The 57,671-nt window shown below is 37.2% G+C and carries 51 protein-coding genes, 1 pseudogene and 3 riboswitches; of the genes and pseudogenes, 45 read left to right on the forward strand and 7 right to left on the reverse strand.

The annotated features are described in order from the left end of the window. Positions 1 to 37: 37 nt before the first annotated feature. Positions 38 to 1,030 carry a helix-turn-helix domain-containing protein gene (locus K5Q14_RS03705; RefSeq protein ID WP_220734495.1) on the reverse strand — a complete coding sequence of 331 codons (993 nt, stop codon included), beginning with the start codon at positions 1,028 to 1,030 and terminating at the stop codon, positions 38 to 40. A 252-nt stretch (positions 1,031 to 1,282) separates the two neighbouring features. Here K5Q14_RS03705 and K5Q14_RS03710 point away from each other — a divergent pair, with 252 nt between their 5' ends. Next, positions 1,283 to 3,238, forward strand: coding sequence for a Cna B-type domain-containing protein (locus tag K5Q14_RS03710; RefSeq protein WP_220734496.1), 1,956 nt, complete (start codon positions 1,283 to 1,285; stop codon positions 3,236 to 3,238). A gap of 247 nt (positions 3,239 to 3,485) precedes the next feature. Further along, the gene (locus K5Q14_RS03715) at positions 3,486 to 4,286 is read left to right on the forward strand and encodes a C40 family peptidase (RefSeq protein ID WP_220734497.1); all 801 of its coding nucleotides are present in this window, start codon (positions 3,486 to 3,488) and stop codon (positions 4,284 to 4,286) included. Positions 4,287 to 4,609: 323 nt separating this feature from the next. Here the strand turns inward: K5Q14_RS03715 and K5Q14_RS03720 are convergent, their stop codons facing one another. Together K5Q14_RS03720 and K5Q14_RS03725 are read right to left on the reverse strand one after the other, a co-directional pair. After that, positions 4,610 to 5,245: a plasmid pRiA4b ORF-3 family protein gene (locus K5Q14_RS03720; protein ID WP_220734498.1), complete on the reverse strand. Its 636-nt coding sequence runs from the start codon at positions 5,243 to 5,245 to the stop codon at positions 4,610 to 4,612. A 618-nt stretch (positions 5,246 to 5,863) separates the two neighbouring features. Further along, positions 5,864 to 6,694: a VOC family protein gene (locus K5Q14_RS03725; protein WP_220734499.1), complete on the reverse strand. Its 831-nt coding sequence runs from the start codon at positions 6,692 to 6,694 to the stop codon at positions 5,864 to 5,866. A 122-nt stretch (positions 6,695 to 6,816) separates the two neighbouring features. Continuing rightward, positions 6,817 to 6,913: riboswitch (TPP riboswitch) on the forward strand. Positions 6,914 to 7,003: 90 nt separating this feature from the next. Between K5Q14_RS03725 and thiE the strand changes: the two genes are divergently transcribed. The 8 genes and pseudogenes from thiE to fabI all read left to right on the forward strand — a co-directional run bounded on the left by thiE (position 7,004) and on the right by fabI (position 14,574). After that, the gene (gene thiE, locus K5Q14_RS03730) at positions 7,004 to 7,639 is read left to right on the forward strand and encodes a thiamine phosphate synthase (protein ID WP_220734500.1); all 636 of its coding nucleotides are present in this window, start codon (positions 7,004 to 7,006) and stop codon (positions 7,637 to 7,639) included. Positions 7,640 to 7,678: 39 nt separating this feature from the next. After that, complete coding sequence (gene thiS, locus K5Q14_RS03735; protein WP_220734501.1) at positions 7,679 to 7,879, forward strand: sulfur carrier protein ThiS; 201 nt, start codon at positions 7,679 to 7,681, stop codon at positions 7,877 to 7,879. A gap of 23 nt (positions 7,880 to 7,902) precedes the next feature. Beyond that, positions 7,903 to 8,550 (forward strand): sulfur carrier protein ThiS adenylyltransferase ThiF, encoded by a 648-nt coding sequence (gene thiF, locus K5Q14_RS03740; RefSeq protein ID WP_220734502.1) that lies wholly within the window; start codon positions 7,903 to 7,905, stop codon positions 8,548 to 8,550. A 19-nt stretch (positions 8,551 to 8,569) separates the two neighbouring features. Continuing rightward, positions 8,570 to 9,351: pseudogene (locus K5Q14_RS03745) on the forward strand (thiazole synthase). Then, positions 9,348 to 10,577, forward strand: a complete 1,230-nt coding sequence (locus K5Q14_RS03750; RefSeq protein ID WP_220734503.1) for an MFS transporter — start codon at positions 9,348 to 9,350, stop codon at positions 10,575 to 10,577. Before K5Q14_RS03745 ends, K5Q14_RS03750 begins: the two are co-directional and overlap by 4 nt. A gap of 3 nt (positions 10,578 to 10,580) precedes the next feature. Continuing rightward, positions 10,581 to 11,792, forward strand: a complete 1,212-nt coding sequence (locus K5Q14_RS03755; RefSeq protein WP_220734504.1) for a Zn-dependent hydrolase — start codon at positions 10,581 to 10,583, stop codon at positions 11,790 to 11,792. 214 nt (positions 11,793 to 12,006) lie between these two features. Continuing rightward, positions 12,007 to 13,632: a leucine-rich repeat protein gene (locus tag K5Q14_RS03760; protein ID WP_220734505.1), complete on the forward strand. Its 1,626-nt coding sequence runs from the start codon at positions 12,007 to 12,009 to the stop codon at positions 13,630 to 13,632. Positions 13,633 to 13,818: 186 nt separating this feature from the next. Next, the gene (gene fabI, locus K5Q14_RS03765; RefSeq protein ID WP_220734506.1) at positions 13,819 to 14,574 is read left to right on the forward strand and encodes an enoyl-ACP reductase FabI; all 756 of its coding nucleotides are present in this window, start codon (positions 13,819 to 13,821) and stop codon (positions 14,572 to 14,574) included. 147 nt (positions 14,575 to 14,721) lie between these two features. Here the strand turns inward: fabI and K5Q14_RS03770 are convergent, their stop codons facing one another. Next, a complete protein-coding gene (locus K5Q14_RS03770; protein WP_220734507.1) occupies positions 14,722 to 15,720 on the reverse strand; it encodes a YeiH family protein in 999 nt (332 codons plus the stop codon). Between the two features lie 118 nt (positions 15,721 to 15,838). Here K5Q14_RS03770 and K5Q14_RS03775 point away from each other — a divergent pair, with 118 nt between their 5' ends. The 3 genes from K5Q14_RS03775 (at position 15,839) to K5Q14_RS03785 (ending at position 18,113) form a co-directional block, all read left to right on the forward strand. Then, positions 15,839 to 16,666: a LysR family transcriptional regulator gene (locus tag K5Q14_RS03775; RefSeq protein WP_220734508.1), complete on the forward strand. Its 828-nt coding sequence runs from the start codon at positions 15,839 to 15,841 to the stop codon at positions 16,664 to 16,666. 137 nt (positions 16,667 to 16,803) lie between these two features. Next, positions 16,804 to 16,930: riboswitch (THF riboswitch) on the forward strand. A gap of 41 nt (positions 16,931 to 16,971) precedes the next feature. Next, positions 16,972 to 17,550, forward strand: a complete 579-nt coding sequence (locus K5Q14_RS03780) for a folate family ECF transporter S component (RefSeq protein WP_220734509.1) — start codon at positions 16,972 to 16,974, stop codon at positions 17,548 to 17,550. 83 nt (positions 17,551 to 17,633) lie between these two features. Beyond that, positions 17,634 to 18,113 (forward strand): DUF805 domain-containing protein, encoded by a 480-nt coding sequence (locus tag K5Q14_RS03785; RefSeq protein ID WP_220734510.1) that lies wholly within the window; start codon positions 17,634 to 17,636, stop codon positions 18,111 to 18,113. Between the two features lie 40 nt (positions 18,114 to 18,153). On the opposite strand, the gene K5Q14_RS03790 is transcribed toward K5Q14_RS03785, so the two are convergent. Next, the gene (locus tag K5Q14_RS03790) at positions 18,154 to 18,834 is read right to left on the reverse strand and encodes a DUF6198 family protein (protein ID WP_220734511.1); all 681 of its coding nucleotides are present in this window, start codon (positions 18,832 to 18,834) and stop codon (positions 18,154 to 18,156) included. A 157-nt stretch (positions 18,835 to 18,991) separates the two neighbouring features. On the opposite strand from K5Q14_RS03790, the gene K5Q14_RS03795 reads away from it, so the two are divergent. After that, entirely contained in the window at positions 18,992 to 19,762 is a 771-nt protein-coding gene (locus K5Q14_RS03795) for a (S)-acetoin forming diacetyl reductase (RefSeq protein WP_220734512.1), read from the forward strand. 78 nt (positions 19,763 to 19,840) lie between these two features. Further along, the gene (locus K5Q14_RS03800) at positions 19,841 to 20,377 is read left to right on the forward strand and encodes a GtrA family protein (protein ID WP_246587547.1); all 537 of its coding nucleotides are present in this window, start codon (positions 19,841 to 19,843) and stop codon (positions 20,375 to 20,377) included. A gap of 116 nt (positions 20,378 to 20,493) precedes the next feature. Here the strand turns inward: K5Q14_RS03800 and K5Q14_RS03805 are convergent, their stop codons facing one another. Beyond that, positions 20,494 to 21,438: a sugar-binding transcriptional regulator gene (locus K5Q14_RS03805; RefSeq protein ID WP_220734513.1), complete on the reverse strand. Its 945-nt coding sequence runs from the start codon at positions 21,436 to 21,438 to the stop codon at positions 20,494 to 20,496. 260 nt (positions 21,439 to 21,698) lie between these two features. Here K5Q14_RS03805 and K5Q14_RS03810 point away from each other — a divergent pair, with 260 nt between their 5' ends. The 15 genes from K5Q14_RS03810 (at position 21,699) to K5Q14_RS03880 (ending at position 40,643) form a co-directional block, all read left to right on the forward strand. After that, positions 21,699 to 22,844, forward strand: coding sequence for an NAD(P)-dependent malic enzyme (locus tag K5Q14_RS03810; RefSeq protein WP_220734514.1), 1,146 nt, complete (start codon positions 21,699 to 21,701; stop codon positions 22,842 to 22,844). A gap of 15 nt (positions 22,845 to 22,859) precedes the next feature. Further along, positions 22,860 to 23,921 (forward strand): [citrate (pro-3S)-lyase] ligase, encoded by a 1,062-nt coding sequence (citC, locus tag K5Q14_RS03815; protein WP_220734515.1) that lies wholly within the window; start codon positions 22,860 to 22,862, stop codon positions 23,919 to 23,921. Beyond that, positions 23,911 to 24,204 (forward strand): citrate lyase acyl carrier protein, encoded by a 294-nt coding sequence (gene citD / locus K5Q14_RS03820; RefSeq protein ID WP_220734516.1) that lies wholly within the window; start codon positions 23,911 to 23,913, stop codon positions 24,202 to 24,204. The genes citC and citD overlap by 11 nt, the downstream gene beginning before the upstream one ends. Beyond that, positions 24,204 to 25,115: a citrate (pro-3S)-lyase subunit beta gene (gene citE, locus K5Q14_RS03825; RefSeq protein WP_220734517.1), complete on the forward strand. Its 912-nt coding sequence runs from the start codon at positions 24,204 to 24,206 to the stop codon at positions 25,113 to 25,115. Before citD ends, citE begins: the two co-directional genes overlap by 1 nt. After that, positions 25,105 to 26,643: a citrate lyase subunit alpha gene (gene citF, locus K5Q14_RS03830; RefSeq protein ID WP_220734518.1), complete on the forward strand. Its 1,539-nt coding sequence runs from the start codon at positions 25,105 to 25,107 to the stop codon at positions 26,641 to 26,643. The genes citE and citF overlap by 11 nt, the downstream gene beginning before the upstream one ends. Before the next feature lie 61 nt (positions 26,644 to 26,704). Further along, on the forward strand, positions 26,705 to 28,102 hold the full coding sequence (gene citG, locus K5Q14_RS03835) for a triphosphoribosyl-dephospho-CoA synthase CitG (RefSeq protein WP_220734519.1): 1,398 nt from the start codon (positions 26,705 to 26,707) through the stop codon (positions 28,100 to 28,102). Further along, the gene (locus K5Q14_RS03840) at positions 28,099 to 28,887 is read left to right on the forward strand and encodes an alpha/beta fold hydrolase (protein ID WP_220734520.1); all 789 of its coding nucleotides are present in this window, start codon (positions 28,099 to 28,101) and stop codon (positions 28,885 to 28,887) included. The genes citG and K5Q14_RS03840 overlap by 4 nt, the downstream gene beginning before the upstream one ends. 108 nt (positions 28,888 to 28,995) lie before the next feature. Beyond that, positions 28,996 to 30,321, forward strand: a complete 1,326-nt coding sequence (locus K5Q14_RS03845) for a 2-hydroxycarboxylate transporter family protein (protein WP_220734521.1) — start codon at positions 28,996 to 28,998, stop codon at positions 30,319 to 30,321. Between the two features lie 256 nt (positions 30,322 to 30,577). After that, positions 30,578 to 33,280, forward strand: coding sequence for a bifunctional acetaldehyde-CoA/alcohol dehydrogenase (adhE, locus tag K5Q14_RS03850; RefSeq protein ID WP_220734522.1), 2,703 nt, complete (start codon positions 30,578 to 30,580; stop codon positions 33,278 to 33,280). A 111-nt stretch (positions 33,281 to 33,391) separates the two neighbouring features. Next, positions 33,392 to 35,761 carry a YhgE/Pip domain-containing protein gene (locus tag K5Q14_RS03855; protein ID WP_220734523.1) on the forward strand — a complete coding sequence of 790 codons (2,370 nt, stop codon included), beginning with the start codon at positions 33,392 to 33,394 and terminating at the stop codon, positions 35,759 to 35,761. A gap of 32 nt (positions 35,762 to 35,793) precedes the next feature. After that, positions 35,794 to 36,300: an RrF2 family transcriptional regulator gene (locus tag K5Q14_RS03860; protein WP_220734524.1), complete on the forward strand. Its 507-nt coding sequence runs from the start codon at positions 35,794 to 35,796 to the stop codon at positions 36,298 to 36,300. 171 nt (positions 36,301 to 36,471) lie between these two features. Beyond that, positions 36,472 to 36,831, forward strand: a complete 360-nt coding sequence (locus tag K5Q14_RS03865; protein ID WP_220734525.1) for a DUF1304 domain-containing protein — start codon at positions 36,472 to 36,474, stop codon at positions 36,829 to 36,831. A 404-nt stretch (positions 36,832 to 37,235) separates the two neighbouring features. Beyond that, entirely contained in the window at positions 37,236 to 38,579 is a 1,344-nt protein-coding gene (gene brnQ, locus K5Q14_RS03870; protein WP_220734526.1) for a branched-chain amino acid transport system II carrier protein, read from the forward strand. Positions 38,580 to 38,776: 197 nt separating this feature from the next. After that, positions 38,777 to 40,024, forward strand: a complete 1,248-nt coding sequence (locus tag K5Q14_RS03875) for a chloride channel protein (RefSeq protein WP_220734527.1) — start codon at positions 38,777 to 38,779, stop codon at positions 40,022 to 40,024. A 220-nt stretch (positions 40,025 to 40,244) separates the two neighbouring features. Further along, positions 40,245 to 40,643, forward strand: a complete 399-nt coding sequence (locus tag K5Q14_RS03880; RefSeq protein ID WP_246587549.1) for a helix-turn-helix transcriptional regulator — start codon at positions 40,245 to 40,247, stop codon at positions 40,641 to 40,643. A 49-nt stretch (positions 40,644 to 40,692) separates the two neighbouring features. On the opposite strand, the gene K5Q14_RS03885 is transcribed toward K5Q14_RS03880, so the two are convergent. After that, entirely contained in the window at positions 40,693 to 41,025 is a 333-nt protein-coding gene (locus tag K5Q14_RS03885) for a VOC family protein (protein ID WP_220734529.1), read from the reverse strand. Positions 41,026 to 41,126: 101 nt separating this feature from the next. Here K5Q14_RS03885 and K5Q14_RS03890 point away from each other — a divergent pair, with 101 nt between their 5' ends. The 15 genes from K5Q14_RS03890 (at position 41,127) to K5Q14_RS03960 (ending at position 57,568) form a co-directional block, all read left to right on the forward strand. Continuing rightward, complete coding sequence (locus K5Q14_RS03890) at positions 41,127 to 42,683, forward strand: ABC-F family ATP-binding cassette domain-containing protein (protein ID WP_220734530.1); 1,557 nt, start codon at positions 41,127 to 41,129, stop codon at positions 42,681 to 42,683. Positions 42,684 to 42,802: 119 nt separating this feature from the next. Next, complete coding sequence (locus tag K5Q14_RS03895; RefSeq protein WP_220734531.1) at positions 42,803 to 43,783, forward strand: biotin--[acetyl-CoA-carboxylase] ligase; 981 nt, start codon at positions 42,803 to 42,805, stop codon at positions 43,781 to 43,783. A gap of 32 nt (positions 43,784 to 43,815) precedes the next feature. Then, on the forward strand, positions 43,816 to 44,352 hold the full coding sequence (locus K5Q14_RS03900; protein WP_220734532.1) for a biotin transporter BioY: 537 nt from the start codon (positions 43,816 to 43,818) through the stop codon (positions 44,350 to 44,352). Positions 44,353 to 44,404: 52 nt separating this feature from the next. Then, positions 44,405 to 44,923, forward strand: coding sequence for a 2'-5' RNA ligase family protein (locus K5Q14_RS03905; protein WP_220734533.1), 519 nt, complete (start codon positions 44,405 to 44,407; stop codon positions 44,921 to 44,923). Next, on the forward strand, positions 44,913 to 45,365 hold the full coding sequence (locus K5Q14_RS03910) for a P-loop NTPase family protein (protein WP_220734534.1): 453 nt from the start codon (positions 44,913 to 44,915) through the stop codon (positions 45,363 to 45,365). The genes K5Q14_RS03905 and K5Q14_RS03910 overlap by 11 nt, the downstream gene beginning before the upstream one ends. A gap of 48 nt (positions 45,366 to 45,413) precedes the next feature. Then, positions 45,414 to 45,581: riboswitch (Lysine riboswitch) on the forward strand. A gap of 77 nt (positions 45,582 to 45,658) precedes the next feature. Further along, on the forward strand, positions 45,659 to 46,771 hold the full coding sequence (gene alr, locus K5Q14_RS03915) for an alanine racemase (RefSeq protein ID WP_220734535.1): 1,113 nt from the start codon (positions 45,659 to 45,661) through the stop codon (positions 46,769 to 46,771). A gap of 52 nt (positions 46,772 to 46,823) precedes the next feature. After that, positions 46,824 to 47,918: an aspartate-semialdehyde dehydrogenase gene (locus K5Q14_RS03920; RefSeq protein WP_220734536.1), complete on the forward strand. Its 1,095-nt coding sequence runs from the start codon at positions 46,824 to 46,826 to the stop codon at positions 47,916 to 47,918. Between the two features lie 20 nt (positions 47,919 to 47,938). Further along, positions 47,939 to 48,889 carry a YdcF family protein gene (locus K5Q14_RS03925; RefSeq protein WP_220734537.1) on the forward strand — a complete coding sequence of 317 codons (951 nt, stop codon included), beginning with the start codon at positions 47,939 to 47,941 and terminating at the stop codon, positions 48,887 to 48,889. Positions 48,890 to 48,961: 72 nt separating this feature from the next. Then, the gene (locus tag K5Q14_RS03930) at positions 48,962 to 50,740 is read left to right on the forward strand and encodes an ABC transporter ATP-binding protein (protein ID WP_220734538.1); all 1,779 of its coding nucleotides are present in this window, start codon (positions 48,962 to 48,964) and stop codon (positions 50,738 to 50,740) included. Continuing rightward, a complete protein-coding gene (locus tag K5Q14_RS03935) occupies positions 50,733 to 52,529 on the forward strand; it encodes an ABC transporter ATP-binding protein (protein WP_220734539.1) in 1,797 nt (598 codons plus the stop codon). The genes K5Q14_RS03930 and K5Q14_RS03935 overlap by 8 nt, the downstream gene beginning before the upstream one ends. A 219-nt stretch (positions 52,530 to 52,748) precedes the next feature. Further along, positions 52,749 to 53,486 (forward strand): amino acid ABC transporter ATP-binding protein, encoded by a 738-nt coding sequence (locus K5Q14_RS03940; RefSeq protein ID WP_281419676.1) that lies wholly within the window; start codon positions 52,749 to 52,751, stop codon positions 53,484 to 53,486. 86 nt (positions 53,487 to 53,572) lie between these two features. Continuing rightward, entirely contained in the window at positions 53,573 to 54,439 is an 867-nt protein-coding gene (locus K5Q14_RS03945; RefSeq protein WP_220734540.1) for a transporter substrate-binding domain-containing protein, read from the forward strand. Next, positions 54,439 to 55,080, forward strand: a complete 642-nt coding sequence (locus tag K5Q14_RS03950; RefSeq protein WP_220734541.1) for an amino acid ABC transporter permease — start codon at positions 54,439 to 54,441, stop codon at positions 55,078 to 55,080. The genes K5Q14_RS03945 and K5Q14_RS03950 overlap by 1 nt, the downstream gene beginning before the upstream one ends. A gap of 9 nt (positions 55,081 to 55,089) precedes the next feature. After that, positions 55,090 to 55,749 (forward strand): amino acid ABC transporter permease, encoded by a 660-nt coding sequence (locus tag K5Q14_RS03955; protein ID WP_010390557.1) that lies wholly within the window; start codon positions 55,090 to 55,092, stop codon positions 55,747 to 55,749. Between the two features lie 181 nt (positions 55,750 to 55,930). Then, complete coding sequence (locus tag K5Q14_RS03960; protein WP_220734542.1) at positions 55,931 to 57,568, forward strand: peptide ABC transporter substrate-binding protein; 1,638 nt, start codon at positions 55,931 to 55,933, stop codon at positions 57,566 to 57,568. Positions 57,569 to 57,671: the final 103 nt, after the last annotated feature.

The following is a 57,671-nucleotide window of genomic DNA, read 5'->3' on the forward strand; positions in this document are numbered from 1 at the left end:
TATTTAACCCCAGTGGCCTTTGAACAAAAATAGCAAATCAAAGTAGAATGCGTGTCCGATTTATTGACGTAGATCCAGAGTTGAGTTTTAAATTGAATGATTTTTGCCATTCAGCTGTTAATGTGTTGACAAAAATATCGGCAGTTAAATGTGAATGCGAAATAATTGTGCCTAAAGAAATTGCATGATTCTCTTCAATGAGGTTTGGTAATAGTAAATGAGTAAAAAAATTTAAGTAAAAAAATTCTACTTTGATAATGCTGTTATCTATCACTTTTTTTGAAAAAAACAACTTTTTAAAAATATCATAATCGGATACGACGAATGTTTGTAGCAACGCTTGATCATATTCCGAAATTGGTTTTAAAAAATAACCTTTAGATAGTCGGAGTTTTAGTATAGCAAGTAATAAAGTGATTTCTGTTGTGAGTGGTGCTGCAAGTTTATTATTAGGACTTAACAAGTTGAAATTGGAAATTGTTTCAGCTTGAGAAATTGTTGGGAAGGGCCAGCTTTTACGTGAAAAACAGTACTTAACGAATGAAAACATAAAAACTCTAATGTTGATTTCATTGCCAACAAAAACAGGAATTGTATTTGAATCAATTGTAATATTAATATTGAACTGATCTAAGATGCTATTAAGTTGTTTTAATACACGATAGCAATGAGAGGTACTGATAGTAAATTTATCACATAAGTTGTTAAAGGCTAGATGTCGGTGAGTAATAATTTCAGCACAAATTTGAAAAACTAATGAGTCATTAAGAAAATAAAATTCAAGTTGTTGATATAAATGCATATCATCGATATTAACTGTATAGTTATGCTTATTAGCGGTATTAACTAATTCTTGGTGTGCAATCATCCAAACAGTTTTGTTAATATCTTCAATATCATGTGTAAGTTGAACTTCTGTTATATTAAATTCTTTCACTAAATAAGGCAACCCATTGTTTGTGTTGGTAAAAAGTGACTGTAAAATAGCTAGCTGACGTTGCTTTTTTTTTGATAGAAAGTTAATTAACATGGAACCTCCAAAAATTTTAGAACTGCGAAGACAACGCTAATGATAATCGAGTTCAGTATATAAGTCAACCAAAAAACGCGTATTATTTTTCGACGAGACATCGTCTAATTTGTTGATACTGGACTATAGTCAATTTTTAATGAGTTATAACTTATTCGCATAGAATTGTAAAAAATTAAAAAAAGAGGATAGATACAAGGGTTATGCAAGTGCAATAATATAAAGTATTGTCAACAAAATAAAGGAGAAAACATGCTTAAGAAAATAACAACTTATTTTAGTCTTGTAGTCATAATAAGTACATTTTTAGCTACACCGATAACAGTTATGGCTGAAAGTACAAATTCAGAAACTATGTCAAAGGTCGCACCGACGACTGGAGAAAGTAATTCATCAGTTGAAACATCAAGCACAACAAAAGAAGAACAAATTACACGTGAAAAAAGTACTTCAGAGTCAAAACAAAGGCAATCAACGATTGATAGCCAATCAAATAAAAGTGAGGTTAAGATAAGCGAGGCAAAACCTCGCGCACCGTCTTTTAAATCAAATAAGGACTGGGGGGAACAATTTATAACTAAATCTGAATTAGAAGATAAGGATGGAAATCCTCAAACGCATTTTGGCCTTTATGATGATATGCAAGCACATTGGGAATTCGATATTCCTGCTGGTACAAATGTTGTATCAGGCGATACAATGACTGTAAATGTTCCAGGCGTATTCACATTAGCTAATGATGTACTTTTTGATATTAAAGATGTTAATGGCAATGTGATAGGCCACGCTAAAGCTGATCATAAAACAGGTAAGGTAACAGTTACGCTTACTGATTATGCAGAGACAGCTGCTAAAAATGGCATTGCAGGAAGTATGAATATCTGGGTGCATTGGGATATGACGCAAGTTGATCAAGATACAATAGTTCCTGTTGATTGGGGGACAAATGGGAAAACCGATATTGATATAGATCCTGGGAATGATCCAGTTCCTCCAGATGAGAAACTTTATAAATGGGGTTGGTATGATGAAAATGATCCAACAACCATTCACTGGCGGGTTCGTTTGAACTATGCTAAATCGGATGTTAAGAATACAGTTTATACTGATTTTATAGGTGAAAACCAAACTTTAATTTCTAGTTCAATTCAAGCATACCATGTTGTTTATGATTCCGAAGGAGCTAATTTTACAATAGCAAGCCACGTCCCACAATCTGATGTTTATGAGGATGGATCAACTGAGTTTCATATAAATTTACATGATATAAGTGACACAGTGGTTGTTGATTACGAAACAAAAATTATGGATGAAGGTAATGCTGGCAAGTATGAAAATTCAGGAACATTAACAGGGGACAATATTGAAAAACAAACGGTTGATGTTTATTCACCAAATAATGGTGGCGGTGGTGATGGCAAGACCAAAACATCTGTTGATGGTACCAAGACATGGGACGATCAAAATAATCAAGATGGGATACGCCCAGATTCGATAACGGTTCATTTGTTGGCTAATGGTAAAGAAGTAACGAAGAAGACAGTAACGGCAAAGGATAATTGGAAGTATTCATTCACAGGTTTACCAAAGTTCGATGAGAATGAAAAAGAAATCGTTTATACAATTACTGAGAATGTCGTCCCAAGCTATAATACAGAAACAAACGGGTATAACTTAACAAATCACTACACACCTGGTAAAACAAGTGTGACAGTGACAAAGCGTTGGGATGATAAGAATAACCAAGATGGTGTCCGGCCAGAAGCAATCAAAGTTCAATTGTACGCAGACAGCAAAGCAATTGGTAGTGCAGTGACTTTGAATGATGGCAATAAATGGACAAACATCTGGAACAATTTGCCAAAGAAGGTAGATGGCAAAGCAATTGTTTATACAGTCAAAGAAGTTGGTAAAATAGATGGTTATGAGGCAACGGTGAGTGATGATAACCCAGGAAATATTATCATCACTAATAAGCATGTACCAGAGACACCTGTTAATCCAATCATTCCAGATGATCCATTGAGACCAGAGACACCTGTCAAACCAATAATACCGGTGAAGCCAGTAATACCATTGAACCAAAGTGTATTACCACACACATCGGCTAATTCAGCTGTATGGTGTGGTGTATATGCGATGTTATTTGTAGGATTAGTTGGTGCATTAATTTATCTTAGTAGGAAAAGAAATGAAATGACTAAGTAAGTGAACAAATTATTGGTTAAATGACTTGCTTTAACAAGCAGTGGGTATTTAATCAATCGAATGCATTTTTAAGACTGGCTGGTTAAATTTTATTCACTGTAACTATCCAAATGTTTTGAAACTGTTAAAAAAAAATGCGTCTATATTGAAAATGATTTAAATTTTCAATATAGACGCATTATCGTTGATCTTATTAGAATTTAAACTGCATACGAATTTAACACGTTAACTAAAGGAGTTAATCATCATGAAACCATCTACCATCATTAGGTCTGTCGTTGCGGCTGCCGGTACAGTTGCTATTGCCGGCATTGCTTCTGTATCAGCTGACACAGTGACAGTTAAAGCAGGTGACACACTTAATTCAATTGCTACAGCACATGGCACAAGCGTTGCTGAGTTAGCTAAAACCAATAATATTCAAAATACGAATTTAATTTTTATTGGGCAACAATTAACAACACCTGATTCTTCAAGTAACAATAATACACCAGTGCCAAACCCTGCTGATAATACGGACACATATACAGTTAAAGCAGGGGATAACTTGTATCGTATTGCAGCAGCACATAACATGTCAGTGACTGACTTAGCTAATATTAATAACATACAAAATGTGAATTATATTGCGGTTGGTCAAGTGTTGAAGTTATCAGCATCTGGTAATAACAACAATAACAACAATAACAACACATCTAATTGGCGTGATTTGGCTATGAGTTTGGTTGGCACACCGTATGTTTGGGGTGGCACAACACCTGCTGGATTTGATTGTTCAGGATTTGTTGCCTATGTATTAAACCATTCTGGTCGGACATCAAATTTCCCAAGCTATACGGTTTATCAAGAAGCGTTGGTACAACAAAAATCAGTATCAGCAGCACAAGCTGGTGATTTACTATTTTGGGGTGGTCATGGCGAAACCTACCATGTCGGTATTTATCTAGGAAATAATCAATTTATTGCCGCACCACAACCAGGAGATGTCGTTCGTGTACAAACATTGTATTCTGGATGGATGCCTAGTTTTGCCGGATCAGTCGATTAATTGGCCGATTCGTTAATCTAGCGATATAGTTTTACGTTGTCAGCCATCAGTAGGTTACTGGTGGCTGACTTTTTAGTGCTAACAAAACGTTTAAAGATGTCGTTTGCATCATTTTTTATTTTTACGATAAAATAGGATAATCGAACTAGGACTAGGCTATTCTAGTACATAATAAATGTGTTGCATAAGTTTTCCAGGTTGACCTTGTGTTCTTATGTTATAGACCAAAAAGCACAAACCTCTCCACAAGTTGGTGCTCTCATATTGAACTGCCAAACTATTTTTCTAGGGCTGAATCCGAAATAATAAAGTATAGGCACTTATTATGCCCAATTCGCATTTTCATATTGCTGTTTTAAAAAGCCTACTTCATTTTTTAAGTAAGAATTTAACTCGTCCAAATCAAAGTGATCCATATCAGGCAAGTTATCACCTAGCCAGTTATGGTACATGTCAAATGCTTCACCTTTTCCAGCTTTCATAGCTTGGGCGTAGTCTTCAAGCCCATGAGTACCACCAATATTTTCAATAATACCAAAGCCGTCACCGTTTGAAACGAAGGGGATTTTTTGTAATGAAATGTCTTTCTTTTCGACGTTGACCACGGTGAGTGAAATTTCCCAAGCATCGCCATAATCATATACAAAGTTCAAGGTGTCATCTTTGTCTCGAAGAGATGTCTTTATTTTATTTGTGAATACATTATATATTTCTGACGCAAGTGGACCCGAATCATTAGGTGTGGGTATAGCAAACGTTATTTTTTTTGAATAGTCCTTTAGGATAGTAACTGTATCGTTGAATTCGAATAAATGGCTACCAGACATTTCAAACATGGCCATGAGCGTGTAGCCTAGATAGGCTAAAGAGCGTTCACCATTAATGATAAAGCGCCGTCTTATTGTGGGTTTGAAGTCATTGAGTTGTGCTTCAATTTCGTAGATAGTATGCTCTGCCATAATTTTTCCTTAATATTAAGTAGTAATAATGCTATTATACTATGAATTGGGTGAGTTAATGGGACGTGTGCTCCGATCTATATTATCTCGGATTACGCCCCAGAAAGAAAGTAGTCCGGAATTTCAGTATAGGAGCATGTTAACCTGAATTGGTCCAGACTTTACTTGCTAATTTCAAATTAACTAACAATTGTTCGTTTTTCTTATAATTATGATATAATTGAGACATAAGAAAAAAGCACGTGCTAGATACACGTACCTTTCAAATCACAAACCCGCTTAGGCGTTGGTGGTAATTTACTTAAAATAAAAATATTTAACGCAAACCCCTAGTACCTACCAAAGTTAAGGGGTTTTTGTTTGGCTATTTTTTAGCCTTGTCAATCACGGCTACGACTAGTTCAACTACTTTCGTAGCCAAACCAACCAATGCTGTAACCAAAACAATTACCGTGGTCCAGAAGACCATGTTGGGTGTTATCCTTTCATATAGCTAAAAGTATTGCTCATTAGCACCACCTCCAGCTATCAGACTCACCAACGCCCTAACTTGATTGCCTATATATTATATCATAATCCCATAACAGGCTTAGCTCTATCACCAATGATGGTGGCCGTTTAATTTTTTTCAATCATGATTAATTGGCTACCAAAAGGATCAGTTAACCAGATCTGCCCTGTTATTGTAGATGTGTTTCTGTTGCTTAAGTTTGACTGCAATAACTTAAAGTAGGGACTATCGACCGATACAGTCCAATTTAGTAAGCCATTATCTTGCTCACCACGCTGAGTAATATTGCGTCCTAGCCAGGTGTTATAAGCGTGATGGTGATGATAGCGGTTGTGTGAATAAAAATGGGCGCTATTACCAATCGTTGCTGTTAATGCCATTTTTAGGGTATTAATGAAAAAATCATCACCTTGTGTGAGATCATTGCCAACAAAGTGAATATGGCCAATTGTCATACCCTTAGGAAATCCCGACCAATCACTTTTTTTTGTTTGTAGTAATGTTTGAACATCGACATCTTTCGTGCCCATTTTAATAAAATTATTATCCCATTCCCAAAGTGTTTCAGGGCGGTCATGATACAATTCAATACCATTGCCATTGGGATCGTTTAAGTAAAACGCTTCACTAACATCATGATCTCCGGCCCCTAAAGGGTAGTCAATGAGAATCAGCCGTTCAATAAGACTGGCTAGGGAAGCAGTATCTGGGAAAAGCAATGCAAAATGATAAAGCCCTGCCTGTGGTTTGCCGGTTGTATGCCCATCAAAATTCAGCGTTAAAAATGGTGTATCTGAGCTTGTAAAAGCATACGAATAGCTATGACTGCTGGTTTGTATTTCAATGAGGCCCAAAATATCACGATAAAAACTGCGCATTTTCATGTCATTGTCGGCCATTAGTGTCAGCTGTTCGATGTTATAATTGATATGTAGCATGTTTTTTCCTCTTTACTTACTATTTATAAGTAATGATAATGGTTTTTGACTGGTTTGTCTAGTGATAGTTGTTTAATATTGACACATACAATGACGTGGTGTACTATGAACGTATAATTAAATAAAGATATCTGGGGTGCCAACTGTTTTACTGGCTGAGAAATACCCATATAACCTGATCAGATTAGAATCTGCGTAGGAAGATATGATTGATAATATTATTTGTCGAACTGTTTTTTGCGTGTTTTAACGTGAGGAGCAGTTTTTTTATGTTTGGAAATTGAAATGACGAAAAGAGGATAGATAGATTTGGTTAATAAAAATATTGACTACTCATTGTACTTAGTTACAAATCGATATGATTATTCAGATGAACAATTTTTGAACATTGTCTTTGAAGCTTGTGATAGTGGTGTGACACTTGTTCAACTAAGAGAAAAGGACGTTACGACGAAACGATATTTTGATTTAGCAGTTGCAGTAAAAAAGATCACGGATAAATTCAACATACCGTTAATTATCGACGATCGTGTCGATATTTGTTTGGCTGTCAATGCAGCTGGCGTACATATCGGAGATAATGAATTGCCGATTAAGATCGTACGTCAGCTGATTGGCAAAGATAAAATTTTAGGTGTATCAGTCAAAGATGTTCAACATGCTAAAGAAGCTGAGGCACAGGGTGCCGATTATTTCGGTGTTGGTGCGATTTATCCAACGAAAACAAAGGTCATTACAAAACATACAACGATAGCAACATTAAAAGACATTGTTGATAACGTTGCCATACCAGTCAACGCTATTGGTGGGATTAAAGAAAATAATATTTTCAGTTTTAAAAATACAGGCATTTCAGGAGTTTGCATGGTCAGCGAACTCATGCAGGCAGAAGATGTGCGTACGAAAGTGACCAATTGTTTAAAAAATGTTGAACAACTGAGGTAACAGTAGCTGTTCAATAAATAAAGAAAAGGTAGCGTGATTATGATTACAGTGAACGGCAAGATCGACACGGCAGCACATGCTGGGCAAAGCATATCGGAGTTGTTGAAACGCCTCGAGATGCAAACAGCGCGCGTTGTCGTTGAGCGCAATGGACTGATTATCAAGCGAGAAGTATATGACAGTTTATTACTCGAGGATCAAGATGACATTGAAGTGATTTCTTTTGTCGGTGGTGGTTGAGAAAAATGATGAGGATAAATAACATGGCAGAAATAAGTATAGATGGTGTATCAGTCGATGACATTTACAAACAAATGAAGACGCGGAATGTGGCAGGCACACAGGAAAAACTGGCACAAGCTCATGTTACGATTGCAGGATCAGGCGGTTTGGGTTCTAACATTGCGATTGCATTGGCACGTTCAGGCGTTGGCCATTTAACATTAATTGACTTTGATGTTGTTGATTATAGTAATTTGAACCGACAACAGTTTAAATTGAGTCAAGTTGGTGTGCCTAAAGTGATTGCTTTAAAGCAAAATATTTTAGAATTTAACCCGTTTATAGATATTACGACGGTGCAGACGCGAGTTACTTATGAAAACGTTGAAGAACTATTTGAGACGAGCGATGTTATCTGTGAGGCATTTGATGACCCAACAAGTAAAGCGGTGATTTTGCAATCGGCACGTGAATTCTTTTCAGAAAAGCCGATTGTGATGGGAAATGGCTTGGCAGGTATACACAGTGCTAATAACATTGTTACCCGCAAAATGCGAGAAAATGTCTATATTTGTGGCGATCAAACAACGGCTGGGGTTGAAGGCCTGATGGCGCCACGTGTGATTATTTGTGCGGGACATCAAGCAAATATGATTTTACAGCTACTCGTCAATAAAATCGAAATCTAATTTAAAAGGGAAAATAATAATGGGACAGAATGATGATTTAATCATAGCAGGACACAAGTTTAGTTCTAGATTTATACTAGGATCAGGAAAATATTCGTACGACTTGATTGATTCTGCTATCAAGTATGCTGGTGCTCAGATTATTACGATGGCGTTGCGCCGTTCGAATGCTGCAGCAGAAAATATTTTGGATTATATTCCAGATAATGTGACAATTCTACCAAACACTTCGGGGTGTCGTAATGCTGAAGAAACAATCCGAATGGCACGAATCGCGCGCGAACTTAGTGGTAGTGACTTTATTAAACTCGAAGTCATTCCGGATACAAAGTATTTGCTACCGGATGATTATCAAACTTTAAAAGCGACTGAAGTGTTGGCAAATGAGGGATTTATTGTGATGCCCTACATGTTACCGGATTTGACGATTGCAAAGCAATTAGTGGATGCTGGTGCAGCGACTGTTATGCCACTAGGTGCACCAATTGGGACGAATAAAGGTTTGGCCAATAAAGATTTAATACAAATATTGATTGATGAAATCGATGTACCAGTGATTATTGATGCAGGTATTGGTAAGCCAAGCCAAGCCAAGCAGCCGAAGCAATGGAAATGGGCGCTGATGCGATTATGGCAAATACAGCCATGGCCACAGCGGGTAATATACCGTTAATGTCTGAAGCCTTCAAATTAGCGATCGAAGCAGGACGGAAAGCCTATTTGGCCAAGCCAGGACGTGTGATTAATGGCAAAGCAGAGGCATCTTCTCCAACATCAGGTATTAGTCGTACAAAAGAATGACAACGACTAAAAAAGTAGCTGTTGATACTTATTGGCTCAAAATTGTAGCACTAAATTTTTTTGGATGGGTATTTATTTATGCTGATCGTACAGTATTGAATCCGATTATGCCAGAAATTCAAAAGATCTTTGGCTTGAATAATGTCGCGTTAGGCATGATTTCTTCCGTGTTTTTTTTAACCTATACAGTCTCGCAAATACCTTTTGCTAAATTAGCCGACCGCGGTAATCAAAAGTGGCTTATTGGTCTAGGCTGTGTTTTTTTTGGAGTAATGACGGTTGTTTCAGGATTAGTCACCAGTTTTGGTTTGTTTTTAGTCTTACGTGCGTTAGTTGGCCTTGGTGAAGGGACGTTTTATGGCGCTTCTTTTGGTTTATCGTCACAAAATATACCTAACAAATATTTGACAATGGGTTTGGCAATTATTAATTCAGGTCAAGCAATTGGGCAAATTACTGGGACAATAATATCAAGTTACGTTGTGTTACAGTATCATATGCACTGGTCTTTACCATTTATTATTGTTGGCATACCAACGATAATTGTGGGTATTATGTATTTAACTGTGGTTAAACATACCCATTATTCGTTAAAAAATCGAATAGATAGGTCACAATCAAAGACGATTCATCACAAAATACATACTACTCGTGCCTTATTTACAAAGCAGTTAATAGTCACCTATGTTATGCTATTTGCATCAATTTATGGTCAAATCACAATGCTGACTTGGTTACCTTTATTTTTAACGACTTATCGACATGTTAGTGGATCTAATGTTGGTTGGATTGCTTCAATTGTGCCTTTTATTGCTGTACCAAGTGCGTTAATTTTTGCAAGATTAAACGATAGAATCACTAACGCCAGACATTTACTTTTGATTCTTGTCCCTATTTCGAGTTTGTCACTTGTGATGGGAATGGTAAGTAATAGTCATATTGTGTTAGTTGTATCGCTTATTGTCTATGGTGTAACTGGGAAAATGACAATTGATCCTATTTTATTGTATACAGTGAAAAAAAACGCCCCCGATCATCAATTAGCGACAACATTTGGTGTCTATAATTTTTTTGGTATGATAGCCTCAATTTTAGCACCAACCATCATGGGATTTTTGATGGATTGGACGGGTAGTATGGTGATGGGATTTTATTTATCAGCAATATTACTACTTGTTGGCGTAGTTATGTTTAGTTTAACAATTTCTGAAAAAAGAAGTGTATAGCGTATGGATAATGAAAAATTAATGACACTATTGCATGAATTTAAACAATTGGGGGCTACGCCGATGGGCGGGGTCACCCGATGTGTTTATGATGATAATTGGTCATTAGCGCAAAAAAAATATGTTGCAGTGGCTAACGATTACGGCTTGTATTGTTTTTGTGACAAAATGGGGACTATTTATGCCGCAACAAGTGATCATATTAGTCATAAACCAGTTATTTTGACGGGATCTCACATAGATACGGTGGTAAACGGGGGTTGGTTAGATGGCATTTACGGTGTTGTGTCTAGTGTTTTAGCTGTTGGACAATTGTTTCAGCAATTTGGGACACCGAAAATACCGTTGTGTGCTGTTTCTTTTTCTGAAGAAGAGGGCTCACGGTTTGATGCCACCTTTACAGGCTCACGTTATCTGACACATCAATTGGATGATGCTGTTTTTAACTTAAAAGATCACATGGGTACAACGTTTAACCAAGAGCGGGAAAATCGCGTGACTGAATTAAGACAAGTGGTGCCGGTAGGGAGACCTAATTTTAAAATTAGGTCATATATTGAATTGCATATTGAGCAAGGTAATACATTAGAACAATCGCCGGCTAACATTGCCGTTGTGACAGACATTGTTGGGCAAAAACGACTACTGATAACAACAAAAGGTATCAGCAATCACGCAGGAACAACTCAAATGTTAGGACGCGTTGATGCCATGCAAAAAGCCGTTAAATTGATGACTCAAATCTATTCATCTTTGGGGCTGATGAAAGGGTTACGATTTACAATCGGAAAAATCATTGCTTTCCCAAATGTAGCGAATGTTATACCAGAAAAAGTTGATATAGCATTAGACATCAGGCACATAGATCAGAATTTGTTGGATCACGCTTTTGAGAAGGTGACCCAGATCATTAATGCTGTTGGGGCAACTTATCGTTTAACAACAAATGTTGTAGCAACGCCTATGGATTATCAGTTACAACAACAAGTAATTCGTAGTATGAAACAAGAAAAATTAGTGGGGGAAAGATTGTTTTCAGGCGCAGGTCACGATGCACAAGTCATAGCAAATGGTAAGGTGCCCAGTGTGATGATTTTTGTGCCAAGTCAAGATGGGGTTAGTCATGTGCCACAAGAAAATACGGCTGAGTCAGACCTTTTAGCAGGTCAGCGTGTGTTACAGAGATCGTTATATGATTTAGCCTATTGTAATTGATGTACGGGTTAGAAAGTTCACGTCACAAGTGGACTTTTTTAGTATAGATATAATAGCAATTGGGTGAAATAACAAAAATATGATAAACTAAAAGATATTATTGCTACCTTGTTCACATATGACATCGGATATTAATTATCTAACACTATAAACAAGAGGGCATCATGAGGAGACGTGTTTAAAGCACGTCAGAAATAACTGGGGGAAATTGATTATGACATTTAATAACAGGACGATATCTGTTGGCATTTTTGGGGGTAAAATCCAAACAAACAAGGCTTTTTTAAAGACAATATTAGTCCTATTTGTAGCAATAATTATGATTAATTTTAATCATATGACAGCACATGCTGACACGATATCACAGTCACCTTTAAAAGTTGAAAATGGCGTATTATATGGTTTTTCAGATGGGAAACCGCAACATATTGGGGCGACAGTAGTTATTCCGAGTAATGTGACGAGTATTGCTAATACAGCCTTTTATAATCAAGGTATTGGACGTGTTGATTTTAGCACGGCGACTAAATTAAAATCTATTGGCGATTTCGCCTTTGCTAAAAACCATTTGAGCACTGTTAATTATCCTAATCTTGATGATAATAATTTGGGATGGTATATATTTTATGATAATGCTATTAATTCAGTGACATTTGCCAATGGGGTAACGCACATTAATGATGGGGCATTTGCCAAAAATGTGAACCTTACAGCAATTAGTTTACCTTCAACTATCACAGCGATAGGCGATTGGGCTTTTTCTGGGGATCGTTTAAGTAACATTGATTTAACAACGATTAAAGATACTAATGATTTAAATGTTGGCTCAGGAGCATTCTATGGTAATCAAGCATCACGTGTTGCTGTTCTACCAAACAAGCGCTTAAACAGCAGTGGCAAGCAACCAATTCGTTGGTATGGTTATGAAGCGTTTGGCCAAAATACTGGCCAAGCCAACAAGATAGCCAATCAATATGCGCTAAAACACCAAGCATATGGCACGGGCACACCAGGAAATATCAATGCGGCTAACAGTTTTACCTATGATACTCAGAATCCTTCTGTGATTACAGGCGTCAAGTCCGGGGTGACAACGCTTGGTAAAACGATTGTTATACCAGCTAACGTAACGAAAATAGCTGACAATGCGTTTAAATCATTAGGAATCGTGGCAGTTGATTTTTCTAAAGCAGCAAAGCTGAAACAAATCGGCAATTTTGCGTTCTATGATAATCAAATTTCAAATACGTTAACACTTCCTAATCGTTTGAATCCTGACATATCAGGTATTGGCTGGTATGCTTTTGCCTCGAATAATATTTCAAAAATTAACTTGCCAAATAACAATATGACGGCGTTAAATGATTTCATTTTTGCTAGTAATCAGTTAAGTGGTATTGATTTACCCAATACCTTGCAATCAATGGGGGATGGGACCTTTTTAGACAATCAAATAAAAGATGTGGCGCTACCATCAAGTTTACAACGCGTCGGTTCTGGTAGTTTTGTAGGTAACTTATTTAATCAGCAAAGATCAATCGCATTGACTGATGCTGTTAATCAAATGCCATCGGAAAAAGATTTTTCTGCTGTTTTGTACCCTTTTGGTGCCACAACTAGTCAGGCTAAAAGTCCAATAAAAAAGCGTTTTATGAAGATGCCAAATGGTGAGTGGCAGTACTTAGGCAATAAGGGTCTACCATTAACTGGACAACAGATTATTGACGGTCATACGTATTACTTTAATCCAGATGGGACACAGGTTAAAGGATATTCAGTTACCTTTAAGGATGGTAGTGTACATCAGTTTGACGCTAACAGTGGCGATAAATTAAATTAAAGCAGTAGACGCTGTGCTAGCCTCTAACCAACCAATTCATTAGCGAGTTTATTGGTTAGGGGTTTTACTCTATTGTTTGATGCGTCAGTTTAATGATAAAAGCATGATAGTTTACGCCGTTGACAATTTTATTAAATTAGGTCATACTTTATATAATAAAATTTAAAATTAAGAGGTGTTTTGACCATGGGCTTTTTAGATAATAAAAAAATTATCATTATGGGGGTAGCAAATAAAAGTAGTTTAGCTTTTGGTTGTATGCAAGCAGTTATCAATCAAGGTGGCCAAGTTATTTTAACTTATCAAAATGATCGTATGAAGCGCAGTTTAGACCGATTCGTTGATGATTCAGTTTTAAAAGTTGAATGTGATGTCTCTAAGCCGGAAAATATAGAAGCTGCCTTTACAACTATTGTTCAAAAAGTTGGCAAAGTTGATGGTATTGTCCATGCGATTGCCTATGCTGAAAAGAGTGATTTAGATAATAAAGTTACTGATGGCACACTTGCCAGCTTTTCACTAGCTCAAAATATCAGTGTCTATTCATTAATCGCAGCTGCTAAGTATGGTCGTGAAATTATGAATGACAATAGTTCAATCGTAACCCTCACTTATATGGGATCTGAAAGAGCTATACCTAACTACAATGTTATGGGCATTGCTAAAGCAGGTCTTGAATCAGCAGTTCGCTACTTGGCGCGTGATTTAGCTGACAAAAATATTCGCGTTAACGCTATCTCAGCGGGTGCTGTTAAAACATTAGCCGTTACTGGTGTTAAAAGTCATAATGATTTAATTAGAATCTCAGATGAACGTACTGTTGATGGTGTTGGCGTAACGATTGAAGAAGTTGGCAATACAGCGGCATTCTTGTTAAGCTCGATTGCTAGCGGCATCGTTGGTGATACCATATACGTTGATAAAGGGACTCACCTTATTTAATTTAGTTGCCAGTAGGTCAGTAGTAAAGCAGACTGATTGGTCTCTAATGCTTGCGGTTAGCTTGTCACTTTACAATTTAATTAAAAAAGCATATCATGGGCGAAATTATTTTTGTCCCCATGATATGCTTTTTTGATATCAAAACGATTAATTAGATAAAAGATGAATTAAGATGACTGCTAGGATGACCTGTACAGCACCGGTCACTAGTCCATAGGTTAAGAATTTGCCACCAGATTTTTTAATTGTGGCAACTTTAAGATTTAAACCAATTCCTGCTAAGTTAACGACACCAGTAAAACTAGAAATGGTTTTGGCACCACTATTAACGAGGTTTGGTAATGAAATGAAACTGTTCACACAGAGTAAGATCACAAAGGCAATAATGAACCAAGGAATTTTAATGCCCTTACTAGGCGCCGCAATTTGATTATTAGTATCGTCTTTTTGCGCCATCTTTGCAAATATTAAGACAACGACAGTGAGTAAAATAATGCGTAACATTTTAAATAGGGTAGCATAAGTGACGACGGTTGGGTTAATCAAAGCAGCAGTACCAACAACTTGGCCAACTGACTGTACGACGCCACCAACTAATGCACCAAGCAGTAAATTGTTGTTACCAACTAAGTAAGGGCCAATAACAGGTAGCACAAGAAGTAGTACGACACCAGTTAAGCTAACTGTTGCTACAGTCGTTCGACGTTGATCATCAGTTGCGCCAATTGCAGGTGACACTGATGCAATAGCACTTGACCCACAAACAGCGTTACCAGCACCCATTAACATGGCGGACTGTTTTGATACCTTAAATATACGGCCACCTAACCAAAGGACAATAACAATTGTCAGAGCCATTTGAATTAAGATGAATAATAGACCATTAATACCTAATTTTTCTATTGTACGTAATGTTACTGTTAGACCCATTAAGGCAATACCAATTTCAATTGGGAATTTTTCAGCCCATTTCATACCTGGTGCCCATGTCGCACCTGTTAAAACAGTATTCCCAAGTAATATACCAAGTAACATGGCAATGGCTTCGGCACCTAAAAACGGTAACCATATCGCTAAAATTTTAGCGACGATTGATAAAATAACGGTAGCAATAATACCGTTTAACATGTTAGCTTTTATTCTCACAACTATTCTCCTAAATTACCCAATATTTTTTCGTTAATTCTTATGCTACGCGTTTATTTGCTATTTGTAAAATAAATGTTTATAATATATTCAATTAATAAACATAATGGATAGGTCAATGCTTAAACTAATAAAAACATTTATTGCTGTGTATGAAACAAGATCCTTTTCCAAAGCAGCAGATCAACTTTTTATCTCGCAACCAACAGTTAGCGTTCATATTAAGCAGTTAGAAGAACAATTGCATGTCAAATTATTTGACCGTAACGGGCGTATGTTTTTATCACCGACATTAAATGCGCGTCGGTTTTATCAACATGCGACACAATTACTCGATGATTGGCAAGAAGCCACATCTAGTTTAGATTTAACAACAGGAAATACGCGTACAAGTATTAGTATTGGCGCCTCACAAACGACGGCGACTGTTTTATTGCCCAAAATTATAGCACAATTATCAAAATCAGCGCTTAACAGCATAAATTTAAAAGTTGAAATGCATAATTCGGAAGAAATCTTGGCTGGGGTATTGAATAAGCAATTTGATTTAGGTTTTATTGAAAAGCCTATCACAAATGATTTTATTTTACGCCGTACATTGGCTAAAGATCAACTGGTATTAGCAGGAAATCTTGATTCTGACACGTGGCTCGTGAGAGAAAAAGGATCAGGCGTTTACCATTACATGCAACAATATTTCAAACAACAAAATATTGTACCAGAACACTTTTTAACGATTACGAATAATGATATCATTGTCAAAATGCTGTCAGAAAATATTGGTAAATCTATTGTCAGTAGTCAAACATTACCAAAAAATGTGCCATTTAAAAAGCTACCAGATAGTTTTAATCGTGATTTTTATTTAATTAATCACCAACATAATAATCGCCCTGAGATTCAGGATTTTATTGTGACTTTAGAAAAAATTGCTAAAAAAATTTGAACGATGTCAGTTAGTTGCTAATTCAGTTAACATGACAATATGTGGTATCAATTAAACATATCAGGCGAATAAGTGACATTTTGGTATTGTTCGGATAGAAAGGTGCTACAATGGGGAAGTCAATATGACAAATAAAAAAAGGGGTAGATATCTGCGCGTTAAGTGTGAGGGAGACGGAATGTGATCCTTCAACGAAATAAAAAATGCTATGTGGTAAAACCATGTTGTAATTTTTTGTGCGATGCAGATATCACATTCACCAATATATGTTTTGCGGTGAGCGCTCCACTCGGAGGTTCAGAACTATGGCAGTTCAAAACACAACGCCTGTTAAAGGCACTTGGTCACTACCCAAATTAGACGTGAGTCAATTTGTGGTACTTGCTTTACTTATCGGGCTTCATATAGTCTTAGGTAAATTAACTGTTGGTACAAACGTTCTCAAAATTAGTTTTGTGTTTGTGGCAATGTCGTTAATTGCTAAATGGTATGGTCCAATATGGACCATGATGATTGCAACTATCTTAGATGTAGTTGGTGCAACAATTATTAATCCAAGCGGTGCATTTTTTCCAGGATTTACCTTATCAGCAATTACAGGTGGGCTGATCTACGCTTTGTTTTATTACAATCAGTTACATGTCAGTTGGGTTAGAATTCTGATAGCAGTTGGCTTAGTAACGTTCATTGTTAATGCTGGTATGAATACATTGTGGCTCTTCATTATGTACTCTCAGGTGCATACATGGGATTCATTTGTTACATTCCTTATGCCACGTTTAATTAAATCGATTATGATGTATCCAATACAAGTTATTGTGACGTATGTTTTTTTGAATAATCCTGCAGTTAAACAAGCCACTAAAAAAATTTTTAAACAATAAAAATCAGACAGCTTCGGCTGTTTTTTATTGCCAATAAAAGGAGATAATGGTAAACTTGAAAAAATGGTATAGGGGATATCTTTATGACAGCTTGGGGTGCATTAATAGATTTTTTTAAACAATATAAACGATTTATTGGTACAAGTTCGAGAAGTGCGTTTAATTGGATGACTTGGTTCTGGGGTATTATTTATTGGATCATCGCTATATTAATCGTATGTGTCGCTGGTTTGGGTGCTTTTTTTGGTAAGCGTGGTGATACGATGACTGATACGACACCGCTGTTAGGCACAATTATTTTAGTGGTTGCGATTTCTGTGGTGTTATCAATAATAATTATTATTCCTAATTTAGCGTTATATGCCAGACGGCTACATGATATGGGTTATTCAGGTTGGTGGCAACTTATAATAATTATTGTCAATGCGGCGACAATATTAGTCGCTGTTATAAATCCAGGCATCAATGAAGATATACTTTATGGGATTCAAACGATTAGTAGCTTATGCTTTACGCTCTGGCTATCGTTTGGACCATCAAAGTTAAATACTAAGTACAATTAAAAAGTGTTGATCAGCTAATATGTTAGCTGATCAACACTTTTTAATTGCCTCTAACGTCACCATGGACAAGATGCTTGAAAATATATTTATCTGACCAGGCAATGTTGCGACCTTGGAAGAAAAAAGATAAGACTGTACCAATTCCCAGTGCGACAAATTGATGGCTAAAAATAAAAGCGACAATTGATAGACCAATTGCAGCAGCAAAGTTACTCATTTGTGCTTTAGAGGCGTTGCCGTGAAAATAATCGAAACGTAAAATATTTGTGAGGTCATCTAGGGGATGCAAAATCCAGTTGACACGTTGATAGATAGAAATCGCGACCCCGATGGTCCAGATAGCAAAAAAATCAATGGGTATACGTACCCACCAAGCAAGTGAGTGAATACCAATGCTAACAAAATAATTAGCAAAAAAGCTGACTAAAAAACTAAATGATAAACCAAAAATAATATTGCCAATTAGACGGGGCCAATTGAAGTTCATGGCAAGAAACATGTTTAAAAAGGCAATTGAAATAGCGACTAATGCTAAAAAAATACCAATTGGTAAACCACTTGCATTGGATAAATTGGCAGCACTAGCAGTCCAAGGTGCTGAACCCATGGTAGAGGCAACGCTTAATCCATTGCCAAATGAATTAACAATGAGCGAAATAACGAAAAAACTAATTTTTTGTTTTAAACCAAGTTGATAAAATTGACCATCGATGTAGTACATGCCATTCTCCCAAGAACCATAATATTTTCATTATAACAATACCAGCACGTAATAACCATTTTTTTAGAAAAGTGATTAAATTAATTAGTTTACTTATTCACAAACTAGGCGTATATTATTACTTGTAAAGTCGTATGACTAAGAAAGGAACTTAATTATGAGTAAAGTAGCATTAGTAACAGGCGCCGGTCAAGGCATTGGTGAGGCAATTGCCCATCGTCTAGTGAAAGATGGCTTTCAGGTAGCCTTGGTTGGTCGACATTTGGAAAAAGTGCAACGCGTAGCAAATGACATTAAGGCGCAAGGTGGTGACGCTATTGCCATTAAAGCAGATGTTGCGAAACGTGATGAAGTTTTTGCGGCAGTGGCAGCGACAAAATCAGAGTTTGGTGATTTGAATGTCATTGTTAACAACGCCGGTGTGGCACCAACGACACCAATCATGGACGTCACAGAAGACGACATGAATTGGACTTGGGGTATTAATGTTAACGGTGTTGTATGGGGAACGCAGGCTGCTACAGAAGTATTCAAAGAATTGGGACATGGTGGTAAAATCATTAACGCGACATCACAAGCTGGTGTTGAAGGGAACCCTAATTTAACTGTTTACGGTTCAACAAAGTTTGCTATTCGTGGTATCACACAAACAACAGCTAAAGAATTAGCCCAATTTGGCATCACAGTTAATGCCTTTGCACCAGGAATTGTCAAAACACCAATGATGTGGGATATTGCCCATGAGGTCGGTCAAAATGCTGGTAAAGATGATGAATGGGGTATGGCACAATTCTCAGATGGCATCTCTCTAGGTCGTTTGAGTGAGCCTGAAGAAATTGCTAGTGTTGTTGGATTTTTAGCTAGTGATGATTCAAATTATGTGACAGGTCAAACAATCATTGTGGATGGTGGCATGGTTTTCCGTTGATCACTTGACTAACATGCAATATTTGTGTTGTAATAAAGAAAGTTATTTTAATTAGCATTATAATCGGAATAAACATTAATGTTTATTCCGATTTTTGTCATTGATAAAGCATTTAAGGAAAATATGTTAAAACATTATTTAAAATCTGAAAAAATCAAATATTTATTTTGGGGCATCGTCACAACGTTGGTCTATTTTGTGGTACGATTTGTAGCTATGGCACTATTACATCAGGCTATGTTGCCTGTATTAATTGCACAAATTGTGACGGTTTTGTTTGCATTTGTGGTCAATAAGTTTTTTGTGTTTGCAGATAATCAAAGTCGGCATGTTTTAGCGCAGTTGTTGAGATTTATAGCTGGCAGATTGTTTGTGGCGGGAATTGATTTTTTGTTAACTTATATCATGATTGAACGGTATAGTAGGTTTTTCATTCACTTGTTGCGACTGGATATCATTAATTTCCAAACATTTCCTTTTGGATTATCTTGGTCGTGGTTACATGGCTGGATTCATGATAGTGTCTCACTCAATGCGGTGATTGCAGTTATCTTAATACAGATAATTGCGGTTGTTGTTAATTATTTCATCTCTAAATTTATGATTTTTGATTAATTGTCTGCTTTCAATTAAAAAATAGCAAAGTAATCCCAACATTATCAGTTATCATAATATTAAAAAATCACCCAATAAGTGAGACTTTACCTCACTTATTGGGTGATTTTTTGACGTTATTTTAATATATGTTCATTCAAAATTCTGTAGGCCATGGCTTCACTGAGAATGATGTCAGTAATTAATTGACCACGCAGTGCGCCAATAACAGCTTGATATTTTGATTTACCCCGAACTAAACAAATGCGTTTTGGCACTTGTAGTATTTCTGCAACTGGTAATCCGACAATTTTATCATCGCCTTGATTTAAAAATCGGCCATTAATATCATACGGTCGACCAAAAATCATACCTACCACACTTTTAACGTTCACTGAAGGAAAAATGCCATTTAAATTATTATGCCAAATTGGAATTGAGTCTAGTGAGCGAATTGTTCCGACACCTGTAATCAGAAAATCCATGTGATTTGCCAGCGCTAAAGTGTTTTGCAGCGAGGGCTCAGAATATAAGCCACCACGCACAATGTCATTAAGAATGTAAAGTGGCGCTGGTAATGTTAAAAATTCACCAGAAACTTTTTTTGCAGCACGTTCAACCATTCGCATTGATCCAGCGGTGGAATTATATTTCATGTTTTCACCTAAAAATTGTGTAAATTTAACACGATCTAGGGGTGTGCTTTTTAAGCTGTCTATCATACTGTAGATTGTTTCGCCCCAAGTTAAGCCGACAACTTTATTATTCGTTTGTAATAATTCACCAACAAACTCAGCAGCAAAATTGGATAAATGAGTTGATGTCGTGATGTTGTTAATGTCATCTTGTACGACATAAAAATTAACATTAGGAAACTTATCTTGTAGGATGTGTTCTAATTGTGAATTACGATGAGAGTTTTCGGTAATTTCAATCTTAACAATCCCACTTTTAACAGCTTCGTTGAAATATTTATTGACTAAATAACGACTAATATTATATTTTTTTGAGATATCCCCGAATGGTAACTTGTTGAGGTAATAATCTTGAGAAATTTGAGAAAGTAATGCACGATCGACCATGAAATCCTCCGTATAAATATAGTTTACTAGTATTTTACTAATTAAACAATCGTTTAATTAATTGAACAAATTTTAAAAATTTTAATTTAAAAAAATTAAGTGATTTTAAATATTTAAAAAAATTAATATTTTATGGCTTTTATTTTAAAATTAGTAATAAAAATCATTGACTTGATTTCAGGTAATTACTAGAATGAGACTTGTTAACAACTGTACATGAGTACATGCAAGTAAAACTTAAATTAGAAAAGAGGAAGATTTTGGTAGATATGAAAGAAGTGCTGTCAATTCATGAGGCACATACCGGGGTTTTAGATATAGAGTCACAATTTGATATTACAACACCATCAGCATTGAGTGAGGCTTATACGCCAGGAGTTGCCGGTTTAGCGAAATTAATTGCTAAAGATGAATCGCAAAAAAATATTTATACCATGAGTGGCAAATTAATTCCAGTGATTACTGATGGCTCAGCTGTACTAGGATTGGGGAACATTGGCCCTGCGGCTGGGTTGCCTATCGTTGAAGGTAAGGCGCTTATTTATAAAAACTTTGCTAATGTGAATGCTTTGCCGATGGCATTGAATCAGGTCAGTGTTGATGAATTTGTCAAGGCAGTTAAAGCTATGGCACCATCATTTGCAGGCATTCATTTAGAAGATATTGGTGCGCCACGTGTATTTGAAATTGAACGACGCTTGAGTGAGGAGCTTGATATTCCCGTATACCATGATGATCAAACAGGCACAGCCATTGTTGTTCTTGCGGGTCTTATTAATGCCGCAAAAGTTGTTGGAAAAGATTTACAACAATTAAAAGTGGTGGTCAATGGTATTGGTGCGGCAGGTGTTGCCACAACTAAAATTTTATTGGCAGCAGGCTTAAAAAACATCACATTAGTGGACATTGATGGTGTGGTACGGTCAGCTAATCAAAAATACAATAGTTATCAACGTGAATTAGCGACGCAAGTAAATCAAAGTGATGGTAAAAAGCTTGATGACGTTATTTTAAATCAAGACGTGTTTATTGGTTTGTCGGATGCAAATGTGCTAACTGGTAGTCAAGTGAAACGTATGGCCAAGAAGCCAATTGTCTTTGCATTAGCTAATCCCGTGCCAGAAATAGCACCAGAAGTTGCTATTGATGCTGGTGCAGCGGTTGTGGCAACCGGATCTTCACAATGGCCGAACCAAGTGAATAATGTTTTGGTATTTCCTGGCTTATTTAAAGGGTTGTTATCAAGTGGTCTGAAACATGTTGATATGCCATTACAGATACGTGTGGCACACGCATTGGCTGATATGATTAAAAATCCCGATGCCACACATGTTGTTCCTGGTGTTTTTGGTAAAGGAATTGTGCATGCAGTGGAACAGTCAGTTTTAGAGTATGCCAAACAATAAGTGGTAATTAAGGTCATGACAAATACAGTGCAAGATATTCATATGTCAAATGTCACTCAAAAAAAGAATTGGCAAGCATTTTTGAGTAAACTTGGCATTACTAAATTTAATGATCAAGAGTTAGATGCGATTGAGCAAACAATTGGTATTTACGATGATGAGCAACTAGTCGCAACGGGATCGATTGCAGGAAACATTATAAAATATGTCGGAGTTTGTGCTATTGGTGAAACATCAAAGGGTGCGAGATTTAACCAACTGATGACGGCTTTAGAAAATCGTATGGCTTTGTTAGAACGATTTCATCAATTTGTTTATACGAAACCACTATATGTGCAAAGTTTTGAACATGTTGGCTTTAAGTTGTTAGCTGATTCAAGTGCAGGTGTTCTTCTTGAGAAAGGATCACCCGATGTCCAAAACTTTTTAAATGCGATTCCAAAAGCGCTACAAGGGGTTCAAACAATAGGGAGCGTTGTTGTCAATGCAAATCCATTTACGATAGGGCATCAATACTTAATTGAGAAAGCAGCTAATGAAAATGACTTAGTCTATGTATTTGTGGTTAACCAAGATGTTTCATTATTTCGAACGGCGGAACGTTTTGATCTCGTTAAGCAGGGGGTTAAAAATTTTAAAAATGTTATCGTTGTTGCCGGTGGCGACTATATCATTAGCTATTTAACTTTTCCGTCGTATTTTATAACCAACACACAGCAGGTTATCAATTACCAAACGACAATCGATGCGCGTATTTTTAAGAATATTATTGCGCCAGCATTGGCTATTCAGAGGCGCTATGTCGGTAGTGAACCACTTTCTCATACAACTAATTTATACAATCAAACATTGGTACGTGAATTAGAACCAGAAATAAAGTTGATAATCGTACCCAGAATAGCGCAAGACAATCAAACAGAAATAGTATCAGCGCGTAAAGTACGGCAGGCGATTGCTGAAAATGACTTTGAAGCGTGGTCTGAGATAGTGCCTGAGACCACAAAAAAATTTATTAACCAACATTTAGCTGAATTGCAAATGCGCATTAGAAAGGGACAAAAGATTAATGGAAATTAAGAAAACCGCAATAGCGGGAACATTGGAATCGTCTGATGTTCAAATTATGTTAACTCAGGGAACGGATGGCATTGTATTTGATTTAGTATCAGATGTTGCTAAACAATTTGATGATGCAATTAAGCAAACAATTAATCAAGTCCTGTCAGAATATGGCATTCAAAATGTCATTGTCAAAGTGGTAGATAAGGGCGCCTTGGATATGGTCATTAAAGCGCGGACTGTTGCAGTAGTACAACGGGCTCTCGATACTGTAGGTGAACCTAAGTGGGAGGTGCTGTAATGGCTATAGAAGAAAAGTTACGTCGTACCATGATGTTTGTGCCAGGAAATAATCCAGCAATGGTTAAGGACGCGGGTATATTTGGGGCTGATTCTATTATGTTTGATCTGGAAGATGCCGTATCGCTTTCGGAAAAAGATGCTGCGCGATATTTAGTATATGAAGCCTTGAAAACAGTTGATTATGGTCGCTCTGAACTCGTTGTTCGTATCAATGGATTGGACACACCTTTTTATCATAATGATATTAAAGCGATGGTCAAAGCCGGAATTGATGTGATTCGTTTGCCTAAAGTTGAAACGGCAGATATGATACGAAATCTTGAAAAACTAGTCGTTGAAGCTGAGATAGAATTTGGCCGTGAAGTTGGCACAACTCATCTGATGGCTGCGATCGAGTCTGCTCGTGGCGTTGTTAATGCAAATGAAATTGCACAAGCTTCCAAACGAATGATTGGCATTGCGCTGTCAGCTGAAGATTATACAACAGATATGAAAACACATCGATATCCCGATGGACAAGAGTTATTGTATGCACGAAATGTGATTTTACATGCAGCTAGAGCTGCTGGCATTGCTGCCTTTGATACTGTATTTACTAATTTGAATGATGAAGCAGGATTCAAACGTGAAACTGAGTTGATTCATCAACTTGGCTTTGATGGTAAATCATTAATTAATCCACGACAAATTGACCTAGTTAATCAGGTATATCAACCATTGAAAAAAGAAATTATAACGGCTCAAAATGTCATTGCAGCTATTGAGGATGCCAAACAAAAAGGGTCAGGTGTGATTTCTATGAATGGACAGATGGTTGACAGACCAGTTGTATTACGTGCTGAACGTGTCATGCGCTTGGCTAAAGCTAATAATTTAGTTGATGAGGAGGGAAATTACATTGAAAAATAAAGTGGAACGTGACATACCTGACGACATTTTAAAACAATCAAAACGTCAAATATTTAAAGGTGTTGACTATGGTCAACCAACGATTCAACGTGTGGCGCCTAAAGTCAAAGCAACAACCGGTCAAAATAAAATTTTAGATTCAATAGATGACGTTGTGACGCAAACTATCAAAGATGGTATGACAATATCATTTCATCATCATTTTCGTGAAGGTGATTATGTCTTCAATAAAGTCATGCGCAGTATTATCGATCATGGCTATCAAAATATCACGTTAGCACCATCGTCTTTGACAAATGTGATGAATGATATTGTCGTTGAAGCCATTCAAAAGGGTGTCGTAACTGAGATTACTTCGTCTGGCATGCGTGGTAGTTTGGGCGATGCTGTGTCACATGGTATTTTGCAAAAGCCTGTTGTATTTAGATCTCATGGTAATCGTGCCCGTGCTATAGAAAACGGGGAAATCAAAATTGACGTTGCCTTTCTGGGTGTACCAAACACTGATGATATGGGTAACGCTAATGGTAGGGATGGTGTAGCGGCCTTTGGTTCATTAGGATATGCCTTAATTGATGCTCAATATGCGAATACATTAGTACTAATTACGGATAACATTAAGCCTTATCCTAACACACCGGCATCTATTAAGCAGACGCAGGTTGATTACATTGTGCAAGTAGATGAAGTGGGTAATCCAGATAAAATCGGCTCAGGTGCAACGAGATTTACTAAAGATCCCAAAGAACTCAAAATTGCTAAAACGGTTAACGACGTCATTGTTAATTCAAAGTACTTTAAAAATGGTTTTTCATTTCAAACAGGTTCAGGCGGTGCGGCGTTAGCAGTAACAAGGTTTTTACGTACAGCGATGATTGAACAAGGCATTAAAGCAGCTTTTGCATTAGGGGGTATCACTAAACCAACGGTTGACTTGTTAAATGAGGGTCTCGTTGCCAAGGTGATGGATGTTCAAGATTTTGATAAAGGTGCAGCTGAATCAATGAAAGATAATCAATACCAACAAGAAATTGATGCTTCTTGGTATGCTGATCCAGCCAATAAAGGCGCTATGGTTGACAAATTAGATGTGGCCATTTTATCTGCTTTGGAAATTGACACACAGTTTAATGTTAACGTGATGTCCGGCTCGGATGGCATCATTCGTGGTGCTATTGGTGGACATCAAGACGCAGCAACGGCTAAATTAACCATTATTTCAGCGCCACTTGTTCGCGGACGCATTGCAACAATTGTACCTGAAGTTACTACAGTTATTACACCAGGTGACTCAATTGATGTGATTGTCACAGAGGTTGGTATTGCGATTAATCCAAAACGTCAAGACCTAATAGATCAATTAAAAGATGTGCCAGGGTTACCTCTTTACACAATTGAAGCACTACAAGAACAAGCGGCAAAAATTGTTGGGACACCAAAACCATTACAGTTTACAGATCGTGTTGTTGCAGTTGCTGAATATCGCGATGGCACATTAATTGATGTTATTAAACAAGTAAAAGAATGATTTTAAACAACGAACCTTAAGGTTCGCGTACATAGATTTAAAAATGAGAAGAGGCAGTAACATGAACGTCTTTGCAAATGGTCAATCAGTTGACCTGATGACTGTATTAAATAATAAGGAATGGCGCAGTCACTATCAAGAAAGCTTAAAAATACAGTATCCAACGGCAATCATTATCAGTATCAAATTAAATATACCCGGACCCATTAAAAGTAGTCCCCTACTCAAAGATAGTTATCATCGTGGTTTGCGTGATATTAAACATGATTTAAAGCAATTTGAAACCGTTCATGAACAACTATTTATTGAAAGGATAACTGGTCCTGAAGGATTTTTGGTGGTTTTAGGAGATTTGAAAGCGGTTAAATTAGCGACAATCTCATTTGAGGAAAAAAGTATTATTGGGCGCTTGTTTGATATAGACATTATGACTGAAAAAGATGATCAGCAATTGTCGCGACGTCGTTTAGGGTATCCTGCACGGACTTGCCTTATTTGCGATAAAGACGCAAAAATATGTATTAAACAAGGGGCGCATACACTTGAATCAGGTTATGACGCAATTAATAAAATTTGTACAATATATATGAAAAAACAAATAACGATTCCAAAACAGTCACAAAATCAGCTTGTGCAAGCTGCTATGACAGGATTACTGTATGAAGTATCATTGAATCCAAAACCGGGGTTAGTGGATCCTGTTAGTAACGGCGCACACAGTGATATGACGGTTTTCACATTTATAGATAGCAGTCTGGCGTTACAACAGTATTTTAATCAAGCTTACGCCCTAGCACATGATTTTTCAGGGGATGATTTAACAGTCATGTTTGAAACATTAAGGCAGTTGGGTGTACATGCTGAAGCCGAAATGTTTGAGGCAACACATGATGTTAATACACATAAAGGGGCAATATTTTCGTTGGGTATTTTAATTTCAGCGATTGCTTATGGTACGAGAGTTAGTGGTGTCACTGTAGATGATTTACAGAAAATTATCACAAAAATGACAGCTGGTTTAGTACAGCGTGATTTTAAAAAATTATATGAGAAAAAACAAAAATTAACTGCTGGTGAAAGACAATATCAACAATACCAGTTACCTGGTATTCGTGGCGAAGCTGCAGCTGGCTTTCCGATGGTGATGGATACGGCGTTGCCGTTTTTATTAAAATCAGTAGGGACAACGAGCCAACGTTTACTTGATACACTGATGAAAATTGCTGGATCTATTGTTGATACTAACTTAATTAAGCGCGCAGGCAGTCCTGATATCTTAAAAGAACTCAATCAATGGTCGACGATGTACTTTTCGTTGGGTGGTAGCCAAACTGCTGCTGGGATAACTTATTTAGAAAAATTAGATACTGAGTTTGTGCAACGGCATTTAAGCATAGGTGGCACAGCGGATAACTTGATTTCAACGATTTTCCTTGCAAGATTGGTTGGTGGCATATGACAAGTTTTGTAACAAGTGACAAAATCAAGCTATCTTATACAGATCAGGGCAAGGGTCAGGCGGTTATTTTGTTAAATGGCTACGCTGGCGTCAAAGAAGAATGGTATTACCAATCGATATATTTACTCAAATGTGGTTTTCGGGTAATTACCTTAGATTGGCGTAGCCATGGTGCCTCAACGCGTACCACAAAAAACTTAAAAATTATGCGATTAGCCGCAGACTTACATGAATTAATTGAAAATTTAAAGTTAACAAGTGTCGAATTAATAGGACACTCCATGGGCGCCAGTGTGATATGGGCGTATACAGTACTTTTTGGTGATCAAATCATTGATCGCATGGTAACAATAGACGAGTCGCCTAAATTGTTAAATGATGAGAGATGGTCAGGTGGTTTAGCTAACTTAAAATGGGACAACTTTTGGCTGATTTCTGAACAAATTCCCTTCTTAAAAATGAACAAACAGCCAATATCTGATGAGTTACGGGAAATATTGAATCGTGTTAAAAAAGAAACCCCTTTTGATGTTGATTTAGGTCATGAATTGCTGATTGACCATTTATTGCAAGATTGGCGTCAGGCAATTAGAGATATTAAAGTACCACAGTTATTTGTAAAAGGCGCCTGTACAAAAATATGGGGTGATGATTATTCTATTTATTGTGAAAAAATAAACAATAAATATTCGAAATTAATAACCATTGATAATGTTGGCCATATGCCGCAAGTAGAAGACTATAAGTCCTTTAATAAAGCCATTTTTAACTTTTTAAAAGCGTAAATAAATAAAAATATAACTAAGAAGGTGATTGCTATAAAGCGATGAGTCTGGCGATTTTTTCAACCTTTTGTGAATTTTATAACTAATGAATAATGGAGAATTTAAACGATGTTAGACAATAATGACAGCAAAATTACGAGGCATAACTGGCGCAGCCGACTTGCCCAATTAGATGCAATTCAAATCAGTGGTATTGGTATGGTTGCTTATATTTTAATGGCTATTTTGCTAATCGTAGCGATAGAGACACATACTTTACCGAATACAATGATTGGTGCTATTCTAGCTTTAGTTTTGATGGGGCATATTTTTTATTACTTAGGCGCACATCTACCTATCTTTAAGTCTTACTTGGGTGGCGGATCAGTATTTACTATTTTTGCAACAGCTATTTTAGCCACGACAGGTATTATTCCTCAATCAGTTGTTCATACTGCTTCAGGTTTTATTAACGGTATGGATTTTCTAGGATTGTATATTGTATCACTGATTGGTTCATCAATTTTTAAAATGAATCGTAAAATTTTGTTAGGTGCTGCCATTAGATTCTTACCCGTTGCGTTTATTTCAATGGCAATCACATTCTTTGGTGTTGGCTTAATGGGCATGTTGATTGGTGAAGGATTTGATCATTCGGTGTTGTACGTCAGTTTGCCAATTATGGCAGGTGGCGTCGGCGCAGGTATTGTTCCTTTATCAGGTATCTATGCGCATGCATTTGGACATCCAGCTGCAGCTATATTATCCCAATTATTTCCAGCAGTTATTTTTGGTAACTTATTAGCTATTATTAGTGCAGGTTTAGTTTCTAAACTATTTATGACGAGTAAGTACAATGGGCACGGCGAGTTGTTACATAGTAAAAATAGCAGTGAAAAAGCCGCAAAAGAGTTGAAGCCGGACTATATTCAAATGGGTGTTGGCCTTGTGATTTCAGTGTCATTCTTTGTATTTGGTACAATGTTGAGTGCCATTTTCCCAAGTATTAATGCCTATGCCTTTATTATTTTAACAATCGTATTGATTAAGGCACTCGGCTTGTTACCCACTTATTATGAAGAATCAGTGATTATGTTTGGGCAATTGGTCGTAAAAAATATGACACATGCTTTACTGGCTGGTGTCGGATTATCATTGTTGAATATTAAATTACTATTGAGTGCATTGTCATGGCAGTTTGTTGTTTTATGTGTCACCAGTATTATTATCATATCATTAGCAAGTGCTTTCTTAGGTAAAATTTTCGGACTTTATCCAGTCGAATCAGTTATTACAGCTGGATTGGCTAACAATAGCATGGGGGGCACTGGAAACGTTGCAGTTTTAGCTGCATCAAATCGTATGCATTTGATCGCTTTTGCACAGATGGGCAATCGAATTGGTGGTGCACTCGTTTTGGTTATTGCAGGCATTTTAGTATCATTTATGAAATAAGCTATAAATATATCAGACAGAGAAGCTATTTATAGCTTCTTTTTTTGTAAAGGTGTACTATGAGTTTAACGAATAATAGCTATTTTATAGGTTTATTGTAAAATAATACACAATCAATAATTTTTATAGAAAACGCTTACAAAACCTTTTAAAATAGCGTTTAAAAAACTTTTATAAAAATACTTGCTTTTTATAAAAAGGTGTTATATACTTATATTGTTAATAAATGAGCAAACAAAAAAGGAGCACATTGATTATGGTAGAAACAATTACAAAGAAGCCTGCAAAGAAGGTTTTAACACCTGAAGAAAAAGCAGAGCTACAAACACAAGCAGAAAATATGGTAGCAAAATTAGTTGAAAAATCAGAAAAAGCTTTAGTAGAATTTTCAACATTTACACAAGCACAAGTTGATAAAATTGTAGCAGCAATGGCGTTAGCTGGTTCAGAAAATTCACTTATACTTGCCCATGCCGCTCATGACGAAACTGGTCGTGGTGTGGTTGAAGATAAAGACACAAAGAACCGTTTTGCTTCTGAATCTGTATACAACGCTATTAAATTTGATAAAACAGTTGGCGTAATTAGTGAAGATAAAATTCAGGGTAAGGTTGAATTAGCTGCACCACTTGGTGTGCTTGCTGGTATTGTACCAACAACCAACCCAACATCAACAACACTTTTCAAGGCCATGTTGACGGCTAAAACACGTAATACAATTATCTTTGCATTCCACCCACAGGCACAAAAATCATCAGCGCTTGCCGCAAAAATAGTTTATGATGCCGCTGTTAAGGCTGGTGCACCTGAAAACTTTGTCCAATGGATTGAAAAGCCATCACTTTATGGCACAAGTGCACTTATTCAAAACAAAGGTATTGCCTCAATCTTGGCAACTGGTGGACCAGCAATGGTTAACGCAGCCTTGAAGTCAGGAAACCCTTCAATGGGTGTTGGTGCTGGAAACGGTGCGATTTATCTTGATGCAACTGTTGATACTGATCGTGCTGTATCTGACTTACTTTTGTCAAAACGCTTTGATAACGGTATGATTTGCGCAACTGAAAACTCAGCAGTCATCCAAGCACCGATTTATGATGAAGTGCTACAAAAGATGCAAGAACAAGGGGCATATTTAGTTCCTAAAAAAGATTACAAGAAAATTGCTGATTACGTGTTCAAGCCAAATGCTGAAGGATTTGGGGTAGCTGGACCAGTAGCAGGTATGTCAGGTCGTTGGATTGCTGAACAAGCGGGCGTTAATATTCCTGAAGGCAAAGATGTTTTGTTGTTCGAGCTGGATCAAAAAAACATTGGTGAAGCCTTATCATCAGAAAAGTTATCACCTTTGCTATCAATTTACAAAGTTGAAAAACGTGAAGAAGCTATCAAAACAGTACAATCATTGTTAAATTATCAAGGTGCAGGTCATAACGCCGCTATTCAAATTGGCTCACAAGATGACCCATTTATTAAAGAATATGCGGATGCCATTGGTGCCTCACGTATTTTAGTTAATCAACCCGACTCTATGGGTGGCCTTGGAGATTTGTATTCAGATGCTATGCGTCCTTCTTTGACGCTTGGTACCGGATCATGGGGGAAAAATTCATTGTCTCACAACTTATCAACATACGACTTACTCAATATTAAGACAGTTGCCCGTCGTCGTAATCGCCCACAATGGGTTCGTTTACCTAAGGAAGTTTATTACGAAGCCAATGCAATTACTTACCTACAAGATTTGCCATCAGTTAAGCGTGCCTTTATTGTTGCTGATCCTGGTATGGTGCAGTTTGGATTTGTTGGCAAAGTATTGAGCCAACTTGAGTTACGTCAAGAACAAGTTGAAACAAATATCTATGGTTCAGTTAAGCCTGATCCAACTTTGTCACAAGCGGTTGATATTGCTCGTCAAATGGCTTCATTCAAACCAGATACTGTTATTTTGCTCGGTGGTGGTTCAGCACTTGATGCCGGAAAGATTGCGCGTTTCTTGTATGAATATTCAACACGTAACGAAGGTATTTTAGAAGATGAAGACGGTATCAAAGAGTTGTTCATGGAATTGCAACAAAAGTTCATGGATATTCGTAAGCGTATCGTGAAATTCTATCATGCCCGTTTGACACAAATGGTTGCCATTCCAACAACATCTGGTACTGGTTCAGAAGTAACCCCATTCGCGGTTATTACTGATGACCAAACGCATGTTAAGTACCCATTGGCTGATTATGAATTGACACCTGAAGTAGCGATTATTGATCCAGAGTTTGTCATGACTGTGCCAAAGCGCACAGTAGCATTCTCAGGATTGGATGCTTTGTCACATGCGTTTGAGTCGTATGTTTCAGTTATGGCGTCAGAATTTACACGTCCTTGGGCTTTGCAAGCGATCAAGTTGGTTTTTGAAAATTTGACAACGTCATACAAATATGACCCAAAGAATCCAACAAAAGAAGGTCAAAACGCCCGTTCAAAGATGCACTATGCTTCAACATTAGCTGGTATGTCATTTGCCAATGCATTCTTGGGAATTAACCATTCGCTAGCCCACAAAACTGGTGGTGAGTTCGGTTTGCCTCATGGCTTGGCTATTGCCATTGCGATGCCTCATGTCATTAAGTTTAATGCCGTGACAGGTAACGTTAAGCGTACGCCTTATCCACGTTATGAGACATACACAGCGCAAAAAGATTATGCTGATATCGCACGTTACCTTGGCTTAAAGGGTAACACAGATGCCGAATTGGTTGATGCTTTGATTGCAGCTGTAAAAACGCTAGCTAAGTCAGTTGAAGTTGACCAAACTTTGACAGGTAATGGTGTTAAAAAGGCAGATCTAGAAAATAACATTGATCAGTTGACAGACCTAGTCTACAACGATCAGTGCACACCTGGAAATCCTCGCCAACCTAGTCTAGAAGAAATCAAACAATTGTTGAGAGATCAACTTTAATAAACGATGAAAAACATCAAAATTTGATGTTTTTTTATTTGCAAAATTCTCTAACCGTGTATATAATATATCCATAGACATTTGAAGTACACGAAAAAGAAGGTTGAATACATGAAGTTTTGGAAAAGCGCAGAGTGGCAACGTATTGGTAAATTACGTGGTTTAAAATTACTATTAATTGGGATTACTTTTATTCCTAGTATCTATGCAGTCATTTTTTTGTCATCAATATGGGATGCTTATGGCAATGTAAATAATTTACCAGTAGCTGTGGTCAATCAAGATAAAGCAGCTAAAATTAATGGAAAAACCGAGCATCTAGGATCTGATTTATCAGATAAATTAGTGAAGGATCAACCTTTAAAAATAAGTGACGTATCATCTAAAAAAGCGCAAGCTGGTTTAAAGCAAGGTAAATATTACATGACAATCACTATTCCAAGTGATTTTACAAGTAATGCTGGTACACTGCTAAGTGGCAAACCAAATGCGTCTAAAATTGCCATTGCACATAATACAGGACAAGGTTTTATCGCTGAAAAAATGACGAGTTCAGCAGCCGATAAAATTCAAGCGAGTGTCACGAAATCCTTACAAACAGTTTATAATGAAACAATTTTATCAGCGACTAAATCATCACAAAAAGGCTTGCAAGCAGGTGCTGATGGTGCAGGTCAACTGAATAATGGTTTAGGGCAACTATCTGATGGCACTAAAAAACTTAATGATGGTGCGCAATCATTAACATCAGGCACATCTACTTTAGCCAGTGGTTTGAACCAGTACACGAATGGTGTGTCGCAAGTCAATAATGGCTCATCACAACTCACCACGGGTGCTAATTCTGCTGCCACCGGTGCAAACCAACTAGCTTCAGGGACATCACAATTAGCACAAAGCACACCACAATTAGAAGCCGGTAGCCAACAATTAGCTGCGGGGGCACAAGAACTAGCAAAAAAGTTGCAAGAAGTGAGTCAAGGAATCACAGATGGACAGAATAATAAAGAAACTGTCGCACAGCTGAAAGCATCAGAAACAGCATTGACAAACGATATGACTGAAATAGGAGAATTATTAAATAAAATACCAAATATTAACGTAGATGATTCAAATGCAGCAATGACCAGTACTGGTGAAAATTTGAAAAATGGCTTGGTTGGTGCTGGCGGTGATGTGGCAAAGATGGCTAATGACCCTGAATTTAAAACATTTTTGGCAGAGCCAGAACATAAGGATTTGAAAAATGAGTTCAACGATTTACAATCAAATTTGAGCAGCAGTTCGGATGCAGCAGGTACATTGGACACACAATTAAATCAAGTAAAAACGGAATTAAATAGTTTGAAAGATTTACAGAATGATTTGAAAACATATATGCAGAATTTAGAAAATGATAGTTCAACAGCAGCGACTAACAATGGTGTTGCGATGAATAAATTGAATGATAGTTTGACGAAGATTAGTCAGGTGCTATCACAACAATTTGTACCAGCTGCTAATCAGCTCGCCACTGGCGCAGCCACATTAAATGCAGGTCAAAAACAAGTCACTGCTGCCTCATCACAACTCAGCAGTGGTGCTAGTCAATTAGCCAACGGTAATTCACAACTGGCAACTGGTGCCAGTCAATTAAATAGTGGCTTGGGACAGCTAGCTAGTAAGGGTGGTGCTTTAAACAGTGGCGCCGGTCAATTAACTCAAGGGGCACAACAATTAACGGCAGGAACAGCACAAGCTGCATCTGCATTAGGTCAAGCACAAACTGGGACGAAAACGCTAGCAGCTAAATTAGCTGATGGCGCTGTGAAACTTGAAGCAGTACACGGTACTAAAAATAATGTTAATGCGTTAACAAGTCCTGTTAAAAGCGCACAAACGAATTTATCAACTGTACAAAATAACGGTACAGGAATGGCACCTTATATGATGTCAGTTGGTTTGTTTGTGGGAATGATTACATTAAGTACAATTTATGACTTTATGACTGTCGCTAAGAAGCCACGGAGCGGTTTTGCGTGGTGGGCAGATAAACAAACAGTTAACTTCCCTGTATGGATTGGTCAAGCGCTGGTGATGACGACGTTGTTAGTACTGATAGACGGACTTAATTCAGCACGACCTGTTATGGTGTTTGTTGTCGCTTTGGTAGCAGCGTTCTCATTTAACCAATTAGTTCTGTTTTTCAATGTCTTGTTTGGGAAACTGGGTTCAGGTATTATGTTAGTTCTGATGGTACTGCAATTGAGTGCTAGTGCAGGATCATATCCAATCGAATTATCAAATGAATTCTTTAGAGCAATCCATCCATGGATGCCGATGACCTATTCTGTACATGCGTTCCGTGAAGCGATTTCTATTGGTGGCAGTGTCGCTACGGATTTGACGGTACTATTATCAGTTGGAATTGTATCAATGGTCTTGACTTGGGGTGTTTATCATTGGAAGTTGCGACATAATCAAATGCTTTGGGCAGCCTAAAGCAACTAGATTGGCAACGTTTGGAGAAAATTATGAAAATGTCACATGCAGTAGAACAAAGTTTAGTCGTCCTCGTGATGCTGGCTTTGCAAAAAGATGACTTACCGGTTAAAAGTTATTTATTGAGTGATCGACTAGAAGTTTCTGAATCATATTTGAAAAAGACGATGCGAAAGCTAGTTGTGGCTGGTATTGTCGAGGCAATTGCTAGCAAAGAAGGTGGCTTCAAATTGGCACGTCCAATTTCTCAGATTACATTATTGGATGTTTATCAAGCGATTGAAGGCATGGGAAGCTTTATTCACTCAACACAACTCGCGGACCGAATTTTTTTAAACCAAAAATCTAACAAGCGTATAGAAGATGTCCAGCAAGCCTTAGAAGTTGCTACAAACGATGTATTGACGGTGTTCAATGAAGCGGAGCAGGATTTTAAAAATAGATTACAAAACTATACAATTGCTAAACTTTTAGGACATATTAATGTTGATGCGTTTGGAAAAATTGATTGGCGACAAGCTCATATTACTGCTGAATAAAAAAGCGACCATCAGGTCGCTTTTTTATTACGTTAAGATTGAACTGTTTACTGGAACTAGTAAGCTTTATTAAGACAATGACTGATTCTGTTTTTAATATAAATCAGCATATAAATAGATGTTTCATGGTAGACTTATGATATGTATTTTTAAGAAAAAGAGGATAGTTAAATGTTAGCATACTTTATTACTGGATTAGTGGCAGTAGAGGCCATTGGTATCATGTTTATTGAAATATTTGGTTCACCAAAACAACAAGCGAAAGCATTTGATTTAGATGAATCTTTTGTCAAAATACCGGCTACTAAATCATTACTCGGTAATCAAGGGATTTATAATGGCTTACTTGGCGTGTTGATATTTGGCACAATGTTCTTGCTAGACGGGCCACAACAGATTTTAATGCTAGAAATGGAGATGGCATTCATCATTATTGCTGCAATCTATGGCGGCTTAACGGCAACACGTAAAATCATTCTGATACAAGGGTTACCAGCAATGATTGCCTTAATTGCTCTGTACTTGAAATAAAGCATTGACTTTGTAAGAATTATATGTGAAAATAATAAAATAGTTTAATATTTCGATGAAAGAAAGAGTAGAATACACTAGCTAGCTTAGTGAATACCGTGTAGTGAAAAGGTATCTGGTGTGTATTTGAAAGTAGTTCTGGAGAATATTGGTACGATGTTTTATAAAAAAGACAAAGTGCTGATCGGTAACGACCGTTAGAGCGTATGGCTATCGAAACTAATGTGTTTTCACAAAAGTTTCCGTAGTTAAGAGACGATCAGCGTGCTATAGAACGCTGATTACTAAACGGTGGTACCGCGAGAATTCGCCCGTTATTTGTATTGATTTAATACAAATAACGGGCTTTTTTAATTGAATTAATATGGGCTAATTGATACGTTGTGAGAGAAGAGGGAATAAGAATGAAAAAACTAGATTTTAAACAAACGATGTTGTTGTCTTCCTTAATATTTGGTATGTTTTTTGGGGCAGGAAATTTAATTTTCCCAGTACACTTGGGACAATTAGCTGGAGGACATTGGCTAACTGCCACAATTGCCTTTTTGTTAAGTGCGACAGTTATCCCACTGTTAGCCTTAATTGCGTTATCACAAACGAGGTCGGCGGGCGTCTATGATTTAGCAAAACCATTAGGCAGCGGCTTTGCAATTTTTTTCTTGATAGCAGCACACGTGTCGCTTGGGCCAATGATTGCAACGCCACGTACTGCGACAGTAGCTTACTCGTTGAGTTTTGGTAATTGGTTACCTCAAGGTATGCAGCAAATAGGCTTGTTTATTTTTTCAGCCATATTTTTTATGACAGTATTTTGGTTGGGCTCTCGTGAAAAAAACGTGACCAAATATATTGGTAAGTATTTAAATCCGATTTTTGTCATTTTAATTGGCATCATATTTTTAATTGCGGTGATTCATCCTATGGGCGGATTAGCACATACACCAACATCAGCGTATCAAACCAGTGCCTTTTCATCCGCTTTTTTGGAAGGTTATAATACACTTGATGCGATAGCTGCTCTAACATTTGGCATCAGTATTGTTAGAGCAATTCAAGGACTTGGCTTTTTAGACAGCGGAACGATTGCTAAAATCACAGCCAAAACCGGTATTATTGCTATTGGTGGTATTGCAGTGATGTATATTGGTTTAATTTTACTTGGAGCAACATCATTATCACGTTTTAATTTATCTGAGAATGGCACGATAGCGCTTATGCAAATCACAACGTATTACTTAGGTGATTTAGGTGGTGCATTCTTAGCTGTTATGGGTATTCTGGCTGTTTTAACCACTGCTATTGGATTAACAGCATCGTTCGCACAGGATTTTCATCGTATTTTTCCAAAATTATCCTATAAAAAATGGTTATTTGTCACAATATTTTTGTCATTTATCGCGTCAAATTTTGGTTTGGATACAATTATTAGTTGGGCATTACCAGTGTTAATGTTTTTATATCCAATTGCAATTACCTTAATATTATTGGGCGTACTATCACCACTGTTTAATAATGCGCGTATTGTGTACTTACCCACAATGATATTAACATTTATTCCGGCTATTTTAGATGGTATAAAAAACTTGCCAGCTCATATTTCTGGGAGTGCGACTATCGAACCTTTAGTATCGTGGTATACAAATCATATACCATTAGCTGATGTTGGCCTAGAGTGGGTCATCACAACGATAGTTGGCTTTGTTATTGGCTTTGTTTTGTATAAAATTCAAAGCCAAAGGCTGCTTTAAAATGAGCGCAATATAGATGACGCAATAAAATTTAATTGATAGTGGATAACAATGCCTTTAGTTGCGTGTTATCCACTATTTTTATAGTCAACGGTAACAACTAAATTGTCATCTGCCTAAGTAAAAAAGATCGAATTAAAACCATCCTTGCGGTAGAATATAAGGGTTGGTAAATTTAAAAAAATAGGTGTTTAAATATGGTGTTTGATCGATATAAAAATAATATTATTTTAGCCATTTCAACTATCGTACTTGGCTTGATAGTTGGTTTGAGTTCTATGTTATTGGGGTTGTTTCTGGATTTAATAGAGCATTTATTCTTGCGTTATGAAGAAACTGCAAAAATACCAGCACCAGTGGGGACAATGCCTATTGATCGGTTATTTTCAGTAGTCATTGGTGCCGTCGTTGTTGCAGTGATTTGGTGGTTTTTACGAACTAAAACAAAAGCGCCAGTGAGTATAAAAAAAGCGCTCAATGGCGAACAAATGCCATTTTGGCAAACAGTCTTACATGTTACCACACAAATATTTTTTGTGGGTACGGGTGGTTCTGTTGGTCGAGAACTCGCACCTCGAGAAGCAGGCGCCTTATTGGCTCAAAAATGGGATAACTTATTGCAGAAGTTGCATGTACCAGCACTATCACAGTCAGATCGGCGATTATTAATGACGGCAGCGGCAGGTGCAGGATTTGCTGGTATATATATTGCGCCGTTTACTGGCATGCTCTTTTCTGTTGAAGTATTATTTAAAAAATTGACCTTACGTACAGTGGCTGTCAGTTTGACTATGTCAACGATTGCGATGTTTGTAGGGTCTTTAGTGAAAGGATTTCATCCTTACTATCTCGTAGGGGATGCCAAATTTTCGGTCATTAGTTTTGCGCTTATTTTTATTTTAGCGCCAATTGCCGGTGTAGCTGGTGCACTATTTAGAAAATTATGTCAGTGGGCTGAAGGAAATCAAACAAAAAATAAGCAAATATTGTGGCAGTTGCCGGCTATGGGGTTGATAACTGGTTTAATTGCTTTAATATTTCCTGAAATCATGGGAAATGGGCGGTCATTAGCACAATTAGCAATTAGTAGCAGCAGTCAAAAAATGATGATGATTTTATTAATTGGCAGTATGCTAAAGGTAATTGTCACGGTACTAACGATTCGTGCTGGCACTTCAGGTGGTACATTAACACCAGCAATAGCCATTGGTGCAGCTATTGGTGCAATTATAGGGTTAATGCTCATGCCGTGGCTACCGGCGGTGTCCATTTGGCAATGTGCGATAATAGGCGCTGGGACACTACTAGCTGCGTCCCAACAAGCACCGTTTATGGCTATGTTCATGCTAATTGAAATTTGTCATTTGGATTCGTCGGCCTTACTACCAATGGGAGTGGGTATTTTAATAGCAACTGCTGTATCGAAAAAAATATTGGCTAAGTAGATTACGTATCGTATCAACTTTAATCAGGTTACCTCATAGTGCAATCCGATTAAAGTTGATGTATCAGCCTTTTAGTAGATGATAATCAGCTATTAGCAATCTATCCGTGCGCAATTAAAGGTTGCTAATTGCGGTTTTTAGTGGCTTAATTGCTATACTTTTCTTGCCTAATACAGCATAATTAGGTTGAGTTAAATAACTAGAAATGAGGATTGATGTGATGGCTAATTTATTACCGCAGCAGCTCAAAAAGTATCGCTCTGATTTAAACATGTCACAAGAGGATGTCGCCGATAAGTTATTTGTTTCGCGACAAGCTGTATCACGCTGGGAATCTGGAGATGCAACACCAGACTTAACGAACCTGATTAAATTAACTGAGATATTTAAGTGTTCCCTTGACAGTTTGGTGCTAGGAATCGAAGAAAATAAGGCCAATTCTAGTGAGCCTGAAATCGACAGTAATGAATTTACTTTTGACCCACGTCACGGGGAATATGTGCGCCGCCATAAGAATATGAACTTTTGGGAATTTTTAGCCGGTTATTGGTGGCTGATTTTTCCTGTTGGGGCATTCTTGAGTTGGTTTGTACCGGCGATCGTTGAAGCTTTTAGATAGTTTAAACACCAAAAAGGATCAAACATTTTTTGTTTGATCCTTTTTAAACTTATTTATTTGCTTCTAAAGTAATCACATTGCCCTCGGAATCTTTGATTTTAAAAGCAATTTTATTACCAAAGCGTTCCTCAGGGTTGCCGATAATAGGGATGAAGTTATTACGTAGATGCTTAAGTAGATCTTCTTGACGATCTCTAACTAATAGTTCAAGTGTATCAGTCGGTTTGCCAGTAACAAAAGTAATGTCGTTACCGTCTAGCATCAAATGTCTACCACTTTCATGACCTGATTGAGGTAAATCGAAAACATCACGCCAAAAACGATAGGCGCGATTGATATCAGTTGCTGGAATTGTTTTAATGTTAAGTTTACGTGGTTTCATAATATCTATAAGTATAGCTGAATTGAATTAGTTTTCAAGATATTTATTGATAATAAGATTTCTAGCGACATATCAACTGAAAATATGTTATACTCAAAGCTATGGCATTATTAGAAATCAGTGGGCTTTCAATGGCCTACGCAGAAAAAACTTTATATGAAGACGCAGCATTCGAGTTGCAACAAGGCGAGCACATGGGAATTGTCGGCCAAAACGGTGCTGGTAAGTCAACGCTTATCAAAATCGTTACGGGTCAAGAATTACCTTTGTCTGGTAAAATCGAATGGCAAAAAGGCCTCAAAATTGGCTATTTGGATCAATATGCAGAGATTCCAGATGGTATGGATTTGATTGCTTTTTTGCATACTGCTTATCAAGACCTTTATGATAAACAAGATCGCATAACAGACCTTTATAATGAATACGCGGAATCAATGAACGATAAATTGTTGGAACGCGCTGGACGTATGCAAGAAGAACTTGATGCGGCTGGATTTTATGATGTCGACACAAAGATTGAACGTGTCATTTCTGGACTTGGTTTAGAGGCAATTGGACGTGATCGCGAGTTGGATCAAATGTCTGGTGGCCAACGTGCTAAAGTTATTCTGGCAAAATTGTTGCTTGAAAATGATGATGTGATTATTTTAGATGAACCAACGAACTATTTAGATGTAGCTCATATTGAATGGTTAGAAGATTTTTTGCAGAGTTACGAAGGCTCAGCCATGATCATTTCTCATGATTTTGACTTTTTAGACAAAGTAACTAATGCTATCATTGATTTGTCATTCGGGAAAATCACCAAGTTCCGTGGTTCGTTTAAAAAAGCGATGCGTCAAAAAGAGGAACGTTCAGAGCAACAATTACGCCAATATGAAAAGCAACAAGGCGAGATTGAAAAAGCACAAAAGTTTATTGCCAAAAACAAAGCACGTGCCTCAACATCTAAACAAGCCAAGTCACGTGAAAAGATGTTGGCGCGTATGGATAAGGTTGATCCACCGTCTGAAGCACTGCAAGCTAAGTTTAACTTCCCTTATGTGAATTCACAGTCTGCTAATGCTTTGGCCGTCAATGATTTATCAGTGGGTTATGTTACACCAGTTTTGGAACCAGTCACATTTTCAATTACGACAGGACAAAAGCTTGTCTTCAAAGGATTTAATGGGGCTGGTAAGTCAACACTGATTAAGTCGATTTTAGGTCTTATTCCATCACTACATGGGGAAGCTGAATTCTCACCATCGGCCATTGTCAATTATTTTGATCAAGACTTAGAATGGGATGACGATACCAAGACACCACTAAGAGAGATGCAAGATCGGTTCCCTAAGCTAGAGCCAAAGGCATTACGGACACGTTTAGCAGCTGCTGGTATCAACGCAGAGAATGCACAGAAACAAATGCAATTACTTTCCGGTGGTGAACAGACTAAGGTTAAGTTGGCCATTATGGAAATGAAGCCAAGTAATTTCTTGATTTTAGATGAACCAACCAACCATTTGGATGAAGTTACAAAAAACGCACTTCGTTCAGCAATCGATAAATTTCCAGGGAATGTCATTATTGTTTCCCATGAGGTCAGTTTTACTAAGGGTCTTGGAGACCGTGAGTTAAACGTTGCTGCTTTATCATTTAAAAAAGAATCAGAATAGGAATTATCAAAAACGCTTTTGAGCGTTTTTTTTGTATGTTTAGGTTGACATTTGAAACATAGTAAACCATAATTATATAATAAGTTTACTTTAAAGTATGATACAAATGAGGAAAAAATATGAAAACAGATGAGCGTATTCTACAATTTTTTGCCGAACATGAAGGAGAATATTTAAGTGGCGAGACTTTAGCTAAAAATTTAGATATTAGCCGCGCAGCCGTATGGAAAGTTATTAAAAAATTGACAGAGCAAGGACATACGATTGATAGTCAGCACCATGTTGGCTATCGTTACCAAAGTGGTAACGTTTTGAGTATACCGATGATTAGACAATTGGCGCATAGCGACTGGCAAATAAAGCTGTTTGATTCCATTGATTCAACAAATACCTATGCAAAAGAGGCGTTGACTCGTGGTGATGTGACGGTACCTACTATGATTGTTGCTAATCAGCAAATTGGTGGTCGTGGGCGTTTAGGTCGTACTTTTGTATCACCCTCAGACACAGGTTTGTACATATCGTTTGCTTTACCACTACCATTGGGAACATCGGTAGTACCTGGATTATTGACAACTGGTACTGCTGTTGCGGTTTCACGGGCTATTAAGCAAACGATTGGCATTGAATTAGACTTTAAATGGGTTAATGATTTGTTATTTGAAAATCGCAAAGTTGGTGGTATTTTAACTGAAGCAGTGATGGATTTTGAAAGTCAGCAAGTATCAGCAATTATTGTAGGTATTGGGTTGAATTTACGACAACCGTATAATTTAGATGCCACATTAGAAAATAAAGTTGGTGGCATGGTTGAACACTTGACTGTATCACGTAATGTGATTGTCGCTGCATTACTCGATGAATTTGTTAAATTGTATGCGGAATACACTGATGGCTCATTTTTAACAGCATATCGTCAACGTAATATTGTCATAAATCAAACTGTAACACTGAAATATGGTAAAGAAATCGTAACAGGTATAGTAAAAGAAATTGATGATCAAGGACAATTGCTTGTAGATACAGGTGATGATATCAGAACGATTAATTCTGGGGAAGTATTGAAAGTACAATTGCCAAATAATAGCTATCGTGGTTAATTATCAACAGACTAGAAAAAATTGGAGAAAAAATGAATTCAAATACACAACGCATTGCTATTACTGCGGTACTAACAGCACTATTACTTGCTGTCGGACCATTAGCGATTAATATTGGACCAATTCCAATGACTTTACAAACACTCATTATTGCCTTAGTAGCCTCGGTGTCGTCAACGCGTGTGAGTTTAACAGCTATTGGCTTGTATTTATTATTGGGTGCTTTTGGATTGCCAGTATTTGCTGGTTTCAAAGGTGGTTTTGTTTTCTTAGTCGGACCAACAGCTGGTTATTTATGGTCATTTCTGCTGTTCGCACCAATTATCGGTCTATCTTTTAAAAAATGGGACAATGTGTGGGGATTAATTGTGACAAATATTTTAGCTTCAGTGGTTAACTTAACAATAGGTACGATTTGGTTAATTATGAATATGCATATGTCCATTGCAGCAGGTATTGCAGCTGGAATGACACCGTTTGTGCTATCGAGTGCTTTTAAAATTACGATCGTTGTGATCGTTGCGTTGGCAGTCAGAAAAGTACAAACACGAACATCGCTAGCGTTTTAAAAAAATAGTTTAAGTTTTGTGGTATACTCATTAGCAAAAGTGAGGTTGAACTATGTTGCGTTCCGTTTTAATTTTTCCTAATTTGAGTCAGATGACAGATGTTAACAAGATTCGTCGCTGTTATGATAATTTGTATCAACACATTGCACCACATATCTCACTTGTTTTTCCTTTTGACAATGACTTGGCGGACGAAAAAATTGTTCAAGTTGTGACTGATGTCATTAAGAGACAGCAACAATTTAATATACGACTGACTGCCATTTCGGGAGATCCTGAGCATGGCTATGTTTGGTTAGTGGTTGATCAAGGATCAAAAATATTAACTGAGTTACATGATGCCTTATATGCTGAACCAATTCTTAATTCTTATTACCGAGAAGATCTGCCTTATCAACCGCATGTCACTGTTGCACAGGGATTATCGTTTCTGCAAGCTGAACATCTGATGACAGCACTGCAAAAAGAAACGTATGACTTAACAGCGACAGTCACAGAAGTAGCGATTGAACATATATTAGAGAACAATGATTCAGCTGTTTTCACTACGATTGTTTTAGATGAAAATTAGAATTATTGGCCCAGTTGGTAGTGGAAAAACAACCTTGGCACATAAAATAGCAAGTACTGAGCATTATCCAGTGACATCACTAGATGACTTAAACTGGGAACGACATGCAACGGGAGATAGGCATCGTACGTCATCAGAAATACAAGTTTTACTACAAGTGATTATCGAGCAAAATGACTGGATAATTGAAGGCGCTCAGTTCCGTGAAGGTCAGGACTGTTTTGCTTGGGCTGATGTCATTTATGTGTCGGATCCGCCTTACTACAAAAATTTATATTATATCTTGAAAAGATGGCTCAGCAATCGTTTACATGGCGGTCCTAAACAATATCGGCACTTACGGTTATTTTTTAAATGGCAAAACAATTGGCTTAAAAATGATCGTAATGAGGTATATCGGCTATTAAAAAATTATAATAAAAAAGTAATAATCATACGATGAAACAAAGTTTGACAAAATAAAAAAATTAGAATAAAATAAAAACAATAAGAAAATCATAGAGGTTGCCATAACCAAAAGTCACTCGTGGAGTATTGATAGATACTGTGAAACGGGCAAAAGGGGCTGTGGCCGAAGCGCTGATACTATCATATCAGTAAGCTGGGTCATTAGTTAATAACTAATGGACTGTCGCGTTTGCGGGGTGCTATGACAGAAACGATTGTTTTATTGCGATCCGTGACTGCCATACTTGGCAATCACGGATTTTTATTTTAGATGAAAAGAGTACAAAAATGGTAGAAGCAATTACGCGACCAACGCAAATAGAAATTTCTAAAAAGGCTTTAAAGCATAATGTTGCTGTTGTTAAGCAAGTATCTGGTGCCGATAAAATATTTTTGGCAGTCAAATCAAACGCCTACGGATTAGGTTTGGTACCAACATCTCAGGCGGCTGTTGCAGGTGGGGTCTATGGTTTGGCTGTGGCTGTCATTGATGAGGCGCTGGCACTACGACATGAACGTATTACTGAACCAATTCTTATTTTAGGAATTTCACCAGCAAAATATTCTGAATTAATGGCCGTGGAACATATTATGGTAACTGTTGTATCGTTATCATGGTTAAAAGAAGCAACACAATATTTAACTGGTGAACAACGGTTGCATATTACGTTGGGTGTGGATACAGGGATGGGTCGCATCGGCTTTCGTTCTCGAGAGTCTTTAGCAGAAGCAATCGCCTATCTGCAAGCACATGACGATATTTTTGATTATGTTGGCTTATCAACACATTTTGCTGAATCAGATTCTGCTGAGACGGATTACTTTTATATGCAACTTAAGCGGTGGCACGATATAACAGATGGTTTACCAGAGCCTGAATTTTATCATGTGGCAAATTCAGGTGCAGCAATGTATCACGCTGATGAAGTACCCCATGAGGTGATTCGTGTTGGGACTGTGTTATATGGTGTTGAGCCTTCTCGTGGTGAGTTAGCAGATGGCAAAAACTTACAACCGGTGATGGCACTGCGTAGTGAAATGAATTTTGTCAAGCAATTACCAGCTGGTGAAGGCATTAGTTATTCACATAAATACACGACAAGCGGTGACGAGTGGATAGGCACTGTACCAATTGGGTATGGTGATGGTTGGTTACGTAAAATGTCTGGATTTAACGTCATTGTTGACGGACAATACGCACCAATAGTTGGTCAAGTTGCAATGGATCAATTAATGATCAAGTTGCCACATGAGTATCCTGTTGGGACAAAAGTGACATTCATTGGCAAGGATGGCGGACTTGAAAATACGCTTGAAGATGTTGCACAATACGCTGATTTAGCACCCTGGGAGATTATGACAGGCTTGCAAGATCGATTACACCGTGTGCTTGTTGATTAATATCATTAGCTAATTCAAGGGAAATGTTTAAAATTGAGGAGAAAAAATAAACATGACAGAACGGACATATAATATTGCTATACTTGGTGCAACCGGCGCAGTTGGCACACGTTTGATTGAGCAATTAGAAGACTCAACGATACCAGTTAACAGTTTGAAATTACTTGCTTCAGTACGGTCGGCTGGTAAAAAGCTCATCTTTAAGGGGCAAGAAATAACTGTTGAAGAGGCGACAGCAGACAGTTTTATTGGCATTGATTTGGTATTGGCTTCGGGCGGTGGTTCTGTCTCACGACGCTTTGCGCCAGAAGCAGTTAAACGTGGTGCGGTTGTAGTAGATAATTCAAGTTTTTGGCGCATGAATGATAATGTGCCACTTGTTGTACCGGAAGTTAACGAAGCTGATTTACAAGCGCATAACGGTATTATTGCCAACCCAAATTGTTCAACAACTCAAATGGTAGTGGCACTTGAACCGGTACGCCGCGCGTTTGGTTTGCGTCGTGTCATTGTGTCTACTTATCAAGCAGCATCTGGCGCTGGACAGTCCGCTTGGGAAGAGTTAGTAGCCCAAACAGAAGCTCATAATGCTGGTGAAGAAATGGTTGCAAATATTTTGCCTGTCAAGGGGGCTGATAAACATTACCCATTAGCTTATAATTTATTACCACAAATTGATGTGTTTGAAGATGACGGTTATACACATGAAGAATGGAAAATGATTCATGAAACTAAAAAAATCATGTTCGGAGACAAAAACTCTAAGGCAGTTAAAGTAACAGGCACAGCTGTCCGTGTACCTGTACCAGTAGGTCATGGTGAGACTGTTTATTTTGAAACAGAGCCAAATACTGGTGCTACAGCTGCTGGCATTCAACAAGCATTAAGTCAAGCACCTGGTGTCATCTTAGAAGATAATCCTAAAGAACAAATCTATCCTCAGCCTTTAAATGCTGAAGGAAAACGTGAAACTTTTGTCGGACGTGTTCGTCCAGATTTGGAAAATGACGATTCTTTCCATATGTGGGTTGTATCTGACAACTTGTTGAAAGGTGCAGCATGGAACACAGTTCAAATTGCTGAACGACTGGTTGATTTAGACTTAGTTCGTGTGCCAGCGGATGCTGCAGGTAAATTTGAAGTCTAATAGCATGTTACAATAAGCCTATGGAAATATTTTTATTTTTAACGATAATCGTATTAGGATTATCTTTATACTACCAAGTGCAACAAAATCCCGCGACAATGAAAATTGGTACGCTTGGGATTTTTATTGTTATTGGTATCGTTATTTTTATGTGTGATTTTTTTAATATCACATCAAAAAATTTAAAATTAATGCATCAAATTGGCTACAGTATAGCTGTTATTTTTGGTATTTTGTTGTTATTGAGTATGGTACGACATAGTTGGAAAAAATCGCATCAACTGGGACTACCTTTATTAGTTGGTATTTACCTGACGAGTTTGGTCGTGCTTAGCCAGTGGCCATTATGGTGGTTGAGTGCGCCATGGTTGATGTTATATTTTGTATGGCAATTTTGTCGCTTTATTGTGAGCAGTGTCATTTATGGTTATCAAAGTAAAGCACCAACTCACGGACCTTTGGTCGTGCTTGGTGGTGGTTTGGCAGAAGGTTATAAAGTTGGGAACATAGTCGATCAGCGCATTCAAGCAGCAGTGACGGATGCTAATAAAATGTCAGAATATCCAATGATTGTTTTTTCTGGTGGGCAGGGGGATGATCAGTTAATTAGTGAAGCTGAAGCGATGCGTGACTGGTCTGTCGCACATTATGGTGTGCCACTTGAAAAAACACAACTAGAAAATCGTTCACGAAATACCTATCAGAATTTACAATATTCATCTCAATTGCTTTCTCAGCAACCATTCACATTTTATACGAGTGGTTATCATGTTTTTAGAGGTGTTTTGCTAGCTAAGCAACAAAATATTATTGCGCAAGGGCGTGGCGGCTTTGTACCGTTAGTTTATCGTATACCGGCTTTTTTTAGAGAATTTGCTGGTGTGATGAGCATGAATATAAGGCGTCAAATATTATGGGCAATAGTTTGGGGTATGATTGCATTTGTAGTCAATAAGATTATTACATACTAGTTGTATGTTATAATTTTTTTTATCTTATTTTTAGCGAATATAGTAATCTTGAATATAAAATTGGAGATGTGTATGACTGTTTTTGGAAAATTAATGTGGTTTTTCCGTCAAAATAAACGCCTTTATGTTTTAGGACTGTTTTTTTTATTTTTGACGGAAATTTCTCAAATGGTGTCACCCGCCTTGATTGGCCGTTTTACAGATCAAGTTGTATCACGGACGCTAACAGTAGAAAACTTAGTATTTTATGCTGGTGGCATTTTTTTATTTGCGATATTAATGTATATTTTTAGATATGCATGGATTACGCATATCTTTCAGGGATCTGCTTTACTTGAAAAAACATTGCGTCAGCAATTGTTTGATCATTATATGACTATGGATACCACTTTTTATCAACGCCATCGCACGGGTGATTTGATGGCACATGCGACAAATGATTTATCAGCGATACAACGTGTTGCCTCTGGTGGTATTTTAATGTTAGTTGACTCAGTTGTTGTGATTATTTTTACTGTCATTTCCATGATTATTGTTGTCGATTGGCGGCTTACCTTGGTTGGCGTTTTACCCTTACCACTTTTAGTTTTAGGTGTACGATATTTGTCACCAAAAATGCGTCAGGCATTTACCTCAGCCCAGGAAGCTTTTTCACGTTTATCAAACAAGTCTCAAGAATCAATTGCTGGCATTAAAGCTATTAAAACTTTAGGACAAGAAACGGCTGATGTTGCTGCTTTTGAATCGCAAGTCAAAGATACGATTCAAGTCAATAAAAAGGTGGCATTAATTGATTCATTGTTTGGACCAATGGCTACCGTTATTATGACAATTAGTTTCGTTATTATGATGACGTATGGTGGATCACTTGTGCTTAATGATCAAATCACAATTGGTCAATTAGTCTCATTTTCGACCTATTTGGGTTTACTTGTTTGGCCAATGTTTGGATTAGGGCAACTGTTTAATGTACTTGAACGTGGTAATGCATCGTATATACGTGTACAAAATATTTTGTCAGAACAATCAGCCATTATTGAAGATGAAAATGGTGTGGCTGAGCAGGCTAAAGGTGATTTAACTATTAATATTGACCAGTTTATTTATCCAGACAGCGAGCATATAAAGCCTGCATTACAAAATGTTCATATTACGATTAAGGCAGGTGAAACACTTGGCATTGTTGGTCGTGTTGGTGCTGGGAAAACAACCTTAATTAAACTGTTATTACGTCAATTTGATGGTTATACAGGTGATATGCGAATTGGTGATGTGAATATTAAGGCGTATACATTAGGGGCCTATTTGAAATCAATTGGGTATGTGGCACAAGAGAATTTTTTGTTTTCAACAACGATTCGAGATAATATTCGCTTTTCTGATATCAATAAAAGTCAACATGATGTGATGTTAGCTGCTCAAAAAGCTGATTTCAATGACGATGTTTTGTCATTTCCAGAAGGATATGATACTGAGGTCGGCGAGCAGGGAGTTAGTTTATCTGGCGGTCAAAAACAACGCTTAGCTATTGCGCGCGCATTGATTACTAATCCAGAAATATTGATTCTAGATGATGCACTTTCGGCTGTCGATGCATTGACGGAAAAACATATTTTGGGAACCTTAAAGTCTGAGCGTCGTAAAAAAACAACTATTATTGCAGCACATCGCATTAGTTCAGTGATGAATGCCGATGAGATTGTTGTATTTGATCATGGTGAAATTAGAGAGCGAGGCACGCACGCGTCGTTAATTGCACAAAATGGCTGGTATGCTCAAATGTATCAACAACAGCAACTAGCAACGAAACTTGAAGATAAACTAAGTGGCAAGGCGGTTAACAATGTCTGAAAAAAATAGTTCTGTATGGGCAAAAAGTATCCCGATTAAAGAACAAGTAAACGTTATTGTGACATTGATTAGAATGGCTAAACCTTTTCGAAAAATGTTTTTTGGCGCATTGGCCATTGGTGCTGCTTTTGCGTTATTACAAGCAGCAGCACCGCGTATTATTGCTTATTATATGACCACGTATTTACAACAACGTGATAATGTTACTATGCAAGTCATGATTAGTTTCGCAGTTTTAGTAGCAGTTATTAGGATAAGTCAAGCTGTGGCAGATGCATTAAATGCCTACTACTTTACAGTAGCTGCTGAGTATGCACTGGAAGATATAAGAATTCAAGTATTTCGTAAGCTACACACCTTAGGTATGAGATTTTTCGACCAAGTACCAGCTGGTTCCTTAGTCACTCGTGTTAACAATGACACAGCCTCACTTGCTGATTTTTGGCGATTTTTCATGCAATTAACATTTGTTGTCATGAGCATGATTGGCGCTTATATTGGTATGCTGACGGTAAGTGTCAAAGCAACGTTGCTGATGCTTATTGTTGTCCCTTTTATTGTTGGGTCAGTGATTTTATATCAACGTTTTTCATCCAGCTTGTTTCGGCATATGCGTGAACGGCTATCACATTTAAATGCTAAAATCGCAGAAAGTATTACAGGTATTGATGTCATTCAGGAGTTTTATCAAGAAGATAGATTTAAAAAATCGTTTGCTAAAGTCAATGGTGAATACTTTAATGCACGTTTTCGTATGGTAAAAGCAGATGCATTACTGCTGGAACCAATGGTCGATATGTTATTAGGTGCAGCTATGGTATTAGTATTTTGGTACTTTGGTGTGATGTCGATGTCAACAGTTGTTTCTGCGGGTGTCATTTATGCTTTTACAACGTATTTAAATAACATATTTAGTCCATTAGAAAGTGTTATGAATTTATTTAGTCCGTTTCAAGAAGGGCTGGTGTCAGGTTATCGTATATTAGGTATTTTAGCTGATACTACTTACGCACCAGCACAAAATAGTGATGCTGAGCAGGATATTATAGCAGGAAAAATTGCGTTTCAACACGTTGATTTTAGTTATGACGGGCAGCATCAAATCTTAAAAGATCTGAGTTTTACGGCTAATCCAGGGGATACCGTTGCACTTGTTGGTCATACTGGATCCGGCAAGTCTTCAACAATCAATACACTGATGCGATTCTATGACTTTCAGTCTGGAAATATTTTAATTGATGATCATGATATTCGAGATATTGATTTAAAAAATATGCGTCAAAAAATGGGATTAGTTTTGCAGGATCCTTTCATGTTTTTTGGTGATATTGCATCTAATATTCGTATGTATGATGACACGATTACAGATGACCAAGTCAAAGCAGCAGCTGAATTTGTTGGAGCTGATAAGTTTATATCTGCGCTGCCAGGTAACTATCATGCCAAAGTGCAAGAAGGCGGGTCAGGATTTTCCGCTGGGGAAAAGCAATTGATTAGTTTTGCACGGGCAATTGTTAAAGATCCAAAAATTTTAATACTGGACGAAGCAACGGCAAATGTGGATACCGAAACAGAGGCTTTGATTCAAAAATCATTACTAAAAATGCGCCAAAATCGTACGACAATCGCTATCGCACATCGGTTGTCAACAATTAAGGATGCTGATTTAATTTTAGTATTAGATAAAGGAAGCATTATTGAACAGGGGACACATGAGGAATTACTGCAATTGCAGGGGCAATATTATGACTTATATCGGCTACAAGGCATAGATAAGGATAATGACTAAAAAGTAAGTAATATATGGAAACTGTTAAATAATTCACATTTATATGTTATGTTTGCTGTCATGAATATGGCGACAATGACTTAAAACAGGTACAATGGAAGCAGAACATAATTAGGTGAGCAGACTTAAAATACGAAAAAGTACTTTAAGTGCTACCTTTTTACAGTTAATAGATGTATGCGCTAGGGTTAATACGCATGAATAAGGAGAGATTTACGTATGTCAATGATCGAGTTTAAAAATGTAGAGAAGTATTACGGTGACTTCCACGCACTAAAAAATGTTAATTTAAAGATTGATGAAGGTGAAACAGTTGTTTTGATTGGCCCTTCTGGGTCAGGAAAGTCAACATTGATTCGTACTGTTAATGGTTTGGAAGAAATCGAAGAAGGACAGTTACTAGTTAACGGATTTGATTTACACGATCCTAAAACCGATATGAATCGTATTCGTAAAAATGTCGGTATGGTGTTTCAGCATTTCAATCTATATGATAATAAAACAACATTAGAAAATGTCATGTTAGCACCACGTTTGGTTTTGAAACGTGATGAAGCTGAAAATAAGAAATTAGCGATGGAATTATTGGAAAAAGTTGGCTTGGCTGATAAAGCAGCTAACATGCCATCAGAATTATCTGGTGGGCAAAAACAACGTGCGGCAATTGCGCGTTCTTTAGCTATGCAACCAAAAGCATTATTGTTTGATGAACCAACTTCGGCTTTAGATCCTGAAATGATTGGGGATGTGCTAGATGTCATGCGTGATATTGCTAAAGATTCTGCAATGACAATGCTTGTTGTCACACACGAAATGAGTTTTGCCAAGGCCGTGGCAGATCGTGTTATTTTCATGGCTGAGGGACAAATTTTAGAAGATAGCACAACGAAAGAATTCTTTGAAAAGCCAAAGGAAGTTCGTGCACAAAAGTTTTTGAGTCAAGTTGAACATCACTAAAATAGGGAGGAATTGCGCTTGCTGAAACCTATGATTTGATTGGTATACAATTAAGTCATAGGCTAGATGCGCGACGTATATATATTATGGAAAAAGCTAAAAAGCGACAATTTGGTATTATAGCTACAATTGTCTTGGCTGCCGCTATTGTTCTCGGTTTAATGTGGGCAACAGCAACAGCTAATAAAAATGCAGAACATCAAGATACACTCGCTCGTGTTGAAAAACTAGGCCGAATTGTGTGGGGTGTGAAAGCTGATACACGATTATTTGGCCTAATGGATACAAAAACTGGCGTACCAAAAGGATTTGATATTGACATCGCTAAGGCTCTGACAGTTCAAATTTCAAAACAAACTGGTGTACCCATGTCTGCTGAATTTGTACCAGTTTCAACAGCATCAAAAATGCAACTATTGAAAAACACAAATATTGATGGTTCTGTATCAACAATGACAATTACGCCAGAACGTGAAAAAATTATTGACTTTACTAATCAATATTTTGATGCAGGACAGTCAATCTTAGTTAAAAAAGATTCTGGTATTAACTCAATAAAAGATATGAATAGTTCTAAATATACAGTTATTGTAGTTGTTGGTACAACAGCGGCTACTGAAACAGCAAAATTTGCACCAAAGGCAAAACTGTTAGCTGTTCAGGATTATGCAACAGGTATGCAGGCGCTAAAGAGTGGTCAAGGTCAAGCAATGTCAACAGATAATGCTATTTTGTATGGCTTTGCCACGGAAAACCCTGATTATCATATTGCTGGTGGTACATTCACACATGGTCCTTATGGTATTGCCTTTGATAATAATCAAAAGCCAATGATTAAGGAAACGAATGCGGCGTTGGCTACCATTAAAGAAAATGGTATTTATAACCAGCTCATTAAGAAGTGGTTTAGCAACGTTCCGGGTCTTGATTGGCGCAGTTTGGAGGCGAAATAATGGCATTATTACAAAATAATTTCCCAACATTCTTGCAAGGATTTGGTTATACATTACTTTCTAGTATCATTGCATTGATTGGATCAATGATTCTTGGCACTGGTTTTGCAATTATGCAAATTCTGCCACAAAAATGGGCGCAAGTAATTGGCAATGTTTATGTACAAGTTTTTCGAAATATCCCCTTATTGATTATTACCTTTTTCTTTTTTCTAGTCGTTTCAAAGTATGTTAAGATGAGTGGCTTTACATCTGGAACGGTTGCGTTAATGTTGTATACGTCAGCATTTATTGCTGAAACAGTTAGAGCGGGTATTTTATCAGTTGATGGTGGACAAATGGAAGGTGCACGTGCCAATGGCTTGTCGTTTGCACAAGCTATGCAGCATATTATCTTACCTCAAGCCTTTCGAATTGCTTTACCTTCATTGGGAAATCAATTCATTAATTTGGTAAAAAATTCATCTATCTTAGCATTCGTTGGTGGATTGGACTTGATGTATCAAGGGAATATGGTTGCAGCAAATACATTTGATACCTTTAGCACATATATTATTGTGGCAATCTTCTATCTAATTCTCACATTACCGTTAAGCTACTATATACAACACCTTGAGCACAAGCTTAAGCGCGCATTGTAAGGAGGAATTATGGTTACATTAGGAATATTTAGCGCCTTCACACCACAAAACGTCCTTTATCTGTTGGGCGGTTTGGGTATTACCGTGGGTGTATCAGTTATATCAGTTATTTTAAGTTTAATCTTTGGTTCGATTGTTGGCATTATTCAATTTGAACGGTTGCCTTACTTTTCTAAATTTGTTGGGACAATTAACAACATTATTCGTAATTTACCTTTGTTATTAATTATCTTTTTTGTATATTTTGCGCTACCAAAAATAGGCATTCATTTACCCATTTTTTGGGCTACAGTTATTGCAATGAGCACCTTTGAATCAGCCATGTTAGCAGAAATTGTGCGTGGTGGATTAGAATCAGTTGATAATGGTCAATTTGAAGGTGCCCGTGCGAACGGGTTGAGCAATATGCAAACTATGATTTATATCGTTTTGCCGCAAGCCTACAAAAAAATGATTCCACCAATTATTTCTCAGTTGATTTCATTAGTGAAAGATACAAGTTTGGCATTAGGAATTGTGTTATCTGAAATGACTTATCGTGGTCAGATTGTTTATGCACAAAATTCAACATATATTGTGCCTGTATTAATTGCTATTACGCTGGTTTATTTCTTACTCAATTATGGCTTGTCTCTATTAGCAAAATGGGCTGATCATAAATTAGCTTAGCTACAAGCGATCTATCAAAATTGATTATCTGTTTCTGTTAACTATGTAATTAAGGTATTTTAAAATAATTTTACAAAATATAACGATTAAATATTAGTTGTATATGAGAAAAATAAGTGATATACTTGTTTTTACAATGTAATATTTTAAAATAACTGACATATCTCGGGAGGATATTAGTATGGATACATGGAAAAAAGTGGCTATCGGCGCAGCAGCTGTTGTGGTTGTTGGCGGTGGTACACGTGCAGCAGGTCTCTGGGGCGGCAGCTCATCAGGAAGTAATAAGAATTTGTCATTTCAGCTGCCAACGCCTATTCAAACGTTAGATATTTCTAAGAATACGGATACTTATTCTGGAACAATCATTGGTAACTCTGGTTCAAACCTAATGCGTGTTGACGCTAAAGGGAAAGCTAAATTAGAATTAGCTAAGTCTGTGAAAGTCTCTGATGATGGTTTGAAATATACAGTTGTCTTGAAAAATGGTTTGAAGTGGTCTGACGGATCAAAGTTGACAGCACAAGATTTTGTTTACTCATGGCAACGCATAGTTGATCCTAAAACAGCTTCTCAATACGCCTATCTCGCATCAGGAGTGAAGAATGCTGACAAAATTGCTGCAGGAAAAGCTGATGTTGATACATTGGGTGTGACAGCTAAGGGAAACACAATTACTTTTGACTTGGAACGACCATTACCACAATTTGAATATCTCTTAACATTTTCTAACTTTATGCCACAAAAAGAAAGTTTTGTGACTAAAGAAGGTAAAAAATATGCCACAACCGCAGCAACGTCACTTTATTCAGGTCCTTATAAGGTTGAGGGTTGGAATGGAACTAACAACACCTTTAAGTTAATTAAGAATGATAATTATTGGGATGCCAAAAATATCAAGACAAAGCAAATTGATGTACAGGTTGTTCAAAAACCAGAAACAGCTGTACAATTGTATAAACAGGGTAAGATTGATCGTGTATCTATTGCTAATACACCTGAGTTATACAAAGCTAACAAAAATAATAAAGATGTGACAAAAGCACTCGAAGCAACTACAGCATACTTACAATATAATCAAACAGGTAAGAACAAATTCTTAGCCAATGCTAAGATTCGTGAAGCTTTGAACTTAGCCACTAATCGTAAAGAATTAACGGATCAAGTGACTGCAGGTATTTCAACGCCAGCGACTGGTTTGGCACCACAAGGCCTTGCTAAGACAGATTCTGGCGAAGACTTAGCAAAGTTTGTTGCACCTGGTTATAAGTTTGATCCTAAAAAAGCTGCCACTTTGTTCCAAGAAGGATTGAAAGAAGTTGGTGAAACTAAAGCAACATTTACTGTTACTTCAGATGCAGATTCACCAGCAGCTAAATCAACATTAGACTACTTGCAAGGATCATGGGAAAAGGCTTTGCCAGGTTTGAAGATCAATCAAAAATTCGTGCCATTTTCACAACGTATTAAAGATTCACAAACACAAAACTTTGATATTGTCGTATCATTATGGGGTGGCGATTATCCAGAAGGATCGACATATTACGATATCTTTAAGACAGATGCTTCAAATAATAATGGTCAATTCAAAAATGCAGCCTATGACGCTGCAGTTAATAAGGCTGAATCAACCGATGCATTAAAAGAGTCTGCCCGTGATAACGATTACAAGGTGGCTGAAGCAGCATTGTTGAAGGATAGCAATTTTAACCCATTGTATTTCCGTTCAGGTTATTCATTACAAAATCCTAAGGTGACAGGTATTATTCTTAATACAACTGGATTGAATCAAGACTGGAAGTTAGCTGTTAAAAAGTAAACAATGTGAATGAGTAGATTAAGAATTGACGTGAGTTGATTCTTATTTTATTTAAGAGACGATCCGACATTGCAATATATAGTCAAGTGATTCAGTTTAAAAA

The organism is Leuconostoc inhae (assembly GCF_019656015.1).
Classification (GTDB): Bacteria; Bacillota; Bacilli; order Lactobacillales; family Lactobacillaceae; genus Leuconostoc; species Leuconostoc inhae_A.

What these genes read in the sequence shown, in the direction of transcription:
- K5Q14_RS03705 (WP_220734495.1), bottom strand. Translation starts at nt 1,030, where the DNA reads ATGTTAATTAACTTTCTATCAAAAAAAAAGCAACGTCAGCTAGCTATT.
- K5Q14_RS03710 (WP_220734496.1), top strand. Translation starts at nt 1,283, where the DNA reads ATGCTTAAGAAAATAACAACTTATTTTAGTCTTGTAGTCATAATAAGT.
- K5Q14_RS03715 (WP_220734497.1), top strand. Translation starts at nt 3,486, where the DNA reads ATGAAACCATCTACCATCATTAGGTCTGTCGTTGCGGCTGCCGGTACA.
- K5Q14_RS03720 (WP_220734498.1), bottom strand. Translation starts at nt 5,245, where the DNA reads ATGGCAGAGCATACTATCTACGAAATTGAAGCACAACTCAATGACTTC.
- K5Q14_RS03725 (WP_220734499.1), bottom strand. Translation starts at nt 6,694, where the DNA reads ATGCTACATATCAATTATAACATCGAACAGCTGACACTAATGGCCGAC.
- thiS (WP_220734501.1), top strand. Translation starts at nt 7,679, where the DNA reads ATGATTACAGTGAACGGCAAGATCGACACGGCAGCACATGCTGGGCAA.
- thiF (WP_220734502.1), top strand. Translation starts at nt 7,903, where the DNA reads ATGGCAGAAATAAGTATAGATGGTGTATCAGTCGATGACATTTACAAA.
- K5Q14_RS03750 (WP_220734503.1), top strand. Translation starts at nt 9,348, where the DNA reads ATGACAACGACTAAAAAAGTAGCTGTTGATACTTATTGGCTCAAAATT.
- K5Q14_RS03755 (WP_220734504.1), top strand. Translation starts at nt 10,581, where the DNA reads ATGGATAATGAAAAATTAATGACACTATTGCATGAATTTAAACAATTG.
- K5Q14_RS03760 (WP_220734505.1), top strand. Translation starts at nt 12,007, where the DNA reads ATGACATTTAATAACAGGACGATATCTGTTGGCATTTTTGGGGGTAAA.
- fabI (WP_220734506.1), top strand. Translation starts at nt 13,819, where the DNA reads ATGGGCTTTTTAGATAATAAAAAAATTATCATTATGGGGGTAGCAAAT.
- K5Q14_RS03775 (WP_220734508.1), top strand. Translation starts at nt 15,839, where the DNA reads ATGCTTAAACTAATAAAAACATTTATTGCTGTGTATGAAACAAGATCC.
- K5Q14_RS03780 (WP_220734509.1), top strand. Translation starts at nt 16,972, where the DNA reads ATGGCAGTTCAAAACACAACGCCTGTTAAAGGCACTTGGTCACTACCC.
- K5Q14_RS03785 (WP_220734510.1), top strand. Translation starts at nt 17,634, where the DNA reads ATGACAGCTTGGGGTGCATTAATAGATTTTTTTAAACAATATAAACGA.
- K5Q14_RS03790 (WP_220734511.1), bottom strand. Translation starts at nt 18,834, where the DNA reads ATGTACTACATCGATGGTCAATTTTATCAACTTGGTTTAAAACAAAAA.
- K5Q14_RS03795 (WP_220734512.1), top strand. Translation starts at nt 18,992, where the DNA reads ATGAGTAAAGTAGCATTAGTAACAGGCGCCGGTCAAGGCATTGGTGAG.
- K5Q14_RS03800 (WP_246587547.1), top strand. Translation starts at nt 19,841, where the DNA reads ATGTTTATTCCGATTTTTGTCATTGATAAAGCATTTAAGGAAAATATG.
- K5Q14_RS03805 (WP_220734513.1), bottom strand. Translation starts at nt 21,438, where the DNA reads ATGGTCGATCGTGCATTACTTTCTCAAATTTCTCAAGATTATTACCTC.
- citC (WP_220734515.1), top strand. Translation starts at nt 22,860, where the DNA reads ATGACAAATACAGTGCAAGATATTCATATGTCAAATGTCACTCAAAAA.
- citD (WP_220734516.1), top strand. Translation starts at nt 23,911, where the DNA reads ATGGAAATTAAGAAAACCGCAATAGCGGGAACATTGGAATCGTCTGAT.
- citE (WP_220734517.1), top strand. Translation starts at nt 24,204, where the DNA reads ATGGCTATAGAAGAAAAGTTACGTCGTACCATGATGTTTGTGCCAGGA.
- citG (WP_220734519.1), top strand. Translation starts at nt 26,705, where the DNA reads ATGAACGTCTTTGCAAATGGTCAATCAGTTGACCTGATGACTGTATTA.
- K5Q14_RS03840 (WP_220734520.1), top strand. Translation starts at nt 28,099, where the DNA reads ATGACAAGTTTTGTAACAAGTGACAAAATCAAGCTATCTTATACAGAT.
- K5Q14_RS03845 (WP_220734521.1), top strand. Translation starts at nt 28,996, where the DNA reads ATGTTAGACAATAATGACAGCAAAATTACGAGGCATAACTGGCGCAGC.
- adhE (WP_220734522.1), top strand. Translation starts at nt 30,578, where the DNA reads ATGGTAGAAACAATTACAAAGAAGCCTGCAAAGAAGGTTTTAACACCT.
- K5Q14_RS03855 (WP_220734523.1), top strand. Translation starts at nt 33,392, where the DNA reads ATGAAGTTTTGGAAAAGCGCAGAGTGGCAACGTATTGGTAAATTACGT.
- K5Q14_RS03860 (WP_220734524.1), top strand. Translation starts at nt 35,794, where the DNA reads ATGAAAATGTCACATGCAGTAGAACAAAGTTTAGTCGTCCTCGTGATG.
- K5Q14_RS03865 (WP_220734525.1), top strand. Translation starts at nt 36,472, where the DNA reads ATGTTAGCATACTTTATTACTGGATTAGTGGCAGTAGAGGCCATTGGT.
- brnQ (WP_220734526.1), top strand. Translation starts at nt 37,236, where the DNA reads ATGAAAAAACTAGATTTTAAACAAACGATGTTGTTGTCTTCCTTAATA.
- K5Q14_RS03875 (WP_220734527.1), top strand. Translation starts at nt 38,777, where the DNA reads ATGGTGTTTGATCGATATAAAAATAATATTATTTTAGCCATTTCAACT.
- K5Q14_RS03880 (WP_246587549.1), top strand. Translation starts at nt 40,245, where the DNA reads ATGGCTAATTTATTACCGCAGCAGCTCAAAAAGTATCGCTCTGATTTA.
- K5Q14_RS03885 (WP_220734529.1), bottom strand. Translation starts at nt 41,025, where the DNA reads ATGAAACCACGTAAACTTAACATTAAAACAATTCCAGCAACTGATATC.
- K5Q14_RS03890 (WP_220734530.1), top strand. Translation starts at nt 41,127, where the DNA reads ATGGCATTATTAGAAATCAGTGGGCTTTCAATGGCCTACGCAGAAAAA.
- K5Q14_RS03895 (WP_220734531.1), top strand. Translation starts at nt 42,803, where the DNA reads ATGAAAACAGATGAGCGTATTCTACAATTTTTTGCCGAACATGAAGGA.
- K5Q14_RS03900 (WP_220734532.1), top strand. Translation starts at nt 43,816, where the DNA reads ATGAATTCAAATACACAACGCATTGCTATTACTGCGGTACTAACAGCA.
- K5Q14_RS03905 (WP_220734533.1), top strand. Translation starts at nt 44,405, where the DNA reads ATGTTGCGTTCCGTTTTAATTTTTCCTAATTTGAGTCAGATGACAGAT.
- K5Q14_RS03910 (WP_220734534.1), top strand. Translation starts at nt 44,913, where the DNA reads ATGAAAATTAGAATTATTGGCCCAGTTGGTAGTGGAAAAACAACCTTG.
- alr (WP_220734535.1), top strand. Translation starts at nt 45,659, where the DNA reads ATGGTAGAAGCAATTACGCGACCAACGCAAATAGAAATTTCTAAAAAG.
- K5Q14_RS03920 (WP_220734536.1), top strand. Translation starts at nt 46,824, where the DNA reads ATGACAGAACGGACATATAATATTGCTATACTTGGTGCAACCGGCGCA.
- K5Q14_RS03925 (WP_220734537.1), top strand. Translation starts at nt 47,939, where the DNA reads ATGGAAATATTTTTATTTTTAACGATAATCGTATTAGGATTATCTTTA.
- K5Q14_RS03930 (WP_220734538.1), top strand. Translation starts at nt 48,962, where the DNA reads ATGACTGTTTTTGGAAAATTAATGTGGTTTTTCCGTCAAAATAAACGC.
- K5Q14_RS03935 (WP_220734539.1), top strand. Translation starts at nt 50,733, where the DNA reads ATGTCTGAAAAAAATAGTTCTGTATGGGCAAAAAGTATCCCGATTAAA.
- K5Q14_RS03940 (WP_281419676.1), top strand. Translation starts at nt 52,749, where the DNA reads ATGTCAATGATCGAGTTTAAAAATGTAGAGAAGTATTACGGTGACTTC.
- K5Q14_RS03945 (WP_220734540.1), top strand. Translation starts at nt 53,573, where the DNA reads ATGGAAAAAGCTAAAAAGCGACAATTTGGTATTATAGCTACAATTGTC.
- K5Q14_RS03950 (WP_220734541.1), top strand. Translation starts at nt 54,439, where the DNA reads ATGGCATTATTACAAAATAATTTCCCAACATTCTTGCAAGGATTTGGT.
- K5Q14_RS03955 (WP_010390557.1), top strand. Translation starts at nt 55,090, where the DNA reads ATGGTTACATTAGGAATATTTAGCGCCTTCACACCACAAAACGTCCTT.
- K5Q14_RS03960 (WP_220734542.1), top strand. Translation starts at nt 55,931, where the DNA reads ATGGATACATGGAAAAAAGTGGCTATCGGCGCAGCAGCTGTTGTGGTT.